General features: G+C 71.3%; 57 protein-coding genes (1 of these 57 only partly in view). 24 read left to right on the top strand and 33 right to left on the bottom strand.

Annotation, left to right across the window (positions count from 1 at the left end; all coding sequences use genetic code 11):
- The 3 genes from ACZ4TR_RS26820 to ACZ4TR_RS26810 all read left to right on the top strand — a co-directional run.
- A protein-coding gene (locus ACZ4TR_RS26820; protein WP_465289786.1) for a cytochrome P450 crosses the window boundary here: on the top strand, positions 1–393 show its final stretch. Its footprint begins 1,068 nt before the window's first position; the window shows 393 of its 1,461 coding nt (coding positions 1,069–1,461); its start codon lies off the left edge, out of view; the stop codon is at positions 391–393.
- Positions 394–630: 237 nt separating this feature from the next.
- Positions 631–2,448, top strand: a complete 1,818-nt coding sequence (locus tag ACZ4TR_RS26815) for a putative bifunctional diguanylate cyclase/phosphodiesterase (RefSeq protein ID WP_465289784.1) — start codon at positions 631–633, stop codon at positions 2,446–2,448.
- A 136-nt stretch (positions 2,449–2,584) separates the two neighbouring features.
- Entirely contained in the window at positions 2,585–3,046 is a 462-nt protein-coding gene (locus ACZ4TR_RS26810) for a peroxiredoxin (protein ID WP_465289520.1), read from the top strand.
- Positions 3,047–3,050: 4 nt separating this feature from the next.
- Here ACZ4TR_RS26810 and ACZ4TR_RS26805 read toward each other — a convergent pair whose 3' ends face one another.
- From ACZ4TR_RS26805 to ACZ4TR_RS26785, 5 genes are all read right to left on the bottom strand, one after another.
- Positions 3,051–3,266 (bottom strand): hypothetical protein, encoded by a 216-nt coding sequence (locus ACZ4TR_RS26805; protein ID WP_465289519.1) that lies wholly within the window; start codon positions 3,264–3,266, stop codon positions 3,051–3,053.
- The gene (locus ACZ4TR_RS26800) at positions 3,263–3,793 is read right to left on the bottom strand and encodes a GNAT family N-acetyltransferase (protein WP_465289518.1); all 531 of its coding nucleotides are present in this window, start codon (positions 3,791–3,793) and stop codon (positions 3,263–3,265) included. The genes ACZ4TR_RS26805 and ACZ4TR_RS26800 overlap by 4 nt, the downstream gene beginning before the upstream one ends.
- 42 nt (positions 3,794–3,835) lie before the next feature.
- Positions 3,836–5,038: an LCP family protein gene (locus ACZ4TR_RS26795; RefSeq protein ID WP_465289517.1), complete on the bottom strand. Its 1,203-nt coding sequence runs from the start codon at positions 5,036–5,038 to the stop codon at positions 3,836–3,838.
- Positions 5,039–5,141: 103 nt separating this feature from the next.
- The gene (locus tag ACZ4TR_RS26790) at positions 5,142–6,389 is read right to left on the bottom strand and encodes a class I SAM-dependent methyltransferase (RefSeq protein WP_465289516.1); all 1,248 of its coding nucleotides are present in this window, start codon (positions 6,387–6,389) and stop codon (positions 5,142–5,144) included.
- A 90-nt stretch (positions 6,390–6,479) separates the two neighbouring features.
- On the bottom strand, positions 6,480–7,172 hold the full coding sequence (locus ACZ4TR_RS26785; protein ID WP_465289515.1) for an alpha/beta hydrolase: 693 nt from the start codon (positions 7,170–7,172) through the stop codon (positions 6,480–6,482).
- Positions 7,173–7,290: 118 nt separating this feature from the next.
- Here ACZ4TR_RS26785 and ACZ4TR_RS26780 point away from each other — a divergent pair, with 118 nt between their 5' ends.
- Both ACZ4TR_RS26780 and ACZ4TR_RS26775 read left to right on the top strand, forming a co-directional pair.
- Positions 7,291–8,019 (top strand): SIS domain-containing protein, encoded by a 729-nt coding sequence (locus ACZ4TR_RS26780; RefSeq protein ID WP_465289514.1) that lies wholly within the window; start codon positions 7,291–7,293, stop codon positions 8,017–8,019.
- Positions 8,020–8,133: 114 nt separating this feature from the next.
- The gene (locus tag ACZ4TR_RS26775) at positions 8,134–9,300 is read left to right on the top strand and encodes a serine hydrolase domain-containing protein (RefSeq protein WP_465289513.1); all 1,167 of its coding nucleotides are present in this window, start codon (positions 8,134–8,136) and stop codon (positions 9,298–9,300) included.
- 115 nt (positions 9,301–9,415) lie between these two features.
- On the opposite strand, the gene ACZ4TR_RS26770 is transcribed toward ACZ4TR_RS26775, so the two are convergent.
- Both ACZ4TR_RS26770 and ACZ4TR_RS26765 read right to left on the bottom strand, forming a co-directional pair.
- Complete coding sequence (locus ACZ4TR_RS26770) at positions 9,416–11,293, bottom strand: ABC transporter ATP-binding protein (protein ID WP_465289512.1); 1,878 nt, start codon at positions 11,291–11,293, stop codon at positions 9,416–9,418.
- A gap of 97 nt (positions 11,294–11,390) precedes the next feature.
- On the bottom strand, positions 11,391–11,819 hold the full coding sequence (locus tag ACZ4TR_RS26765; protein ID WP_465289511.1) for a MarR family winged helix-turn-helix transcriptional regulator: 429 nt from the start codon (positions 11,817–11,819) through the stop codon (positions 11,391–11,393).
- Between the two features lie 72 nt (positions 11,820–11,891).
- On the opposite strand from ACZ4TR_RS26765, the gene ACZ4TR_RS26760 reads away from it, so the two are divergent.
- Both ACZ4TR_RS26760 and ACZ4TR_RS26755 read left to right on the top strand, forming a co-directional pair.
- Positions 11,892–12,743: an LLM class flavin-dependent oxidoreductase gene (locus ACZ4TR_RS26760; protein WP_465289510.1), complete on the top strand. Its 852-nt coding sequence runs from the start codon at positions 11,892–11,894 to the stop codon at positions 12,741–12,743.
- A gap of 187 nt (positions 12,744–12,930) precedes the next feature.
- Complete coding sequence (locus tag ACZ4TR_RS26755) at positions 12,931–14,199, top strand: glycosyltransferase 87 family protein (RefSeq protein WP_465289782.1); 1,269 nt, start codon at positions 12,931–12,933, stop codon at positions 14,197–14,199.
- Here the strand turns inward: ACZ4TR_RS26755 and ACZ4TR_RS26750 are convergent, their stop codons facing one another.
- The 5 genes from ACZ4TR_RS26750 to ACZ4TR_RS26730 all read right to left on the bottom strand — a co-directional run bounded on the left by ACZ4TR_RS26750 (position 14,200) and on the right by ACZ4TR_RS26730 (position 21,870).
- A complete protein-coding gene (locus ACZ4TR_RS26750; protein ID WP_003071237.1) occupies positions 14,200–14,409 on the bottom strand; it encodes a helix-turn-helix domain-containing protein in 210 nt (69 codons plus the stop codon).
- A gap of 178 nt (positions 14,410–14,587) precedes the next feature.
- Positions 14,588–16,216 carry an ABC-F family ATP-binding cassette domain-containing protein gene (locus tag ACZ4TR_RS26745; RefSeq protein ID WP_465289509.1) on the bottom strand — a complete coding sequence of 543 codons (1,629 nt, stop codon included), beginning with the start codon at positions 16,214–16,216 and terminating at the stop codon, positions 14,588–14,590.
- 144 nt (positions 16,217–16,360) lie between these two features.
- Positions 16,361–17,032 (bottom strand): acVLRF1 family peptidyl-tRNA hydrolase, encoded by a 672-nt coding sequence (locus tag ACZ4TR_RS26740; RefSeq protein WP_465289508.1) that lies wholly within the window; start codon positions 17,030–17,032, stop codon positions 16,361–16,363.
- A 72-nt stretch (positions 17,033–17,104) separates the two neighbouring features.
- Positions 17,105–19,981 carry a S8 family serine peptidase gene (locus ACZ4TR_RS26735; protein ID WP_465289507.1) on the bottom strand — a complete coding sequence of 959 codons (2,877 nt, stop codon included), beginning with the start codon at positions 19,979–19,981 and terminating at the stop codon, positions 17,105–17,107.
- A gap of 308 nt (positions 19,982–20,289) precedes the next feature.
- Positions 20,290–21,870: a deoxyguanosinetriphosphate triphosphohydrolase family protein gene (locus tag ACZ4TR_RS26730; RefSeq protein ID WP_465289506.1), complete on the bottom strand. Its 1,581-nt coding sequence runs from the start codon at positions 21,868–21,870 to the stop codon at positions 20,290–20,292.
- 103 nt (positions 21,871–21,973) lie between these two features.
- Here ACZ4TR_RS26730 and ACZ4TR_RS26725 point away from each other — a divergent pair, with 103 nt between their 5' ends.
- Positions 21,974–22,363, top strand: coding sequence for a PASTA domain-containing protein (locus ACZ4TR_RS26725; RefSeq protein WP_465289505.1), 390 nt, complete (start codon positions 21,974–21,976; stop codon positions 22,361–22,363).
- On the opposite strand, the gene ACZ4TR_RS26720 is transcribed toward ACZ4TR_RS26725, so the two are convergent.
- Together ACZ4TR_RS26720 and ACZ4TR_RS26715 are read right to left on the bottom strand one after the other, a co-directional pair.
- Positions 22,360–22,998 carry an SRPBCC family protein gene (locus tag ACZ4TR_RS26720; protein WP_465289504.1) on the bottom strand — a complete coding sequence of 213 codons (639 nt, stop codon included), beginning with the start codon at positions 22,996–22,998 and terminating at the stop codon, positions 22,360–22,362. The two genes, ACZ4TR_RS26725 and ACZ4TR_RS26720, sit on opposite strands and share 4 nt — an antisense overlap.
- Positions 22,995–23,345 (bottom strand): ArsR/SmtB family transcription factor, encoded by a 351-nt coding sequence (locus tag ACZ4TR_RS26715; RefSeq protein ID WP_364517549.1) that lies wholly within the window; start codon positions 23,343–23,345, stop codon positions 22,995–22,997. Before ACZ4TR_RS26715 ends, ACZ4TR_RS26720 begins: the two co-directional genes overlap by 4 nt.
- A gap of 145 nt (positions 23,346–23,490) precedes the next feature.
- Between ACZ4TR_RS26715 and ACZ4TR_RS26710 the strand changes: the two genes are divergently transcribed.
- Both ACZ4TR_RS26710 and ACZ4TR_RS26705 read left to right on the top strand, forming a co-directional pair.
- Positions 23,491–25,155 (top strand): GGDEF domain-containing protein, encoded by a 1,665-nt coding sequence (locus ACZ4TR_RS26710; RefSeq protein ID WP_465289503.1) that lies wholly within the window; start codon positions 23,491–23,493, stop codon positions 25,153–25,155.
- Between the two features lie 32 nt (positions 25,156–25,187).
- The gene (locus tag ACZ4TR_RS26705) at positions 25,188–25,646 is read left to right on the top strand and encodes a GNAT family N-acetyltransferase (RefSeq protein ID WP_465289502.1); all 459 of its coding nucleotides are present in this window, start codon (positions 25,188–25,190) and stop codon (positions 25,644–25,646) included.
- Between the two features lie 17 nt (positions 25,647–25,663).
- On the opposite strand, the gene ACZ4TR_RS26700 is transcribed toward ACZ4TR_RS26705, so the two are convergent.
- From ACZ4TR_RS26700 to ACZ4TR_RS26685, 4 genes are read right to left on the bottom strand one after another with little or no spacing between them, the layout of a single operon-like run.
- Positions 25,664–26,821 (bottom strand): sulfotransferase family protein, encoded by a 1,158-nt coding sequence (locus tag ACZ4TR_RS26700; RefSeq protein ID WP_465289501.1) that lies wholly within the window; start codon positions 26,819–26,821, stop codon positions 25,664–25,666.
- An 8-nt stretch (positions 26,822–26,829) separates the two neighbouring features.
- Positions 26,830–27,618, bottom strand: a complete 789-nt coding sequence (locus ACZ4TR_RS26695; protein WP_465289500.1) for an SDR family oxidoreductase — start codon at positions 27,616–27,618, stop codon at positions 26,830–26,832.
- Positions 27,615–28,805, bottom strand: a complete 1,191-nt coding sequence (locus ACZ4TR_RS26690; protein WP_465289499.1) for a hypothetical protein — start codon at positions 28,803–28,805, stop codon at positions 27,615–27,617. Before ACZ4TR_RS26690 ends, ACZ4TR_RS26695 begins: the two co-directional genes overlap by 4 nt.
- Positions 28,802–29,281 (bottom strand): nuclear transport factor 2 family protein, encoded by a 480-nt coding sequence (locus ACZ4TR_RS26685; RefSeq protein WP_465289498.1) that lies wholly within the window; start codon positions 29,279–29,281, stop codon positions 28,802–28,804. Before ACZ4TR_RS26685 ends, ACZ4TR_RS26690 begins: the two co-directional genes overlap by 4 nt.
- Positions 29,282–29,320: 39 nt before the next feature.
- Between ACZ4TR_RS26685 and cysD the strand changes: the two genes are divergently transcribed.
- The 3 genes from cysD (at position 29,321) to ACZ4TR_RS26670 (ending at position 32,673) form a co-directional block, all read left to right on the top strand.
- On the top strand, positions 29,321–30,253 hold the full coding sequence (gene cysD, locus ACZ4TR_RS26680; RefSeq protein ID WP_465289781.1) for a sulfate adenylyltransferase subunit CysD: 933 nt from the start codon (positions 29,321–29,323) through the stop codon (positions 30,251–30,253).
- Positions 30,253–32,064: an adenylyl-sulfate kinase gene (gene cysC / locus ACZ4TR_RS26675; RefSeq protein WP_465289497.1), complete on the top strand. Its 1,812-nt coding sequence runs from the start codon at positions 30,253–30,255 to the stop codon at positions 32,062–32,064. The genes cysD and cysC overlap by 1 nt, the downstream gene beginning before the upstream one ends.
- Before the next feature lie 90 nt (positions 32,065–32,154).
- Positions 32,155–32,673 (top strand): hypothetical protein, encoded by a 519-nt coding sequence (locus tag ACZ4TR_RS26670; RefSeq protein WP_465289496.1) that lies wholly within the window; start codon positions 32,155–32,157, stop codon positions 32,671–32,673.
- 59 nt (positions 32,674–32,732) lie between these two features.
- Here ACZ4TR_RS26670 and ACZ4TR_RS26665 read toward each other — a convergent pair whose 3' ends face one another.
- The 3 genes from ACZ4TR_RS26665 to ACZ4TR_RS26655 form a co-directional block, all read right to left on the bottom strand.
- A complete protein-coding gene (locus tag ACZ4TR_RS26665; protein ID WP_465289495.1) occupies positions 32,733–33,386 on the bottom strand; it encodes a response regulator in 654 nt (217 codons plus the stop codon).
- A complete protein-coding gene (locus ACZ4TR_RS26660; RefSeq protein ID WP_465289494.1) occupies positions 33,383–34,609 on the bottom strand; it encodes a sensor histidine kinase in 1,227 nt (408 codons plus the stop codon). The genes ACZ4TR_RS26665 and ACZ4TR_RS26660 overlap by 4 nt, the downstream gene beginning before the upstream one ends.
- Before the next feature lie 315 nt (positions 34,610–34,924).
- Entirely contained in the window at positions 34,925–35,461 is a 537-nt protein-coding gene (locus tag ACZ4TR_RS26655; protein WP_465289493.1) for a snapalysin family zinc-dependent metalloprotease, read from the bottom strand.
- 170 nt (positions 35,462–35,631) lie between these two features.
- Between ACZ4TR_RS26655 and ACZ4TR_RS26650 the strand changes: the two genes are divergently transcribed.
- On the top strand, positions 35,632–37,566 hold the full coding sequence (locus ACZ4TR_RS26650; protein WP_465289492.1) for an ABC1 kinase family protein: 1,935 nt from the start codon (positions 35,632–35,634) through the stop codon (positions 37,564–37,566).
- Here the strand turns inward: ACZ4TR_RS26650 and lepB are convergent.
- Together lepB and ACZ4TR_RS26640 are read right to left on the bottom strand one after the other, a co-directional pair.
- On the bottom strand, positions 37,490–38,245 hold the full coding sequence (gene lepB, locus ACZ4TR_RS26645) for a signal peptidase I (RefSeq protein WP_465289491.1): 756 nt from the start codon (positions 38,243–38,245) through the stop codon (positions 37,490–37,492). The genes ACZ4TR_RS26650 and lepB overlap by 77 nt on opposite strands.
- Positions 38,246–38,283: 38 nt before the next feature.
- Positions 38,284–38,616, bottom strand: coding sequence for a YnfA family protein (locus tag ACZ4TR_RS26640; protein WP_465289490.1), 333 nt, complete (start codon positions 38,614–38,616; stop codon positions 38,284–38,286).
- Positions 38,617–38,633: 17 nt separating this feature from the next.
- Here ACZ4TR_RS26640 and ACZ4TR_RS26635 point away from each other — a divergent pair, with 17 nt between their 5' ends.
- Positions 38,634–39,428, top strand: coding sequence for a DUF4184 family protein (locus ACZ4TR_RS26635; RefSeq protein WP_465289489.1), 795 nt, complete (start codon positions 38,634–38,636; stop codon positions 39,426–39,428).
- Here ACZ4TR_RS26635 and ACZ4TR_RS26630 read toward each other — a convergent pair.
- From ACZ4TR_RS26630 to ACZ4TR_RS26600, 7 genes are read right to left on the bottom strand one after another with little or no spacing between them, the layout of a single operon-like run.
- Complete coding sequence (locus ACZ4TR_RS26630) at positions 39,418–39,819, bottom strand: metal-sulfur cluster assembly factor (protein WP_285483013.1); 402 nt, start codon at positions 39,817–39,819, stop codon at positions 39,418–39,420. The two genes, ACZ4TR_RS26635 and ACZ4TR_RS26630, sit on opposite strands and share 11 nt — an antisense overlap.
- The gene (gene sufU / locus ACZ4TR_RS26625; protein ID WP_329049227.1) at positions 39,816–40,265 is read right to left on the bottom strand and encodes a Fe-S cluster assembly sulfur transfer protein SufU; all 450 of its coding nucleotides are present in this window, start codon (positions 40,263–40,265) and stop codon (positions 39,816–39,818) included. Before sufU ends, ACZ4TR_RS26630 begins: the two co-directional genes overlap by 4 nt.
- A complete protein-coding gene (locus ACZ4TR_RS26620) occupies positions 40,262–41,566 on the bottom strand; it encodes a cysteine desulfurase (RefSeq protein ID WP_465289488.1) in 1,305 nt (434 codons plus the stop codon). The genes sufU and ACZ4TR_RS26620 overlap by 4 nt, the downstream gene beginning before the upstream one ends.
- A 43-nt stretch (positions 41,567–41,609) precedes the next feature.
- The gene (gene sufC, locus ACZ4TR_RS26615; RefSeq protein WP_364517510.1) at positions 41,610–42,380 is read right to left on the bottom strand and encodes a Fe-S cluster assembly ATPase SufC; all 771 of its coding nucleotides are present in this window, start codon (positions 42,378–42,380) and stop codon (positions 41,610–41,612) included.
- Positions 42,381–42,412: 32 nt separating this feature from the next.
- Positions 42,413–43,585, bottom strand: coding sequence for a Fe-S cluster assembly protein SufD (sufD, locus tag ACZ4TR_RS26610; protein WP_465289487.1), 1,173 nt, complete (start codon positions 43,583–43,585; stop codon positions 42,413–42,415).
- A 2-nt stretch (positions 43,586–43,587) separates the two neighbouring features.
- A complete protein-coding gene (gene sufB / locus ACZ4TR_RS26605) occupies positions 43,588–45,036 on the bottom strand; it encodes a Fe-S cluster assembly protein SufB (protein ID WP_364517506.1) in 1,449 nt (482 codons plus the stop codon).
- Positions 45,033–45,833, bottom strand: coding sequence for a helix-turn-helix transcriptional regulator (locus tag ACZ4TR_RS26600; RefSeq protein WP_465289779.1), 801 nt, complete (start codon positions 45,831–45,833; stop codon positions 45,033–45,035). The genes sufB and ACZ4TR_RS26600 overlap by 4 nt, the downstream gene beginning before the upstream one ends.
- A 139-nt stretch (positions 45,834–45,972) precedes the next feature.
- Here ACZ4TR_RS26600 and mptB point away from each other — a divergent pair, with 139 nt between their 5' ends.
- From mptB to ACZ4TR_RS26565, 7 genes are all read left to right on the top strand, one after another.
- Positions 45,973–47,619, top strand: a complete 1,647-nt coding sequence (mptB, locus tag ACZ4TR_RS26595; RefSeq protein ID WP_465289777.1) for a polyprenol phosphomannose-dependent alpha 1,6 mannosyltransferase MptB — start codon at positions 45,973–45,975, stop codon at positions 47,617–47,619.
- Positions 47,620–47,625: 6 nt separating this feature from the next.
- On the top strand, positions 47,626–48,552 hold the full coding sequence (locus ACZ4TR_RS26590) for an ABC transporter ATP-binding protein (protein WP_364517504.1): 927 nt from the start codon (positions 47,626–47,628) through the stop codon (positions 48,550–48,552).
- The gene (locus tag ACZ4TR_RS26585; RefSeq protein WP_465289486.1) at positions 48,549–49,334 is read left to right on the top strand and encodes an ABC transporter permease; all 786 of its coding nucleotides are present in this window, start codon (positions 48,549–48,551) and stop codon (positions 49,332–49,334) included. The genes ACZ4TR_RS26590 and ACZ4TR_RS26585 overlap by 4 nt, the downstream gene beginning before the upstream one ends.
- A 93-nt stretch (positions 49,335–49,427) precedes the next feature.
- Positions 49,428–49,622 (top strand): hypothetical protein, encoded by a 195-nt coding sequence (locus ACZ4TR_RS26580; RefSeq protein ID WP_465289485.1) that lies wholly within the window; start codon positions 49,428–49,430, stop codon positions 49,620–49,622.
- Between the two features lie 83 nt (positions 49,623–49,705).
- Positions 49,706–50,665 (top strand): COX15/CtaA family protein, encoded by a 960-nt coding sequence (locus tag ACZ4TR_RS26575; RefSeq protein WP_465289484.1) that lies wholly within the window; start codon positions 49,706–49,708, stop codon positions 50,663–50,665.
- A gap of 63 nt (positions 50,666–50,728) precedes the next feature.
- Complete coding sequence (locus tag ACZ4TR_RS26570; protein ID WP_465289483.1) at positions 50,729–51,658, top strand: acyl-CoA desaturase; 930 nt, start codon at positions 50,729–50,731, stop codon at positions 51,656–51,658.
- 95 nt (positions 51,659–51,753) lie between these two features.
- Entirely contained in the window at positions 51,754–51,930 is a 177-nt protein-coding gene (locus tag ACZ4TR_RS26565) for a hypothetical protein (protein WP_465289482.1), read from the top strand.
- A gap of 40 nt (positions 51,931–51,970) precedes the next feature.
- Here ACZ4TR_RS26565 and ACZ4TR_RS26560 read toward each other — a convergent pair whose 3' ends face one another.
- Positions 51,971–53,095 carry a hypothetical protein gene (locus ACZ4TR_RS26560; protein WP_465289481.1) on the bottom strand — a complete coding sequence of 375 codons (1,125 nt, stop codon included), beginning with the start codon at positions 53,093–53,095 and terminating at the stop codon, positions 51,971–51,973.
- 171 nt (positions 53,096–53,266) lie between these two features.
- Between ACZ4TR_RS26560 and ACZ4TR_RS26555 the strand changes: the two genes are divergently transcribed.
- Positions 53,267–53,440: a hypothetical protein gene (locus ACZ4TR_RS26555; protein WP_465289480.1), complete on the top strand. Its 174-nt coding sequence runs from the start codon at positions 53,267–53,269 to the stop codon at positions 53,438–53,440.
- On the opposite strand, the gene ACZ4TR_RS26550 is transcribed toward ACZ4TR_RS26555, so the two are convergent.
- Both ACZ4TR_RS26550 and ACZ4TR_RS26545 read right to left on the bottom strand, forming a co-directional pair.
- Complete coding sequence (locus ACZ4TR_RS26550) at positions 53,441–54,301, bottom strand: ATP-grasp domain-containing protein (protein WP_465289479.1); 861 nt, start codon at positions 54,299–54,301, stop codon at positions 53,441–53,443.
- Positions 54,298–54,606, bottom strand: a complete 309-nt coding sequence (locus ACZ4TR_RS26545) for a hypothetical protein (RefSeq protein WP_465289478.1) — start codon at positions 54,604–54,606, stop codon at positions 54,298–54,300. The genes ACZ4TR_RS26550 and ACZ4TR_RS26545 overlap by 4 nt, the downstream gene beginning before the upstream one ends.
- A gap of 92 nt (positions 54,607–54,698) precedes the next feature.
- Between ACZ4TR_RS26545 and ACZ4TR_RS26540 the strand changes: the two genes are divergently transcribed.
- On the top strand, positions 54,699–55,667 hold the full coding sequence (locus tag ACZ4TR_RS26540; protein ID WP_465289477.1) for a quinone oxidoreductase family protein: 969 nt from the start codon (positions 54,699–54,701) through the stop codon (positions 55,665–55,667).
- Positions 55,668–55,751: the final 84 nt, after the last annotated feature.

The following is a 55,751-nucleotide window of genomic DNA, read 5'->3' as shown; positions in this document are numbered from 1 at the left end:
CTGGTCGCCCCGGTGCCGTCGCTGACCCGCCAGACCGTCAAGGACACCGAGGTGCTCGGCCACTACCTCCCGGCGGGCACGCTGTGCGGTGTCTCGCCGACGGTGAACCACTTCACGCCGGAGTGCTGGACGAACCCCTTCGCGTTCGACCCGGAGCGGTTCGCCGAGCCGCGCCGCGAGGACAAGTCCCACCGGATGGCGTGGATGCCGTTCGGCGGCGGCGCGCACAAGTGCATCGGGCTCCACTTCGGCGGCCTCGAGGTGAAGTTGCTGATGCACGAAATGCTGCGGGCCCACCGCTGGTCGGTTCCGGACGGTTACACCGCGAAGTGGGACTACGTCTCCCTGCCGGTGCCCGCCGACGGCCTGCCGGTGCGCCTGACGCCTCGGTGACCGCGGTACCGTCCACCACTGCATACACCGAGTGACATAAAGTTACCTCCTGTGGAGATTCGTTCACTCGTTCAGCCGGTAGACACCCCGTGACACACATGATGGCGTGGCATCGGTCGCGGGCGAGGGGCACCCGGTGTGGCTCGCTGATCCCCGGCACCGCGGCTGACCTGGCCCGACCTGTGCGTGAAGAGGTGAAGTGTGCCTGAGTCCGGTGCCGCGCCAGGACTGCTGGACGTGGCGCGCCGGTGGGCGGCGACGTTGGCCGACACCAAAGGAGTAACACTTCCCCTGGAAGAGCTGGAACCGCTGCTGCTGGAGATCGCGCACGACGCGGTCGACCACGCCGGGTCCGGGCACGACGGTGCCCTGCACCGGTTCACCGCGCTCTACGCGGCATCGCCGATGGGGATCGCGCTGGCCGACCCGGACGGCGAGATCGTGGAGGCCAACCTCGCGCTCGGCCAGCTGCTCGGCTGCTCGCCGAACCTGCTGCGCGGCCGCCACCTCACCGACCTCGGCTCCACCGACCACGACATCTCGCGGCTCAAGGCGGGGCTCGAACTGGTGCGGGGCGGCCGTGAGCGCTATCAGGAGCGGATGCTGCTCGACCACACCGAAGACGGGCAGCTCTGGACCGACGTCACCCTCGCCCGGCTGCCCGGCGACCGGCCGGGCTCGGTCTACCCGGTGCTGATGGTGTCCGACGCGAACGAGCTGCACCTGCTGCAGGAACGGCTGCTGCACCAGAACGTGCACGACCCGCTGACCGGGCTGCCCAACGCGTCGTCGTTCACCACGAAGCTCGAAGCGGCGCTCGGCGCCGGCGCGCACGACGACATCGCGCTGATCTACCTCGACGTCGACGGCTTCAAGGTCGTCAACGACGGTCTCGGCGCCGGCGTCGGCGACCAGGTGCTGCGCGGGGTCGCGGGCAAGCTGTCGGCCGTGTTCACCGGCCACCACGACGGGTTCGTCGCGCGGTTGTCCGGCGACGGCTTCGCGGTGCTGCTGCGGGGCGAGCTGTCCGCCGCCGAGGTCGTCGGCCTCGTCGAGCGGGCGCTGGAGGACCTCAACGAGCCGATCTACCTGGGCGGGCACGGCATCGGCGTGAGCGCGAGCGCGGGCATCGTCGTACGCGCGGCCGTCGAGGGTGGCGCCGCGGAGCTGCTGCGGGCGGCCGAGATCGCGCTGCACCGGGCCAAGGAGGCCGGCAAGGCGCAGTGGATGCTGTTCGACCCCGAGCTGGACGCCCGCGACCGCGGCCGCTACCAGCTGGGCGCGGTGATCGCCGGGGCGCTGGAGAACGGCGAGTTCTCGCTCATCTACCAGCCGACGGTGAAGCTCGCCGACCCCGACCGGCTCGCCGCGGTGAACGCGGGCCTGCGCTGGAACCACCCGGAGAAGGGCGAGCTCGGCTCCGACGAGTTCTACCCGCTGGCCCAGACCACGGGCATGACGGTGCCGCTGGGCCGCTGGCTCCTGGCGGAGTCCCTGGCGGCGACGGCCCGCTGGCGGTCGCGCTTCGGCGAGGCGGCGCCGGACGTGTGCGTCCGGTTGCCGACGCGGCTGGCGATCGACCCGGACCTGGTGCTGCTGGTGAAGGAGCAGCTGGACAAGCACGAGCTGCCGGCGCAGGCGCTGCGGCTGTGCACGGACCGCGACTCGGTCCTCGACCCGCGCGGCGAGGTGCTGGACTCGTTCGCGGTGCTGGCCGACCTGGGGACGCAGCTGGTGCTGACCATCTCGGGCTCGGCGGACCTGGAGCTGATCCCCCAGCGCCGGCTGCCCGTCCACCACGTGATCCTTTCGGGCGCGGTGATCGACGCGCTGGACTCGGACTCACCGCCGGAGCCGGCGCTGCGGCACCTGACGCAGCTGGTCACGCGGGCCCGCGAGCTGAACCTCCGGGTCGGGGCGGAAGGGGTCCGGACGCACGAGCAGGCGGCGAGGCTGCGTCAGCTGGGCGTCCTGGCGGCCCGCGGCCCGTTCGTGGCGGACTCGGCCACCGGCGACGAGGTCGACGAGCTCATCGCCCGCCACCCCACCGGCTGACCCGAGCGCCCCAAGGCGGCCTTCGGTGCGTTGGACGCACCCAAGGCCACATTGGGGCGCTGGGGACCAAGCCGGGTTCGGGGTGGCTCCGAAGACCCGGCAGGATGGGTTCTGCCGCCGACGAGAAGGGACCTCCATGGACGCCGGAGACCTCGCCCCCGATTTCACGCTGCCCGACGACCAGGGCGCCGACCGCACGCTGTCGGACTTCCTGGCCACCGGCCCGGTGGTACTGTTCTTCTACCCGGCCGCGATGACCGGCGGCTGCACGGCGGAGAGCTGCCACTTCCGCGATCTGGCCGCCGAGTTCGCCGAGGTCGGCGCGCACCGCGTCGGCATCAGCCCGGACGGCGTCACCAAGCAGCGGCAGTTCTCCGAGGCCAACGGCTTCGACTACCCACTGCTGTCCGATGTGGAGGGTGAAGTCGCGAAGCAGTTCGGCGTCTGGCGGAAGCTGCTGCCGCTGCACGCCAAGCGCGCGACGTTCGTGATTGGCGAGGACCGGAGGATCCTCGAGAAGATCAAGAGCGAGCTGAACTTCACCGTGCACGCCGACCAGGCGCTCAAGGTGCTGCGGGAGCGCAACAAGGTTTCCTGAGCGGTCAGCGACGCCACCCGCGGGGCGGCCAAGGCCGGGGCCGGCGCAGTCCGGCCGCCGGCCACCTTCTCGGGCGGTCACGCCGGCGCCGCCGGATCGCGTACTCGTGCGCGTCCGCGCGGCTCCCGCGTTTCGCGGCCCGGTTCGTGAACTCGCGCCGCTCGCACAGCCACCGGTGGCTCGGCTCGGCTCCGCGCGGGAACGTCAGCATCTCTTTCACGGCTTTTCCTTCCGCCACACGTGATTCGTCCCCGCACACGCCGGCGCGAGTGGCTTCTCGACCGGTTCCTCGCGCACCTTCGTGAATCCGAGGCGCGCGGGGACCGCTCCACTTCGGACGTTCAGCTCGTCGTGCTTGATCTCGACGTACCCGGCGCCGAGCCGGAACGCCTCCGCCGTCAACAGCGAAACGGCGCGCGTCACCAGCCCGCGGCCGACGAAGTCCCGCGCGAGCCAGTAGCCGATCTCGACCCCGCCTTCGCGCGCCATGATGCCGACGGCGCCCGCGATCGAGCCGCCGACGCGGAGGGCGAAGTCGTGCGTTTCCCCGGTTTCCCAGTTCTTCCGGGTGCGCTGCAGGAACTCGGTGCTGTCTTCGGCCGTGTAGCCGTCGGTGGCCCAGATCATCCAGGCCCCGATGTGGTCGAGGGACCCGGCGACCGTCGCGGTGAGTTCCGGGGCGTCGGCGAACGTCCAGCGGGTCAGGGAAAACTCGTCACGTGCAAAGGTCTCGGCCGGGGTCTCCATGGGTTCCATGGTGCCCCGGCCGAGACCTCGAGCGCTTCCGAATTAATTGACGATGACGCTGTCCGGGATCTCCGTGTCGTTCTTCAGCGCGTCGAACATCTGCTTCGACTTGGTCTTGTCCCAGTTCTCCGCCGACCCGCTGGTCACCGGGACCGTCGTCGTCACCACGCCACCCGAGGAGATGCCGCGCATCGCCAGCGCCAGGCCCACCAGGTTGTGCACGTGGTCGCCCGAGTCCAGCGTCAGCGCGTCCGGCCCCGAGCCCAGCAGCGGGAAGAAGTGGAACGGGTTGAGCAGCGTGCCCGGGCTGGCGATCTGGCTGACCAGCGCGCCGATGAACTTGCGCTGGTTGGCGACGCGGTCGAGGTCCGAGCGCGGGGTCGCGTCGCTGTGGCGCATCCGGACGAAGCCCAGCGCCGAGCGGCCGTCGAGGGACTGGCAGCCGGCCTTGATGCTGATGTTGGTGAAGGTGTCGTTCATGTCCTTGTCGATGCACATGTCGACCCCGCCGATCGCGTCGACGATCTTGGCGAACCCGCCGAAGCCGATCTCCGCGTAGTGGTCGATGTGCAGGCCGGTGGCACCTTCGACGGTCTGCGCGAGCAGCTTCGGCCCGCCGAGGGAGAACGCCGCGTTGATCTTGTTCTTGCCGTGGCCGGGAATCGACACCTGCGAGTCGCGCGGCAGCGACAGCAGCGTCGGCTTCGTGGAGTTGTCCGGGATGTGCGCGACCATGATCGTGTCGGTGCGCTGCCCGCCGCCGGCCGCCGCGACGTCGCCGGTGGCCAGGCGCTCCTCGTCCGCGGCGGTGAGTCCCTCACGGCTGTCGGAGCCGACGATCAGCCAGTTGGTGCCGGACGCGGCGACCGGGCGGCCGGAGTAGTCGGCGAGCGCGTCGACGCGCTTGATGGAGAACTCCAGGTAGACCCAGATGCCGGCGAGGAAGACGACGAACACCAGCACCAGCGTCAGCAGGATCCGGCCGAAGCTCCAGCGACGCCGGCGCGGCGGCCGGGACGGCGGGTAGTCGTCGTCCACCGGGCGCCGGGGCGGGTCCTGACGCGGCGGGGGCGGCGCGTACTGCCGCTCGTCCTCGCGGGTACCCATCGGGCGGGTGCGCTCGTCGTACGGGCTCTGGCCGCGACCGGGCAGCGGCATCATCTGCGCGCGCTGGTGGTCGCGGGAGCGCCCGCCCGGCCGGGGCGGCGGCATCCGGCGCCCGCCGTCGTCGCCACGGTACGTCATCACCCATCACCCAATCCCGATTCGGACAAACCTGTCGTCGTCAGTCAACCGCACGTCCTCGAAAGGAGGACGTGCGGCACCGGGTCGGGGTTGCCGACGGAGGTTACTTGTCGGTCACCTCGTAGCCGAACTGGTGGACCTTGAGGTACCCGGAGCGGAACCCGGCCTCGGAATAGGCCAGGTAGAACTCCCACATCCGGCGGAAGACGTCGTCGAACCCGAACCCGGCGATGTCGGTCCAGCGGTGCAGGAACCGTTCGCGCCACAACCGTAGCGTGCGCGCGTAGTCCTGGCCGAACTCGCGCATCCCGGCCAGCCTGAGCCGGGTGTTCGCGACCAGGCCGTCTTCGATCGAGCGGACCGACGGGATGATGCCGCCCGGGAAGATGTACTTGTGGATCCAGGTGTAGGCGCGCGAGGCCGCCAGCATCCGGTCGTGGTCCATGGTGATGGCCTGCAGGCCGAACCGCCCGCCGGGGCGCAGCCGCTCCCCGATCGTGGCGTAGAACGCCGGCCAGTAGGACGCCCCGACCGCCTCGATCATCTCGACGCTGACCACGGCGTCGTACTGGCCGCTCGACTCGCGGTAGTCGCACAGCTTCACGTCGACGCGGTCGGAGAACCCGGCCGCGGCGATCCGCTCGGTGGCCAGCGCCCGCTGTTCCTCCGAGATGGTCAGCGACGTCACCTGGGCGCCGCGGGCCGCGGCGCGGATGGCGAGTTCACCCCATCCGGTGCCGATTTCGAGGACCTCGCTGCCCGCGCGGACGCCGGCGTAGTCGAGCACGCTGTCGATCTTGCGGTGCTGGGCGGCGGTGAGGTCCTCGCCGGGGCCGAACAGCGCCGAGGAGTACATCATCGACTCGTCGAGGAAGGCCCCGAACAGGTCGTTGGACAGGTCGTAGTGCCGGTGGATGTTGGCCCGCGCGCCTTCGAGGGTGTTCTCCTCCGACGGCGGCTGCGTGCGCTCGGCGATCCGCCGGAACTTCTGCAGCACCGGCGGCACGAGCGTGGCCATCCGCTCGGCGAACGGCGTCAGCACCTCGGCCAGGTCGGACGCGGTCCAGTCACCGGCCATGTAGGACTCGCCGAAGCCGATCTTGGCGTCGACGCCGAGGCGGTGGAAGAACGCTTCCGGCCGCAGAATCCGCATTTCGGGTGATTCCGGGCCGCCGGCGCCGAGCACCGTGCCGTCGGGGAACGTCACCCGCACGTCGAGCGGGCGGACCGCACGGCGGAAGAGCGAGGCGGCGATCCGCGCGCGCAGTGCGGACCGCGGCGGGCTGGCCAGCCCCGGCCAGCGGGACTCGTCGGGGATGTCCTGAGCGCGGTCAACACTCGAGGTGGTCACGGTTCTCCCTCCGGCCGGCCTGGTGCGCCGGTGATTTTAGTCGCCGCACCCCCGCGGCGCGTTTCGCTGTATGCCCTGTTCGGGGCGGTTCTACACCGGTATTCGGAGCCGCTCGGGCCCCGGCGCGGCCCACGCGCCGCGCAGCTCGTCGGCGGGGTCCCCGGCGAGCACTTCCAGTGTGAAAGCAATCGTCAGCCGGGTCCACACGGACGACCGGCGGAGCATCGCGTGGCCTTCGTTGGCGATCTCGAACCGGGCGACGCGGGCGGCCACGCCCTCGGCGCGTTCGGCGAAGGCGTGCGACTCCGCCGGGCTGGTCATCCGGTCGCGGGTGCCGTGGACGATGAGCACCGAGCGCCCGGCGACGGCGTCCACCGGCTCGCCCCGCGGCGTCCACGGCGCGAGCGCGCAGACCCCGCGCACGGCCGGGTCGTCCGCCACGCGCAGCGCCACCCGGGCGCCCATGGAGTGTCCGACCAGGACCACCGGCAGGCCGGGGTGGTCGGCGCGGATGCGCTCGAGGGCCCAGCGGGCGTCGTCGAGCGGATCCATGGCGGGGGCGTTCCAGCCGTAACGGCGGTTGCGCAGCAGCCGCACCTCGACGCCGTCCTTGCGGCCGGCCCGGTGCAGGGCGCGCGCGATCGGGACCATCCGGAGGTAGGCCAGCTTCCAGGGCGGCACGGCGCCGGTGCCGCGCTCGGCGCCGCCGTGCAGCACGAGCACCACCGCTTCGGTCCGCCCGCGTGCCCGCCGCACGGACACCGCCGGTTCCGCTTCGCTCACCCGTGTCCTCCTGTCGGCCCCGCATCCGGGTCAACCGCGCCCGCCCACCGGGCTATTCCACCGCGTACCACCATCTTCGCGGTAGATTCGGCGCCCGGTCCCCTACGGAAGGGTGGGTGTGGTGAGCGCCACGGACATCGCGGGCAGCGTCGCCAAGCAACTGGCGGACGTCGAGCAGGCCAACGCCGAGGCAGTGCGCGAAGCGGCGGATCTGGTGCTGGGGGTGATCCGGGCGGACGCACTGGTCTATACCGCCGGCGCCGGGCACTCGCTGGCCGCCGTCGCCGAGACGTTCTACCGGGCCGGCGGCCTGGCCTGCGTGTACCCGCTGTACCACCCGGACCTGCTCCCGCTGCACGGCGCGGTGAGCAGCACGAAGACCGAACGGCGCACCGGCCTGGCCGCCGAGGTCCTGGCCGAGCGCGCGCCGGGGCCGGACGACGTGCTGGTCGTGTTCTCGACGTCCGGGTCGAACCCGTACCCGGTCGAGCTGTGCATCGAGGCCCGCAAGCGGGGGGCGGCGGTCATCGCGATCACGTCGCGGGCGTGCGTGGCGGCGGCGCCGCGGCGGTCGTCGAGCACGCTGGTCGAGCAGGGCACCGTCGTGCTGGACTCGCTGGTCATCCCCGGCGACGCGAGCTACCCGCCGGACGCGCCGCGGACCGCGCCGCTGTCCACTGTGGTCAACGCGTTCCTGTGGAACCTCGTGCTCGCCCAGGTCTACGACCGCGGGACGGCCGAAGGCCTCGACGTCCCGCTGTGGCGCAGCTCCAATGTGGAGGGCGGCGACGAGGCGAACGCGGCGCTGCTGGAGAAGTACGGCGCGATCGTGCCGCGGCTGAAGTAGCGGTTCGTGGAGAAGCACCGGCCGGGCATGCCTTGACGGGCGTGCCCGGCCCCCTTTAGCGTCTCCATACCGACTGGTCGGTGTGGCCCGGTCGCGGCGCTCGGAGGAGGTCCCATGGACGGTTCCACGGCGACGGTGCACGGTGTGTGCGCCCCCGGTTTCGAGCCGGTGCGCGACGCCTTCGAAGCGAACTTCCGCGAGCGCGGCGAGCTGGGCGCCGCGTTCACGGCCCTCCGCCACGGCGAAGTCGTCGTGGACCTGTGGGGCGGCTGGGCCGACCCGGACCGCACCCGCGAGTGGCGGCCGGACACCCTCGCCAACGTGTGGTCGACGACCAAGGGCATGACCGCCATCTGCGCGCACCGGCTCGCCGACGCCGGCGAGCTGGACGTCGACGCGCCGGTCGCGAAGTACTGGCCCGAGTTCGCCGCCGCGGGCAAGGACGGGATCCCGGTCCGGTGGCTGCTCTCGCACCGCTCCGGCGTGCCCGGGATCGGCCTCGACCGGCCGGTGACGGTCGAGGAGCTCTACGACTGGGACCTGATGACGTCGCTGTTCGCGGCGCAGGAACCGTTGTGCGAACCGGGTTCCGCGGGCGGGTACCACGCGCTGGCGTACGGCTGGCTCGTCGGCGAGGTCGTCCGGCGGATCGCCGGGCAGGGCGTTCGCGAGTTCTTCGCCGAACAGGTCGCCGGGCCGCTGGGCGCGGACTTCTCGATCGGGCTGGGTCCCGACGCCGATCTGGACCGCTGCGCGACCCTGGTCGACCCGGTCATGACGGAAGAGATGGCGAACGCGCTGGCCACAGCGTTCGCCAGTGCCGGCCCGGTCGCGCAGGCCGCGCTGACCAACCCGCAGCTCGCGGGGCACCACGCGAACGAACCGGCCTGGCGCCACGCCGTCCTGCCGGCGTTGAACGGCCACGGCACGGCTCGCGCGATCGCGACCATCTACGGCGGGCTGCTGGACGGGACGCTGCTGTCTCCCGCGGGCCTGGCCCGGGCCCGGGAAAGCCAGGGCAAGGAGATCGACGCGGTGCTCGGCCTGCCGAACGAGTGGGGCCTGGGCTTCTACCTCGGCAGCGACGCCCGCGGCTTCGGCCCCAACCCCACGGCCTTCGGCCACGACGGCCTCGGCGGCTCCACCGGCGCCGTCGACCCGGAGAACGGCATCGCCTTCGGCTACACCCTCAACCAGCTGGGCCCCCTGATCCGCGACGACCCCCGCAAGATGGCCCTGGTCCAGTCCCTCTACACGTGCGTCGAGGGGCATCATCCGTGACTGAAGGGGACACACGTGTGATTGGCGGGGCATCGCGCTGATGCCCCGCCAATCACACGTGATGCCCGCCCAGTCACGGGTGATGCCCCTGCAATCACGGGTGACGCCCGGCTGATCACGCCACGGCGGATTCCTGGTCGGCGAACTGAGTTGCGTGGAGGGTTGCGTAGCGGCCGTTCGCGGCCAGGAGTTCCTCGTGCGTGCCGCGTTCGACGATCTCGCCGTGCTCCAGGACGAGGATCTGGTCGGCGGCGCGGACCGTCGAGAGGCGGTGCGCGATGACCAGGGCCGTGCGGCCGGCCAGCGCGTGGGTCAGGGCTTCGCCGACCGCCGCCTCGGACTCCGAGTCCAGGTGCGCGGTCGCCTCGTCCAGCACGACGACCTTGGGCTGCGCCAGCAGCAACCGCGCGATCGTCAGCCGCTGACGCTCGCCGCCGGAGAGGCGGTAGCCGCGCTCCCCCACCGTCGTGTCGAGGCCGTCCGGCAGCGAACGCGCCAGCTCACCGAGCCGCGCCCGCTCCAGCGCCGCCCAGATCTCGTCGTCGGTGACGCCCGGTCGCGCGTAGGCCAGGTTCGCGCGGATCGTCTCGTGGAACAGGTGCCCGTCCTGGGTCACGACGCCGACGGTTTCCCGCAGCGACGCGAAAGTCAGGTCCCGCACGTCCACATCGGACAGCCGCACCGACCCGGAGTCGACGTCGTACAGCCGCGGCAGCAGCGACGCGATCGTCGACTTCCCCGCGCCCGAAGACCCGACCAGCGCGACCATCTGCCCCGCCTCGGCGCGGAACGAGATCCCGTGCAGCACCTCTTCCCCGCCGCGGTGGTCGAGCGTCGCGACGTCCTCCAGCGACGCCAGCGAATACCGGTCCGCCGCCGGGTAACCGAAGCGGACGTCGGAGAACTCGACGGACACACCACCGGCGGAAGTAGCGGGCAGCGCCTGCGCGGACGGCTTCTCTTCGATCATCGGCTTCAGGTCGAGGACCTCGAAGACCCGCTCGAAGGACACCAGCGCCGTCATGACGTCGACGCGCACGTTCGCCAGCGCGGTCAGCGGTGCGTAGAGCCGGGTCAGCAGCAGCGCGAGCGCGACGACGGTGCCCGGCGCGAGCTTGCCGGTCAGCGCGAGATACCCGCCGAGGCCGTAGACGAGCGCCTGCGCCAGCGCCGAAACCAGGGTCAGGCTCGTCATGAACCAGCGGGTCAGCATCGCGGTCCGCACGCCGATGTCGCGCACGCGCCCCGCGCGCACGCCGAAGTCGTCCGCTTCCTGGACCGGCCGGCCGAAGAGCTTGACCAAGGTCGCGCCCGGCGCGGAGAACCGTTCGGTCATCTGCGTGGTCATGCCGGCGTTGAGGTTCGCGGCTTCGCGCTGCAGCCCGGCCATCCGGCGGCCGAGCCGCCGCGCGGGCAGCACGAAGATCGGCAGCAGCACCAGCGCGAGCAGCGTGACCTGCCACGACAGCGTCAGCATGACGGCGAGCGAAAGCGCCAGCTGGATCGTGTTGGTGACCAGGCCGGACAGCGTCGCGGTGAACGTCCGCTGCGCGCCGATGACGTCGTTGTTCAGCCGCGAGACCAGCGCACCGGTGCGGGTGCGCGTGAAGAAGGCGATCGGCATCCGCTGCACGTGCTCGAACACCGCGCGCCGCAGGTCGTAGATGATGCCCTCGCCGATGCGCGCGGACTGCCAGCGCTCGACGAGGCCGAATCCGGCGTCAGCCACCGCGAGCAGGGCGATGACGACCGCGAGCCAGACGACCAGCGGCAGGTCCCGGCCGCCGACGATCGCGTCGACCACCTTGCCCGCCAGCACCGGTGTCGAGACGGCCAGGACCGCCGAGACGACGGTCAGCACGAGGAAGGCGACCAGCCGCCGCCAGTGCGGCCGGGCGAACCGCGCGACGCGTTTCAGCGTGCCGCGGCTCAGCCCTTTCGGGACGTCGTTGGCGCGCATCGCCGAGCTCAGCAGCGCCCAGGTGTTGTCCATGAGGAACCCCCAGTGTCAAAACCTCTACTATAGCCGAGGTTTTCTCCGGATATGACCTGGACAACGTCCCCGTCGTCCGTTTGCTTCCCGCTGCCGTTCACTCCCCGCGAACAACGCGGCGCAGTGCGGCGCGCAGCCGCTCCGCGTCCCCTTCGTCCAGGGGCTCCAACAGCATCGCCTCGGCCTGCCGCGTCACTTCTTCCCCCGCCGCGCGGACCCGCTCGCCTTCGCCGGTCAGGGTGACGAGGCGCTTGCGGCGGTCGCCGGGCGCGACCTCCCGCCGGACCAGTTTCTTGTCCTCCAGCTCGTCGACCAGCGCGACCATCGTCGTCCGGTCGATCCCCAGCCGGGCCGCGCCCTCCTGCTGCGACAGCGCCGGCCCGTCCCCGAACAGGGTGAGCAGCGCGAGCTGCCGGCCGGTGACGCCGAGCGGCGCGTACAGCGGCTCGGCCAGCTCGGCGAGCCGCAGCTGGGCGTGCTTGAGCAGGTAGCCGAGCCGGCGGGTGACGGCGAGGTCGCTGGACACGGGATGACTCTACACTTAAGCTGATCGTCAGTTTCACTGATGATTTGCCATACTGATAATCAGGAGGACATCGTGGTCACCGTCGGCCTCAAGCCACCGCAGCAGCACATCGGCATCGCGGCGCTCCGCCAGATCTGGGCCATCGCCGACGACGCCGGCTTCGACGGCTGCTGGGTCTTCGACCACCTCGCCCCGATGGGCCCGGACCGCACCGGCGACGTCTTCGACGGCTGGTCACTCCTCGCGGCGATGGCCGAGGCGACGCAGCGGCTGCGCATCGGATGTCTGGTCTCGGGCACCACCAACCGCCACCCGGGCACGTTCGCGAAGATCGCCGCGACCGTCGACCACCTTTCCGGCGGCCGGCTGGACGTCGGCCTGGGCGCCGGCGGGGACGCGTACACCGACGCGATGATGGGCACGCCGACGCCGCCACCGGTCGAACGCGTCGAAAGACTGGCCGAGACCTGCGAAATCCTCCGTCTGCTGTGGACCCACGGGGAAACCGATTACCGTGGCCGCCACTACACGCTGACCGGCGCGCGCAGCGACCCGAAGCCCCGGCAGCCGAAGCCGCCGCTGTGGCTGGGCAGCAGCGGCGAGAAGCTCGGCCTGCGCGTCGTCGCCGAACACGCCGACGTGTGGCTCAACGCCGCCCTGCCGGGCACGGAAATCACCGAGCTGCAACGGCTTTCGCGCGTACTGGACGAGCACTGCGCGGCGGTCGGCCGCGACCCGGCGACGGTCCGCCGCGCCGTGCAGTTCCGGCTGCCGTCCGATGCGGACGGTGCCGTGCGGCTCGCGCGCGACTACGTCGAGGCGGGCTTCACCGAGCTGGTCCTCATGCCGGCCGGGCCTGACAACGTCGTCAAAGCGGCCGAGGCCGCCGCGGAGCTGCTCCCCCGCCTGCGAGAACTGGCCTGACCGCCCCAGCCGCTCCCGCGCCGAGGCCGCCGCGGGGACGCTGCCGGGCCTGCGAGGCGTCGGCTGAACCGGGCACCCGGCCCGTCGGTAGCCTGGCGACGTGGAAACGGAGGTGGGCCGGGCGCCCGCACGGCGGCGCGCGGCACGGCTCTTCACGGCCCCCGCGGTCACTCTCGACCGGGCGCCGCTGCGGTGGGACCTCGGCTTCTACCTCGTCTGCCTGGCCTTCGCCCTGCCCACCGCGCTCAAGTCCGAGTTCTACGGCTACCGCGTCTGGGGAAACTTCGCGACCGTCGCCTACGCCCTCGGCGCGCTGCACAGCGGGTGGCTGCTGCTGTCCGCACGAACCGGGCGCACGCCCCGCGGCCTGCTCGGCTCGCGCTGGTGCGGGATCGCCGCCGTCGGCCTGTTGGCAATGATCCTTCCGTTGCTGCTTCTGGTGATCCGGCGGCTGACCGGAGTGGACTGGCTGATCACGCCGTTCTCGTGGGCCGCGCAGCCCGAGGTCTGGGTGATCGAGCGGTCCGCGGATCTGCTGCTGCACCACGGAACGCCGTACGTCGACGTCACCGCGCTCGGCCGGGCACCGGAAGTCAACGACTACACCCCCTACGGGCCGGTGATGGCCGTCTTCGGGCTGCCGCGCGCGCTGTTCGGCGGCACGCCGCTGGGCGACGCCCTCACCGACGCCCGCTGGATGTTCGCCCTGGCCGCCTGCGCGTGCGTGCTGGGCACGCTGAAACTGCTGAAGTGGCCGAAGGTGCCGGTCGGCGCCGCCCAGCTCGCGCTGGCCTGCCCGCTCACCGCGCTCACCTGGGCCGTCGCCGGGCCGGACCTGGCGATCGTCGGGCTGCTGGTCCTCGCCTGCGCGCTCGCCGCCACCGGGCGGGCCGCCTGGGCGGGCCTGGTGCTGGCGCTGGTCGTCAGCGCGAAGCTCATCGTCGCGCCCGCGGCCGCGGTCCTGGCGGTGTTCGTGCTGGTACGCCGGGGCCGGGTCGGCCGCGAAACCGGGCTCGACTGGCCCGCCGTGGGCCGGTTCGGGTCAGCGCTGGTGGCCACCACGGCCGCACTGCACCTGCCGGTGTACCTCGTGGACCCGGCGGCGTTCGTGGAACACGTCTTCCGGTTTCCGCTCGGGATGGGCGCCGTGCGCTCGCCCGCGGCGAGCCCGTTGCCGGGCCACCTGATCGCCGGGATCGGCCCGGTGGGCCAGGTCGCGGCGTTCGCGCTCGTCGGCGCCGCGGCCGTGGCGATGGTCGTCTGGCTGGTGCGCCGGCCCCCCGCGAACGGCTCCGGCGCACTGCTGCGCATCGCCGTCGGACTCGGCGCCTTGATCCTGCTCACCCCGGCCACCCGCTACGGTTACCTGGTGTACCCGCTGGTCCTGCTCGGGGCCCACCTGACGTTCCGCGTGGCCGAAGCTTCCACTGCGCGCCCCCCGCGCAGCAGTTCGTGACTACTTCTTCTTGACCCTCGTGGCCCCGCCGCGCCCCCGCAGCTGGACCCCGGACTCCGACAGCACGCGGTGGACGAACCCGTAGGAACGCCCCGTCGACTCCGCGAGTGCCCGGATGCTCGAGCCCTTCTCGTATTTCTTCTTCAGGTCAGCGGCCAGCTTGTCGCGCGTGTTGCCGGTGATCCGCGCGCCTTTCTTGAGATCAGCCACGTCGATCGCCTTCCCGCCGAGAGTGTTCTGGGCCACATATCGGCCCCTGCCGGGGCAATGATCGAACACTGAGCGCCGGAATGCCAGACGACAGACGTAAAACAGCCGAAACTGCGATCACATTGGGCCATTCCAGTGCTCGGTCGCAACGATCTTGCACCCGAATGGACGCACAGAGTCACGCAAGCTGGACAAGTTCCAGATAGTCCGCCGACCAGTGGTCCTCGGTCCCGTCGGGCAGCAGGATGACCCGCTCCGGCTCCAGCGCCTCGACGGCGCCGGGGTCGTGCGTGACCAGCACGACGGCACCGGCGAAGCTCCGCAAAGCGTCCAGGACCTGGGCCCGGCTGGCCGGGTCCAGGTTGTTCGTCGGCTCGTCGAGGAGCAAGACGTTGGCAGCGCTGGAGACCAGGCCCGCGAGCGCGAGCCGGGTCTTCTCGCCGCCGGAAAGCGTGCCGGCGGGCTGGTCGAGTTGTTCGCCGGTGAAGAGGAACGAGCCGAGCAGGTTCCGCAACTCCTGAGCACCGGTGTCCGGGGAGAGATGTCGGATGTTTTCCCACACCGACGCATCATGATCAAGAGTTTCGTGTTCCTGTGCGTAATAGCCCAAGCGCATTCCGTGACCCGGCACGATCTCCCCGGTGTCGGGAGTTTCCATTCCGCCGAGGAGCCGGAGCAAAGTGGTCTTTCCCGCGCCGTTCAGCCCGAGTACGACGACCTTCGAACCGCGGTCGATCGCGAGATCGACCCCGGTGAAGATTTCCAGTGAGCCGTACGACTTCGAGAGGCCCTCGGCGGTGAGCGGGGTCCGGCCGCACGGCGCGGGCTCCGGGAACTTGATCCGGGCCACCTTGTCGGCCACCCGGGTCTCGTCGAGCGCCGAGAGCATCTGCTCGGCGCGGCGGGCCATGTTCTTGGCCGCCACGGCCTTCGTCGCCTTCGCGCCGAGCTTCGCGGCCTGCTGCTGCAGCGCCGACGCCTTCTTCTCGGCGTTGGCGCGCTCGCGGCGGCGGCGTTTCTCGTCGGTCGCGCGCGCGTCGAGGTAGCGCTGCCAGCCCATGTTGTACAGGTCGAGCTCGCCGCGGGTGGCGTCGAGGAACCAGACCTTGTTGACGACGTCGGCGAGCAGTTCGACGTCGTGGCTGATCACGACCAGGCCGCCGTCGTGCTGCTTGAGGAACCCGCGCAGCCAGTTGATGGAGTCGGCGTCGAGGTGGTTGGTCGGCTCGTCGAGCAGCAGGATCGTCTCGGACTTGCCGCCGGCGCCGGCTTCGGCCGCGGCGAACAGGATCCGCGCCAGCTCGACGCGGCGGCGCTGCCCGCCGGACAGCGTCTGCAGCGTCTGCGCCAGGATCCGGTCGGCCAGGCCGAGGTTCGAGCAGATCCGCGCGGCTTCGCTCTCCGCGGCGTACCCGCCGAGCGAGGAGAAGCGCTCTTCGAGCCGGGCGTAGCGGTTGATGGCCTTGTCGCGCGCGGCGTCGTCGACGAGCTCGGCCATCGAGGCCTGTGCCTTCTCCATGTCGCGCATCAGCTTGTCGAGGCCGCGCGCGGAGAGCACGCGGTCCTTCGCGGTGACCGAGAGATCACCTTCGCGCGGGTCCTGCGGCAGGTAGCCGAGTTCGCCGCTGCGGCGGACCTCGCCCGCGTGCGGCTCGCCCTCGCCGGCGAGGACCTTCAGCGAGGTGGTCTTGCCCGCGCCGTTGCGGCCGACGAGGCCGATGCGGTCGCCGGACTGGATGCGGATGGACGCGCCGTTGAGCAGGATGCGCGAACCCGCGCGCAGCTCAAGGCCGGTGGCCGTGATCAAGGGGAACTCCCGTGGACGGGGGTGAACGGAGGACAGCGTCGAACGGCCGGTCGGGTCGACCGGCGGCGGCGTCACTCCAGCTGGATATCCACGGAGACCAGTGTACGGGCCGGGGTCCACCGGATTTTCCGGACGTGTGCGGTCTCACCCGTCGTGCAGCGTGACCTGCACCGACAGCGCCCGCACGGCGGCTTCGTCCAGCACGGCCCGGCTCGGCTCGCCGACGTCGAGCACCCGCGGCTCGGCGCGGGCGAACAGCGGCGCCAGCCGGCGGTTCTCCCCCAGGGCGTCCAACGCCCGCCGGTCGCCGCCGAGCACCACGGCGTCCACTTCGGACAGCCGGGGCAGGAGCACTTCGAAGACGTCCTTCGCCGCGTCCTCGAGCGCGTGGCGCGCCTGGCCCGCGCGGCGCCGGGCGAAGCGCTGCTGCGACCAGCCGCCCGCGGCCGAACGGCCGTGCACGAGGTGCCGCCCGGTGCGCGACAGCTCGACACGGCCCCCGCGCGCGACGCCGACGCTGTGGCCACCCAGCCGCACCAGCACCAGCGCGATCCGCCGGGACACCAGCGCGTGGGCCAGGAGCGCGTCGACGACCAGGCCGTCGAACGTCCCGGACGGCGCTTCCAGCGGTCCGAAAGGGACGGTCGCGGTCGCGGTGGCGCCGTCGGCGGCCACCACGCGCACCGCGCGCTTCGCGACCTCGGTCGCGACGGCACCTTCGTGGCGGGCGGAGAAGCGGTCGAACCAGCCGGCCAGCCGGTCGGGCGGTACCTCCACCGCGCGGCCGCCGCCCGCGACCTGCCGGGGCTTCGCCATAGGGGAAACGGTACGGGGCCGCCGCGTCGCCGCGACGGCCCCGTACGGGTGGTTCAGTTCACTCGATGCCGGTTACAGCGGGTGCACCGGCCCGTTGTTCGTGTATCCCCGCACGTTCGACGGCGCTCCGGCCGCCGGGGGCTGCACGAACCCGTTGATGTGCAGGGCGACCGCGCGGATCGAGCCGGCGTCGCCGCCCGCCGCGTCGACCACGGAGAACGTCCACGTGCCGTCGACCGCCGCGCCCGCCAGGCCACCGGTCAGCGGCTGCGTCGGCCGCCACGTCCCGGTGAACGGCGCGTTGGCCGAGGTCACCGTGCTGAACGCGGCCGCCGCGGTGTCGGCGAAGACGACCTGGCACAGGTTCTTGCCCGAGCCGCCGTTGCGCTGGAACACCGTGGCCTTGGCCCCGGACGGCGCGGTGAGCGAGCCGACCAGGTCACCGACGTAGGTGTGGTCCAGCCCCACGGTGGTCGAGGCGGTCCCGGTGCTGCAGGTGGTGCCGTCCACGGAGAAGCTCACCTTGGACGCGCGGCCGACCCCGGTGACCGGGATGGTCACCGACGCGCCGACCGGGCTGTTGTCCGGGATCGCCACCGGCGCGCCGGTGTAGGCGAAGTCCTGCGCGACCGGCGACGGGGTGCCGACCGGCAGCGAGAACGTCGACGTCGTCGGCGAGTGCGCGCCGGCGAAGGTGACGCGGGCGTTCAGGACGACCGGCGCGCCGAGCTGCTGCGTCGCCGGGACGGTGATGGTGAAGTCGTTGACGCCGGTCTGTCCCGGGCTGATGGTGCCGTAGGACTTGGACCGCGGCGCCACCGTGACACCCGGGGTCGGGCTGGAGAGCACGACGCTGGTGGACACGGCGGTGCCGTCACCGTCGTTGGTCACCGGCAGGGTCACCTTGGCCGTGTCGCCCGGGTCGAGCGCGGAGCCGCCGTCGGCCGGGGTGACCGTCGGCTGCTTCGCCACCGCGAGGGGCTGCGGGCTGGCGCCGGTGTAGGCGAGCACCTTGTCCGCGAGGATGACGCCGGCGCCGGTGAAGTTGTCGCGGCCCGGGGTTTCGATGTCGATCGCGGTGTTGATCAGCGCTTCACGGACCTCCGACGGCGGCAGGCCGGGGTTGCCGGACAGCACCAGCGAGGCGATGGCGGCCGCGTGCGGCGCGGCGGCCGAGGTGCCGAAGAACGGGTTGAACCCGGTCACGCTGGTCTGCACGCCGTCGGCCGCGGTGATCTCCGGCTTGTTCCGGACCTCGCCGCCGGTCGAGGACACGTTGCCCGGGGTGATGGGCGTGCCGTCGGCTTCGTAGAACACGCGGCGCGGGCCGTCGGAGGTGAACCGCTCGGCCTTCGTGGCGCCGCTGAACGCCGCCGGGTACGGGCCCGCCGGGTTGGCCGGGTCACCGGGCTCGAGAGCCCGGCCGAAGGCCTTGGCCGCCGGAGCCGCCGCGACGCTGAAGGCGTCCCGCGCGGCCGAGTGGCCGACCGTGACACCCGGGGTGGTGAAGGCCTTGAGGCCGTCCGCCGAGTCCTTGAACCGGCCGCGCAGCGCGGACAGCGACAGGTAGCGGGCCTCACCGGAGAACTTCACGACGGCCAGGCGCAGCCCGGTGCCGCCGAAGGCCGGCGTCTGCAGGATCTCGAACGGGTCCTGCGTGCCGTCCTGGACGTTCTGGCTGAAGCTGACCACGCCGCCCGCGGAGTTGAGCAGGTAGAGGTCGTAGTCGTTCGCCGAGTGCCCGATCGGGTCGGACCAGTGCAGCGTCACCGGGACGCCGGCCGAAGAGGCGTCGGAGACGGGCTCGTAGATCTGGTTGCCCGCGGTGCCGGCGAAGTTGTGCGCGGTGCCGGCGAACTTGCCGACCGACTTGCCGGAGTCGACGAAGTCGCCTTCCCAGTGCCCGGCGGTGCCGTCGGCGACGTTGCCCTCGTTGCCCGCCGACGAGAAGTACAGCGCGCCGTCCGCGGTCACGTCGTTCACGGCCTGGGCGATGATCCAGTCCTGGAACGGGGATTCCTTGAAGTAGATGACGTCGTCGACGATGACGTCGCAGTGCGACTCGAAGCGCAGCTTGCGGATGTTGTCCGCGAAGCTGGCGTCGGAGTTGAACGCCGAGGCGAAGCCGAGCGCGGCGTTGGGCGCGAGGTCGTGGATGATCTCGAGCATCGCGGTGCCTTCGTCGCCGTCGCCCTCCTGCCCGGCGATGACGTCGACGTTCGGCGGGAGCTCGCCCTTGGCCTGCGACGCGGCCAGCGAGTCGATGCCGTCGGACAGCGCGCACGCCTTGACGCCGACGCCGGTGACGCCGAACTGCTGGCGCGCGATGTCGGCGTTGTGGGCGCGATCGCCTTCACTGGTCAGCGTGGCGGCCGCGGCGGCGCTGCGCTGCGACTTGCTCGCCACGGCCTTCTGCAGCTCGCCGGCGATGCGGTCGGCCTTCTGCTGCTTGGTTTCGGTCTTGGCCGGCGTCGTCGCCGGGGTGGCCAGTTCGCGGGCCGTCATGGCCTGGTCGGCCTGCTCGACGCGCTTGACGTCGCCGCGGGCGGCGATCGCGGCGAGCTGGTTCAGCGGCACCTCGGCGCGGACGCTGGCGTACCGGTCGGACACCGCGCGGATGCCCGCCCCGGCCTTGGTCAGCCCGCTGATGAGGTCCGGCGTCACCTTGCTCGCGCGGATGTCGACCAGGACGGTGCCGGCCGACGAGACCTGGGCACCGGACTGCAGCGCGGTGAGCTGCTTGGTGACGCCCTTCTGCGCGGCGAGGAGGTTGCTGTCCACTTTGGACTCGGCGGCGGTGCGGCCCGCCTTGACCGCCTGCAGGGCGGCGATCTGCTGCTGGGCGACTTCGCTGAACGTGTCCGGTGTGGACGCGGTGGCGGCGCCCGCGGCGGGCGGCGACACGAGGCCGAGGGCGGCGAGCAACGCCGCGGCCCCGGCTGTGAGCACAGTGGATCTCGATCTCGTGGAACGGGTACGACGCACGTGCGCCCTCCGATTGTCTCCAGGCGCGTGCCCCGACTCACGCTGACCGATCGCCGGTGATCACCGGCAGGATCAAGCTAAGTACTGTGAGTTCCCGGTAAGCAGCGGCCGTTCGAGTGACATCGGATGGGTAATTTCCCGAATGGACCGTAAGTCGTAGGCCGTTCAGCGGAACCGCACAACCGTTACAGGGCGAACGAAACGGACGAGCCGCGTCAAGCGATATCACTGCACGGGATTACCGGACCGGACAAGAACCGGACAGCCGTCGGTCACAACACGAACGAGTCCGACCACGGCTGGGCGGCCCGCCCGGACAGCGCGTCCAAGAGGGTCACGGCCTGCTTGTCCGTCAGCGAAGCCACGAAGTCCACCACCGCCCGGCCGCGAGCCAGGCCGCGCACCGCGTCCGGTCCGGACACCGGCTCCCCGGTCGCGCCGACGAGCAGCTCCGGCGCCGAGCGCGCCAGCCCCGTGTACTCGGCGTGCGCCAGCTCCACGAGGTCGTGCAACCGCCGCGGCAGCCGGGAAACCTCGTCGCGGTCGGCCAGCCACGCGTCGAGCGCGTCGACGAGGCTCGACACCACGCCCGCCTGCCCGCGCTGGTGCAACGCCAGGTCCGGGCGCAGCAGCACGAACCGGCGGTGCACGAACTTCAGCACCTGCACCTCGTGCCACTGGGCGGGGCGCAGCGACACGTGGCCGGCGCGGGTGGACGGGGACGCCAGCACGAACACGCCGTCGACCAGGCGCGCGGTCCAGTTCGTCGAGAACGCCGCCGTGGCCTGCTCCGCTTCGATCGAGCCGTCGAACTCCGCGGCCAGCAAGCCGTCGACGAGCTCCGCGCGGACCCGGGTCACCGCGGCGGCGAACGCGTCGTCGTCGACGATCCACGCGTCCTTGACGTGCATGCGGCGGCGGACCCGCTCGAGCGACCGGCCCGGCCGGCGCAGTTCCGCGTGCAGCGTCTCGTCGTCCAGCGCGGCCAGCTCGCCCGCGTGCTCGAGCCACTCCCCCAGCTCCGCCGCCACCGGCGCGTGCTGCAGGACGCCGATGCGGTGGAAGTCCTGCAGGTCGTGGATGGCGTAGGCGATGTCGTCGGCGGTGTCCATCACGGACGCTTCGACGGTCTGCTGCCAGCCTTCGACGCGCCCCGCGAACGCCGCGCGCGCCTGCTCGAAGTCGTCGAGTTCGGTGGCGTAGGCGGAAAACTTGGCCGCGCCGGTGCCGGGCGCCTCGGCCGGCTCGCCGGCGCCGCGCGGCGGCACGGCCATCGCGGACGGGTGCGGCGCCGGGTGGTGCAGCCGCAGCCACGGGTACTTCAGGACGGCCGCGCGCACCGCCGTGGTCAGGTCGAGCCCGGTCGCCGACGGCCCGCGCACGTCGGTCGTGGTGATGATGCGGAACGTCTGGGCGTTGCCCTCGAAGCCGTCGGCCAGGCCGAAGCGGTGCCGGGCGATGCGGTCGAGCGTCTGCTCGCCGAGGTGCCCGAACGGCGGGTGCCCGAGGTCGTGGGCGAGCGCTGCGGCCTCGGCGACGTCCGGGTCGCAGCCGCCCAGCTTGTCGACGAGGCCGGCGTCGTCCCCGGCGGTGATCCGCTCGGCGATGGCGCGGGCGACCTGCGCGACCTTCAGGCTGTGGGTGAGCCGGTTGTGCAGCAGCCCGGCACCGCCGGCGCTGACGACCTGCGTGACGCCGCCGAGCCGGGCGAAGAACGGGGACGCGGCGATGCGGTCGCGGTCGATCCGGAACGGGCTGGTCGCCAGGTCGGTGAACCCGCCGGCATTCGCAGTGTGGACGGCGGGGTCCCGCCGCAGCACCCTCGGGTCGGTCTGCTCACTGCCCTGATCCATGCGCCGACCCTATCCGGCGGCCTCCGGTTCACCCGATCGATGGGCAACGTCACGAGTTCGCGGATCGATTGAAGGGGTATCCACCTCAGGAAGAGGAGCCGCCATGAACCGCCCGATTCGCCTCGCCGCCGCCCTGGTGCTCGGCACCGGGCTCGCCGCCTGCGGCGCCGGGCCCGCGGGCAGCCCTGCGTCGACCGCCACCACAGTCGCGACCGGCGCCGAAACCACGACCTCCGCCGCACCGGCCCCGACCTCCGAGCCGGCCAAGCGGGTCAAGGTCCCGGACGTCTCCGGCATGAACCACCAGGACGCCCAGGACACGATGCAGCGCGCGGGCCTCTACAACTTGCGCGAGGTCGACGGCACCGGCCAGGGCCGCATGCTGGTGATCGACCGCAACTGGGTCCAGACGGGCCAGGACCCGGCGGCCGGCACCGAGGTCCCGGCCGACGCGGTGATCACCCTGACCGCGGTCAAGACCGGCGAGCGCTAAGCCTCCGGCTGGCCTGTGTACGCGGCCAGGCAGCGGTCCGCCTGCGCGCGGGCCGTCGCCTGGTCTTCGCCGCCCGCGACGTGGGCCTCGTACCAGGCTTCGTTCGCCGACGTCACGAACTCGACGCCCGCCGGGGACGCCATCCAGGCCATCGCCTCGGCCGGGTCGACCACGTACCCGGGGTCGGCGGCCAGGTGCCGGACGAGGGCGGTCAGCGCCATGTCCCAGCCGACGCCGACCGCGCCCGGGCCGAACTGCTCCCAGTGGTCGTCGACGTGCGCGACGTGCTCCAGCTCGAACCGCGTGCCGTCGCCTTCGGGCGCCAGCCGCACCTCGATCCAGCTGACGCCGCCCATGGCCTCCCACGTCGCGGTGAAGCTCTTCGGCGGGTCGCAGCGCTCGACCGTGCCGCCCGCGTTGCCCTCCAGCTGGTACTTCCCGCCGACCTTGAGCTCGCCGCTGACCGGCAGGAACCAGCGCGGGATGCGTTCGGCGTTCGTGCAGGCGTCCCACAGGTCGTCGACGTCGGTGTCGTAGACCTGGCTGATGGTCATGACGCGCGCCTCCCCCGCTTCGAGCACGCGGCGGCCGACCGTCCTGCGGACGGCACTGATCTGGTGGTTGACCTCGATCACGATCCTTCTCCTTCTTCGCTACGGCGCCGGGCACGCTTGCCACGGGCGATTTCGGTGGCCAGTGCGTCCAGCGGCGGGGTCCAGAACCGGCGGAACCGGTCGAGCCAGGCGTCGACGTCCCGCAGCGGCGCGTGCCCGACCGCGTACAGCCGCCGCGTCCCGTCCTGGCGGACGACCGCGAAACCGTTGTCGCGCAGCACTTTCAGGTGCTGGGACACCGCGGGTTGCGAGATGCCGAACTCGGTCCGGATCACCTCGGTCACCGCGCCGGCCGCCCGCTCGCCGTCGGCCAGCAGCTCCAGGATCCGGCGGCGGACCGGGTCACCGAGGACGTCGAACGCGTGCACCCCGCCAAAATACAAGCACAGACTTATATAAGTCAACTCTGAACAAGTGGCCGATGTCACCCTGCGTTACTCCGATCCGGGTATCGGCGGTGAACATCAGTCGACATCCGTTTCGTTTCGGCGCCCGACCCGCGACGATCGGGGCGTGAAGTCGCCACGCGCGGTCCGCTTCGCTTTCCAGCCGCTGTACAGCCTCCAAACGGGAGGCGTCGTGGCTCACGAAGCGCTGGCCAGGCCGGGCCGGGGTACCGTCCCGGACCTGCTCACGCAGGCCCGCCGCGACGGCCGCCTCGCCGAGGTCGACCTCGGGCTCGCGATCACCGCCGTCCGGCAGGACGAGTCGTCGCTCCCCCTGCACCTCAACCTCTCCGCCCGCACCCTCGCCGCGCCGCCGGCGATGTACGACGACCTCCTCGAAGCACTCGGCGACGCCGGGCGCCGCACCCGCGACATCGTCCTCGAGGTCGGCCCGCCGTTCACGCCGCTGCCCGCCGAGCGCGCGCTCGCCGGGATGCGGACGCTCACCGAGCTCGGCTTCCGGCTCGCGCTCGACGGCCTCGGCCGCGGCGACCTGCCGCTCGGCCTGCTCGTCGAGGCGCCGGTCGACCTGGTCAAGCTCGACCGCACGGCGCTGCGCGGCCTGCCGGACGACCCGGCGCCGGCCGCCCTCGTCGAGGCGCTGCTGCACTACACCCACCGCACCGGCACCCGGCTCGTCGCGACCGGCGTGGAGACCGGCGCCCAGCTCGACGCCGTCCGCGGCCTCGGCATCCGGATCGCGCAGGGCACCCTGCTCGCCCCGCCCACGGCCGCCGGCCCCGCCCCGGCGCTGCGCACGCGCTCCTCAACCGCCACGCGCGCGCCGGGTCCGGCGCAGTGCGTCGGCGACTTCCTCCGCCCGGCGACGACGCTGCCGGACACCGCGACCTGCGACGACGTCCGGGAAACGCTGGCGGCGGCGGACGCGCCGAGCGGCGTCATCGGCGTCGACGAGCAGAACCGGCCGCGCTGGTCGGTCGACCGGACGCGGTTCCTGGTCGCGGTCACCGGGCCGTACGGGCACGCGCTGCACGCGAAGCGCCCGGCGGCGCGGCTCGCGGACACCCCGCACACGATCGAGGCCCGCGCGGGCGCGATGGAGTTCCTCGAGCTGGTCACCGACGCCGACTGGGGCCGCACCGGCGACGACGTCGTCGTGGTCGACGAGGCCGGCCGTTGCCTCGGCGTGGTGCTGGTGACCGAGGTGGTGCGCGGCGTGGCGGAGGCGAAGGTCGAGGCCGCGGCGGCGCTCAACCCGTTGACGCGGCTGCCGGGCAGCGACACGGTCGCCCGCGACGTCGCCCGCCGGATCACGATCGGCGAGCCGTTCGTCGCCGCGTGGCTGGACATCGACGCGTTCAAGGCGGTCAACGACACGGCCGGGTTCGCCGCGGGCGACGACCTGATCCGCGAGCTGGGCGGCGCGCTCACCGAGCTGGGCGGCGGCCTGCGCCGGATGCGGGTCAGCCACGTCGGCGGCGACGACTTCCTGGTGGTCTGCGACGTCGACGAGATCGCGACGGTGGCGGGCGCCCTGCTGGACCGCCACTGGACGGCCGACGGCATGCCGGTGACGGTGTCCCTGGCGACGCTGGTCTGCGCGAGCGGCTCGATCCGGTCGTACCAGGAGGTTTCGCGGCTGCTGGCGCCGTTGAAGAAGCGCGCCAAGGCGGTACCGGGATCGAGCTGGGTGCTCGGCCGGCCGGGCTCGGACCGCGTCGAAGTCTTGCGCGGCATCGGCACCCGCGGCCTGCAGGCCGCCGCGGGTTAGGGTGGTGCCGCGGGCTCCGACGGTGCGGCAGGATGAGCCGCATGGTGGAGATCAGCTTCCTGGCCGAATCCGACCGTGCCTCCTGGGAACCGCTGGCCCGGGGCAAGGACACCTACTTCGCCGTCGAACGCGGTGACGACGCCTACGAACGGACTTGGCGGCGCTTGCTCGACGACGAACGGATCCGCGGCGTCGCCGCCTGGCTGGACGGCCGGATGGTCGGTATCGCGCACTACTTGTTCCACGCGAGTGTCTGGTACGCCGGGAAGTGCTACCTGGCGGACCTGTTCGTGGACCCGGCAGTCCGGCGGCGGGGTGTCGCGACGGCCGTGATCGAATGGGTGGCGCGGGACGCCGAGGAGCACGGTTTCCCCGGCCTCTACTGGAACACGCTGGAAGACGCCCCGGCTCGGGCGCTGTACGACAAGGTGGGCAAGCTCCACGAAGGACTCATCCACTACGCCTACCGGCGCGACGCGCGTCAGCGCTGAAAGCCGATCACCGCCGGTCAGAAGTACGCGCGCAGGTAGCCTGCGAACCGCTCGTCGACCTCCTCCGGCGCCAGGCCGAAGTCCGCCAGGCTGTACTTGTGCGCGGGCTTCGCCGAACCCGAGCGGCTTTCCGTGTGCAGTGCGGTCATCGCCGCCCGCGCGTCGCCGGTCAGCGTCAGTCCGAAGTGGTCGTACACTGTGGACACCGTGCCGATCGGGTCCGCCACGAAGTCCTCGTAGCGCACGTCGCAGAACTGGGCCGCGTCGTACCGGGCGCGGGCCGCGTGGAACTCGTCGGCGCCGCGGGCCCACAGGTCGAGCTGGGACTTGCCCAGCACCTCGCCGCGGAACTTCGCCGACCAGCCGTCCGCCGCCTTCTCGGCGAGGCTGCACATCGAGCCCATGATCGTGCTCGGCGCGCGGTGGGTCTGGATCACCAGCGCGTCCGGGTACGCGGCCATCAGCGCGTCCAGGGCGAAGAGGTGGCTCGGGTTCTTGAGCACCCACCGCTTGCCCGCGTCCGGCAGCCCGATCAGCTGCAGGTTCCGCCGATGCCGGGCGTAGGCGTCCGCCCAGTCCTGCTTCGCGAGCCAGCGCGAGTAGCGCGGCACGTGCGCGAGGCATTCGAACGACACCGACCGCATCGACTGGCGAAGCAGCTGCCAGCACTCCTCCACCTGGTCCGCGGACATGTGGTGGACACCCATGAACTCCGGGTGCTCGACGTGGTGGCGTTCGTACCCGGCCTGGATCCCCTGGAACACCGGGTTCTCCGCCCACGTCGAGCGCGGCGGCCGCGGCTGCGGGACCTCGGCGAGCCAGACTTCGAGGCCCTGGTGCCCCGGGTCCTCGGCGAGCAGCCGGTGCAGCGCGGTCGTGCCGGTGCGGGGCAGGCCGGTGACGAAGATCGGCCGCTCGATCGCCACGGAAGCCGACGCCGGGTGCTGCTTCCAGCCGGCCTCGCTGAGCAGCCGGGCGACGAGCGCGCCGCGCAGCATCGCGCGGTGCACCTTGTTGCCGAACGGCGTGAGGTCCTCGTCGGCCTCGTACGACTCCAGCAGCACGCGCAGGCCTTCGACGTACTCGTCGTCACCGAAGTCGCCGAGCCCGGTGAGCTTGGTGGCCGACGCGTGCAGGTCCTCGACGGTGCCGACGTCTTCGCGGCCGGGGAGCATGGATCCTCCTAGTGGTGGTACTCGCCGCCGTTGACGTCGAGGCACTGCCCGGTGATCGCGCGCGCCATCGGCGAGGCGAGGAACACCACGGCGTCGGCGATCTCATCGGGCTCCGGCAGCTTCCGCAGGTCTGTCGTGGACGCGGTTTCGGCGTAGATCTCCTCCGGCGTGGTGCCTCGTTCCTTGGCCAGGTAGGCGAAGTACCACTTGAGGTTCGGTGCCCAGATGTACCCGGGCGCGACCGTGTTGACCCGGATGCCGTCGGGCCCGAGTTCGCTGGCGAGGCTCTGCGAGAGCGACAGCAGCGCCGACTTCGCCATCTTGTAGGCGCCGAACGTGCGCCGCGAATGCCGCAGCACCGCCGAGTTGATCATCACCAGCGAGCCCTTGCTCTCCTTGAGCGCGGGCAGGAACAGCCGGGTCAGGCGCAGCACCGAGATCCCGGCCGTTTCGAACCCGGCCCGGACGGCGTCGAGGTCCACAGTGGCCAGATCGGTCAGCGGCGGGACCGCGAAGGCGTTGTGCACCACCGTGTCCACCCGGCCGAACGCCTCGACCGCCTCGCTCACCAAGTGAGCGGCGGAGTCCTCGTCGTCGATGTCGGTGCGGACCGCGACGGCGCGCCGCCCGAGGTCGGTGACCTCCTTCGCGACCTCGGTGAGCCGTGACTCGGTGCGCGCGGCGAGCACGACGTCCGCGCCGGCCAGCGCGCTGCGCACGGCGATGGACCGGCCGAGCCCCGGGCCGATACCCGAGACCACGACCACCTTGCCCTGCAGGAGGTTCTCCACGCTCACCCCAGCATCCGGGCGGCGACGGCGTCCTGCCGGGCCGCGATCCGCGCCGTCCACTCGGCCGGCGTCACGCGCGCTTCGTCGTGGAACGGCAGCCGGTCCGGTAGCTCGTCCACCTTGACCACCTCGACGACCGGTCCGTCGGCCGGGCCGAGGTCCCGCGCGAGCCGCTGCCAGCGGATCTGGACGTACCCGCGCTCGTGCCCGGTGCGCTCCAGCCAGTTCGCCACGCCGGGGTCGCGCTCGCTGATGACGAACCGGATCTTGCCGTCCGGGTCGACGCGGGCCTGATCCGCGGTGAGGCTCGTCTGGTGGTTGATGTAGTCCAGCGAGACGTACCAGAGGCTGCCCAGCTGGATGCCCTGGTACGGCGCGTCCGCGCACTTCGGCACGGTGACGACCATCGCCTCTTCGTCGCCCAGCTCGTAGTGCCCGGCCGAGGAGAACTGCGTGGTCAGCCCGCCCGGCGTCGAGCGCGGCTCGGTCATCGTGTTCACCGGCAGGTTGTCGTAGAACCACTTCGGGAAGGCCAGGAACGTCCTGAGCCGGCTCAGCAGGATCTTGCCGGTGACGCCGTAGCGCTTGGCCATCGCCGACCGGTCCGGCACCGGCGGCGCGTGGCCCGCCGTGTCGACGCACCGGATGCGGATCTCGCCGCGCTTCTCGGTCGCCCAGTCGCTGTGGACCTCGCGGACGACGAGCATCGACGAGCCCTCGCCCAGCACGAAGTAGTCGGGTCCCGGGTTCTCGCGAGCCGGGCCGAAGCGCAGTGCGAACCGGCCGTCTTCGCCGATTTCGATCGCGCGGTCGTCGAACGCGGCGAGGCTGTCGGGCACCACGACCGGCGAGTAGTCGCCGTTGAGGATCTGGAAGCTGAGGTCGGCGGTGGTCCCGCGGACGCCGGTGACCAGGTACTCGCGGTCGGCGCGGATGTTCGCGTTGAAGTAGAGGGTGTCCGGGTTGTCCAGGCCCATCTTCGTGTACGGCCCAGTGGACGCGGTGAAGTACGGGAAGTCGCGCTGGTAGGCCCAGGCCATCTGCAGCGACGCGCGGATGCTCCCGGCGAGGTAGTCGTAGCCCTCCAGGAGGCCTTGCTCGGTTTGCGCCGGCGGGGCTTCGGCGATCAGTTTCTCGGCCTCGGCGATCGCGTCGGCGAACGGCCGGGTCAACGAGAACTCGTTCTCGATCATGCCGGCACGGCCCAGCGGTTCGCGAGCAGCCGGAAGCCCGGGTCGTCGGCCCACGAGAGCATCGACTCGTAGGTCCGGACGTACCCGATGTGCGTCATCCGCCAGGCGCCGTCGGCCTCGCGGCGATAGGTGTCCTCGTAGAAGGCGGCGCCCTCGATGATCACCTTGTGGTCGGGGACGATGACCTTGTCGGTGAACGACCACCGCCCGGTCGCGGTGTCGCCGTCGACCTCGATCTCGGGCTGACCTGCGTGGTGGACGGTGATGATGCCGTTGCCGAGGCTCTCGGTGAGGAACTCGACGATCGCGTCGCGCCCCTCGAACTTCTTCCCGTCACCGCCCACGGCGTGCGTCCCGTAGTCGGCCGTGGCGTCGACGGTGAACGTGTCGGCCACCTCGTCCCACAGCTTCAGGTCCACGCCGCGCAGGTACCGGTACTTCAGCCGCTTGATCTCTTCGAGTACGACCAGGTCCATGTCCCCAGGGTCCCGCACCGCTTGACCGATGACAAGAACATGTTCTACTTTTTTCGAGTGTCCGTGACCTCGTACGAGCTATCGCACCTGGCCGCGCTCGAAGCGGAGGCCGTGCACGTCTTCCGTGAGGTCGCGGCGACCTTCGAACGCCCGGTGCTGCTCTTCTCCGGCGGCAAGGACTCCGTGGTGATGCTGCACGCCGCCGCGAAGGCGTTCTGGCCGGCGCCGTTGCCCTTCCCCGTGCTGCACGTCGACACCGGCCACAACTTCGACGAGGTGCTGCGGTTCCGCGACGAGACCGTCGCCGCGCTGAACCTCCGGCTGCACGTCGCGAGCGTGCAGGACGACCTCGACGCCGGCCGCGTCGTCGAGGAGACCGGTCCGGGAGCCAGCCGCAACCGGCTGCAGACGGTCACGCTGCTGCGGGCGATCCGCGAGGGCGGCTTCGACGCCGTGTTCGGTGGCGCCCGACGCGACGAGGAGAAGGCCCGCGCGAAGGAGCGCGTGTTCAGCTTCCGCGACGAACACGGCCAGTGGGATCCGCGGGCGCAGCGCCCGGAACTGTGGAACCTCTACAACGGGCGGCACCGGCGCGGCGAGCACATCCGCGTCTTCCCGCTGTCGAACTGGACCGAGCTGGACATCTGGCAGTACGTCCGCGACGAGCGAATCGCCCTGCCACCGCTCTACTACGCGCACCGGCGCCCGGTGGTCCAGCGGGACGGCATGCTGCTGGCGGCCACGCGCTTCCTGTCCCTTGTGGACGGAGAGACGCCGTACGAGGCGACCGTGCGCTTCCGGACCGTCGGCGACGCGACGTGTACCGGCTGCGTCGAATCGTCGGCGGCGACACCGTCCGAAGTGGTCGCCGAGGTCGCCGCGACCCGCGTCACCGAACGCGGGGCGACCCGTGCGGACGACCGGATTTCCGAAGCAGGCATGGAAGACCGCAAGCGGGAAGGCTACTTCTGATGCAGCTGCTGCGGATCGCCACGGCCGGGAGCGTGGACGACGGGAAGTCCACCTTGATCGGGCGGCTGCTGTTCGACTCGAAGGCGATCTTCACCGACCAGCTCGCCGCCGTCGAGCGCGCCAGCCGGGACCGCGGCGAGGACTACCCGGACCTCGCGCTGCTCACCGACGGCCTGCGCGCCGAGCGCGAGCAGGGCATCACGATCGACGTCGCGCACCGCTACTTCGCCACGCCCAAGCGGAAGTTCATCATCGCGGACACCCCCGGGCACCTGCAGTACACGCGGAACATGGTGACCGGCGCGTCGACGGCCGACCTGGCCCTGGTCCTGGTCGACGCGCGCAAGGGCGTCCTGGAACAGTCGCGGCGGCACGCGTTCCTCGCGTCGCTGCTCGGGATCGGGCACCTCGTGGTGTGCGTGAACAAGATGGACCTCGTCGGCTGGTCGCAGGAGCGGTTCGACGAGATCCGCGAGGACTTCCGGCGGTTCGCGATGAAACTGGACATCGCCGACCTGACGTTCGTCCCGGTTTCGGCGCTGCACGGCGACAACGTCGTCCACCGCAGCGCGAGCATGCCCTGGTACGAAGGAACTTCCCTGCTGCACCAGCTGGAGGAGGTGCACGTCGCGTCCGACCGCAACCTGATCGACGCGCGGTTCCCGGTGCAGTACGTGATCCGCCGGTCGGACTTCCGCGGCTACGCGGGCACCATCGCCGGCGGGGTGTTCAAGCCGGGCGACGAGGTCGTGGCGCTGCCGTCGGGGTTCACGTCCACGGTCCGGGCGGTGTGGGGGCCGGGCGGGACACCGCTTTCCGAAGCCTTCACCGGACAGGCGGTGGCGGTCGAGCTGGCCGATGACCTGGACCTGGGGCGGGGCGCGATGCTGTGCCGCCCGGGCAACCGCGCGGAGTCCGCCCACGAGGTCGACGCGCTGGTGTGCTGGTTCTCGCCGCGGGCTTCCTTGACGCCGGGCGCTTCCTACGTCGTCCGGCACACGACCACCGAGACCCGCGGTTCGGTGGAGCGGCTGGACTACCGGCTCGACGTCACCACCCTGCACCGCGACTCCGCGGAATCGTTGTCGCTGAACGACATCGGCCGCATCCGGCTGCGCACGCGCGCCCCGCTGCTGTTCGACCCGTATCGCCGCAACCGGGCCACGGGCGGGTTCCTGCTGGTCGACGACCACACCGGCGACACGGTCGCGGCCGGGATGATCACCGGCGCCGCGGCGTCCCCGATCGTCTGGCACACCGCGGCGGTGCGGCGCGAGGACCGGCCGACCCGGGGCGCCACGGTGTGGCTGACCGGGCTCTCGGCGTCGGGCAAGTCGTCGGTGGCGCTCGAGCTGGAACGCCGGCTGGTCGCCGCGGGCCGCCCGGCCTACCTCCTGGACGGCGACAACCTGCGCCACGGGCTGAACAAGGGCCTCGGGTTCAGCCCGGCGGACCGCGCGGAGAACGTCCGCCGGGTGGCGGAGGTGGCGCGCCTGTTCGCGGACGCGGGCGTGGTGGCGATCGCGTCGCTGATCAGCCCGTATGCGGCCGACCGCGCTTCGGCTCGAGCGATCTCCGCGGATCTGCCGTTCGTGGAGGTCTTCGTGGACACGCCCCTGGAGGTGTGCGAGGCGCGGGACCCGAAGGGGATGTACGCCAAGGCGCGGGCGGGCGAGATCCGGGGGTTCACCGGGGTCGACGCGCCGTACGAACGTCCGTCGTCACCCGATCTGGTGCTGCGCCCGGGCGACGGCGACCCGGCGGCGATGGCCGCGGCGATCCACGCCGTCCTCGACCGGAACGTGTCCTGAAGCGGCCAGTGACGTCGGAAGCGTGTGCGTCACAGCTCGGTCTATGGTCTGATATGTCCGCTGACCGGGGTGTTGCAGAGGGGAAATGCAGTGAAAAGCGTGGTGTGGTGGTCGATCGGCCTGCTGTTCGGGCTGGGGCTGGTGTCACTCGGCCTGTTCGGCTCCGGGGATCCCAACTCCAAGGTGCTCTGCGGCAGCGAAGAGATGCGGCCGGGGCAGACCTGCGAGAGGACCCAGTACGGCCAGACGAGCACCGAGACCTACGAAGAGAAGCGCCAGGAATCGATCGACAGCGCGAACACCTTCAACAACGGCGGCCGGTGGGTCACGGTCGGGATCGGCGCGGGAATCGGCGCCCTGTGCGGGTGGCGGCTGGTCGTCGCGGTCCGGCGCCGGGCCGGCCGTACCGTGCCCGGGCAGCAGACCGGCTTCGGTCCGCCGCCGGGATACCCGCAGCAGGGCTACCAGCCGCAGGGATTCCCGGCCCCGCAGGAGTTCCCGCAGCAGCCTGGATATCAGCACCAGCAGCAGGGATTCCCGCCGCCGCAGGGGTTTCAGCAAGCCCCGCCGCCGGGGTACCAGCCGCCGCGTGGGCCGTACCAGCAGTAACAACCTGGAGCGTGCCGGGTGAGCGAGCCGGCGGATCGGGCCCGTGACGGAGGGGCGCGCTAACCCGCCGGCGTCACGAACCCCGAGTCGTACGCCCGGATCACCGCCTGGGTCCGGTCCCGCGCGCCCAGCTTCGCCAGCACGTTGCCGACGTGGGTCTTCACCGTCTGGATCCCCAGGTACAGCTCGCCCGCGATCTCCACATTGGACAGCCCGGACGCCATCAGCCGCAGCACCTCGCGCTCGCGGTCGGTCAGCCCGGCCCGCGCCAGGCCGTCACCGGTGGGTGCCGGCGCGTGGTGGGCGGCGAGACGGCGGATCGCCGCCGGGAACAGCAGCGACTCCCCCGCCACCACCGTCCGGATTCCCGCGACGATCTCCTCCGGCCGCGCCCGCTTGAGGAGGAACCCGCTGGCGCCGGCGACCAGCGCGTCGTAGACGTAGTCGTCGTTCTCGAAGGTGGTCACCACGATCACCTTCGGCGGACTGTCCATCGTGGACATCAGGTGCGTGGTGGCGCGGATCCCGTCGACCGCGGGCATCCGCACGTCCATCAGCACGACGTCCGGGCGCAGCCGGGCCACGAGCCCGGGCACCTCGGCGCCGTCGGCGGCCTCGCCGAGCACGCTCAGGTCGTCCTCGCTGTCGATGATCGCCCGCAGCCCGGCGCGGATCAGCGGCTCGTCGTCGACCAGCAGCACCCCGGCGGTCATCGCCCGCTCCCCCACGGCACCCGCACCACGACCTCCCACCGTTCGTCCACCCGCCCGGCCGACAGCGCGCCGCCGAGCACCTCGACCCGCTCGGTCATCCCCCGCAGGCCGCGGCCGCCGCCGGTGCGGCCGGAGCCGGCCCCCAGCGGGTTGGCGACCCGGGCGAGGAGGCCGTGCGCCGCGACGTCGACGACCACCGTCACCGGGACCCTACCGGCGTGCCGCACCGCGTTGGTCAGGCATTCCTGCAGGATCCGGTAGACCTCGCGCGACACCACCGCGGGCACCGCGGCCAGGTCACCGCCGAGCTCGGCCGTGACGTCGGTGCCGGCCAGCCGCGTCGTTTCGAGCAGGGTCTCCAGGTCGGCCAGCCCCGGCTGCGGCGTCCGGCCGGCCGCCTCGTCGCGCAGCAGCCCGAGGACGTGGTCGAGGTCGTCGAGCGCGGTGCGGGCGGACTCCTCGATCGCGCCGAGCGCGCGTTCGGTGAAGTCCGGGTCGGTGCGCAGCGTCCGCCGGGCGGCCCCGGCCTGGACGGTGACGACGCTCAGCGCGTGCCCGACCGAGTCGTGCAGCTCCCGGGCCAGGCGGTTGCGTTCGGCGAGCTGCCCGGTGCGCCGTTCCAGCTGGGCGATCCGGTCGGCGGCGGTCATCCCGAGCAGCCGGACCGCGGCCTTCCGCAGCCCGGCGCCGATCGCCCGGACGGCGTAGATCAGCAGCACGGTGGCGACGAGGAACACGACGGGCAGCCAGACGGAGGGCCAGCCCGTCGGCACGGTGACCTCGTCGCTCCCGGCGGTCTGGAAGAGGTGCCCGGTGAACACGGCACTGACCGAGATCCCGACGGCCACGGGCGCGGCCAGGCTGAAGAAGCTGACGACGAACCCGGCGACGACGTGCAGCACGAACATCCCCGCGGCCCGCCGCCGCCCCGGCCGGGTCCGCGGTTTCGCGGGGGCGCCGGGCACGGGATCGTCGAGCAGTTCCCGGACGGCGGTGGACTCGAGGACGTGCACGGCGGGCAGAAAGGCGGTGCCGCCGAGGACGACCAGGGTGAGCAGCCCGCCGACGAGGGTGGCGCGCTCGAGGGTGGTGACGAAGGGCAGCAGCGACGGCACGGCGACCGCGGAGAACAGCAGGTAGGGAACGCTGATGGCACCGCCGAGGACGAGGTACACCCAGCGGCGGTAGGTCGCCTTGCTCGTCAGGGGGCGGAGTACGCGCACCGGTCGATCTTCGCAGGCAGCGCCGTCGGCCGCCTCCCTCTCGGGATGGACGCCGCCGCGGTTCGGCCACCCGGCTTCCACCGCCTGGCTTCTGCCGCGGCTGTGCACCGGCTCCCAGCCCACGCCCACGATCCGACGCCGCGAATGACTCATTCGCGACACCGAATCCGTCGTCCCCCTGCCGGGGCGGCCGGGCCGGGTTCGACCGCTGACAGCAGTGCGCCCCAAGGTGGCCTTCGGTGCGTCTGACGCACCCAAGGCGGCCTTCGGTGCGTCAGACGCACCCAAGGCCACCTTGGGGCGCTCGAAGGTGAGCTAGAAGGCGACCTTGCGCAGCTCCGAAGCCGCGAAGCCGTTCACCCACAGCGACTGCACCTTCGCCGCCTCGGCAGACGAAGGCTTCGCGTTCTTGCACGCCGTCCCCGGGCCGTGGCCGGACATCAGCTCCGTGCACGGGCCCGTGTAGTGGTCCGGCAGCCCGAGGTTGTGGCCCAGTTCGTGCGCCGCGATGCGGGTCGGGTCGAAGCCCTCCGCCACCTGGCTCGTGTCCAGGTAGATGTCGCCGCGGCCGTGGCCGTTCGTGTTCGTGTACGAACCGCCGCTGTGGATCTCGTGGAACGTGATCGTCGCCCCCGAGCTCCGCTTGACCAGCTTCACGTCCGTGACCGCGGCGTTCCAGTTGGCCGCGCCCTGGTCGATCTGCGCGAGGTAGTCCGGTGCGCCCGACGAGCTGTAGTACAGCGTCGTGACGGCGGCCGCCGAAGCGCCGGGAGCGACGGCGAGCCCCACGCCCAGCGGGGCCGCGACCGCCGTGGCCAGTGCCACGATCCGGCCGAGCACGCGTCCGTTCATCGTGTCTCCTCAGGTCCGTTTCAGAGAACATTCAACCGTGGTCCGCGCGATCAGGTTAGAAGCCCACGAGCGATCCGGGCCACGGCCGAAAGTAGCTCCCTCCCGGGAGGGAGCCCGGTCCCGCCGCCGGATGAGCCGGCCGGCCCGGCCCGCGTGGTCTGCTCTGCGGCATGGACGTCCTGCTGGGCCTGCTGACCCTCCCCCTCTACGCACTCGTGCTCTGGCCGCTGGTCGTCGCGTCGCGGCGGGTGCTCGGGGTCCGGATCGGCGCCGTCCGCGCACTGTGCGGCGCCGCGTTCGGCTGGCTCGTCGCGGGCGGCATCGGCCAGGCGTTCCCGGTTTCCCTGCTGCACAACGGCGGCGCGGCCGTCGGGCTGCTGATTCCGTTGGCGGGCAGCGCTTTCCTCGCGACACTGATCTTCCTCTTCGTCGCCGAAATGGCCTTGCCAGGCGGGTTCCGGCCGCGCGCGATCGGCGCCAAGATCGCGCGCGCCCGCCGGTACTCGCAGATCAGCCGGATCGCCGTCAAGCACGGCCTCGGGCGCTACCTCGCCGGCCGCCGCGACCCCGATCTCGCGCCCGGCCGGCACGCCAAGCTCGCCCGCTCCCTGCGCCGCGCGCTGGAGGAAGGCGGCGTCACGTTCGTGAAGCTCGGCCAGGTGCTTTCCACGCGCGCGGACCTGCTGCCCCCGGTGTTCCTCGACGAGCTCGGCAAGCTGCAGGACCAGGTGGCACCGGCGAAGGCCGACGCCGTGTGGGCGGTGCTGACCGAGGAACTGGGCGGCTCACCCGACGACGTCTTCGCCGAGTTCGACCCGGAACCGCTGGCCACCGCGTCGGTCGCGCAGGTTTACCGGGCGAAGCTGCGCGGCGGCGAGGACGTCGTCGTCAAGGTCCAGCGCCCGGGCGTGCGGGAGCAGGCCGAGCGCGACATCGACATCGTCCGGCGCGTCGCCGCGGCGCTGGAGGAGCGCGCGGACTGGGCGCGCTCGCTCGGGGTCGCCGAGCTCGCCGACGGGTTCGCCGAAGCACTCACCGAGGAGCTCGACTTCACCATCGAGGCCCGCAACATCACCGCTGTGGCCGCGGCTTCCGGCCCGGACGTCGTCCTGCCGACCGTCCACAAGGCACTGTCCACCGAACGCGTCCTCGTCATGTCCCGGCTGGCGGGCCGGCCTCTCGAGACGGCGCCGGCGGCCGACCGCAAGCGGCTCGCGCGGTCGCTCCTGCGGTGCCTGCTCGACCAGGTGATGATCGGCGGCGTCTTCCACGCCGACCCGCACCCGGGCAACCTCATGGTCCTGGAAGACGGCCGCCTGGGGCTGCTCGACTTCGGCTCGGTCGGCCGGCTCGACGCCGGGCTGTGCGGCGGCCTGCAGAACCTGGTCCTGGCCCTCGATCGCGGCGACCCGGCGGCCCTGCGCGACGGGCTGCTGGAGATCGTCGACCGCACGGACGACATCGACGAGCAGCGCCTCGAACGCGCCCTCGGCGCCCTGGTCGCCCGGCACTTCGGGCCCGGGCGCGCCGCCGGCCTCGACCTGTTCACCGGGCTGTTCCGCGTGGTCGCGGACTTCCGGCTGAGCGTGCCGCCGCCGGTCGCCGCCGTGTTCCGGGCGCTGGCCACGGTCGAGGGCACCCTGGCGGCGCTGGATCCTGCGTTCGACGTCGTGGCCGAGTCGCGCGCGTTCGCCGTCGAGCAGGTGGGCGCCCGGCTGCGGCCGGACTCGCTGCGCCACACCGCGCTCACCGAAGTCCTGGCGCTGCTGCCGGTGCTGCGCCGCATCCCCCGCCGCGTCGACCGCATCGGCGCCGCCCTCGAGGAGGGCCGGCTGTCGGTGAACGTCCGGCTGTTCTCCGACGAGCGCGACCGCGACGTCGTCACGAGCCTGGTCCACGAAGTCCTGCTGGCCTTCGTCGGCGCGGCGACCGGCCTGATGGCCGTCCTGCTGCTGGCCGGCGACGGCGGGCCGCGCATCGCGGCGGACCTGAGGCTGCACCAGGTGTTCGGCTACAACCTGCTGGTGATCAGCGCATTGGTGGGGCTGCGGCTGCTTTTCGTCGTCTTCCGGCGTTCCGGACGGCGGTCACGATCACTCCGGTGATGCCGGCCACGAACAGCACGAACCCGCCGAGGATCCACCACCGCAAGCCGGTCAAAGTCCCATCGGAGTACGGCGTTCCGGGCAGGCCCGCGTCGGTGAACGAGGTGACCGGGGTCAGCGGCTTCGGGGTGACGACCGTGCCGGTGGCGACCACGATCCCGGTGACGCCGGACAACCGCACCGGGCCGCCGAACCGTGAGTCGTCGGAATTGCCCCGGTTGTCCCCTTCGACGAAGATCGCGCCCTCGGGCACCTTGGCGGAGAACTCGAAGAGACCTTCGTAGCCGGGAGTGATGTAGGGCTCGGTGATCGGCTTGCCGTCGACCGAAAGGTGCTCGTCGGTGCAGCAGGCGACCGTGTCCCCGGCGACGCCGACCACGCGGACGACACTGATTCCGTCGCGGGGCGAATCGGCGTACGCACTCATGTCGAGGGCGACGAGATCTCCGCGGTGCACCTCCACGCCGTCCACCTGACGCACGACGAGCCGGTCTCCGGACGCGAGGGTCGGGCTCATGTTCCCACTCACCTGCGTATAGGCCTGGTACCCCAGCATCAGCCGGCCGAAGCCGTACCCACCGGCGCCGGCGCCGAGCACCGCGACGGCGATCATCAGCAGGAGCACCTTGGACACGGCGGAGCGGTTCGGCGCGGACGGCGGAGCGGGCGGAAAGGACATCTCGGTCACGGTGATCTATCGGGCCACGGCGCCCGCCGTTACCCCGTCCGGGGCGCGTACATGATCACCGCGACCCCGGCCAGGCACAGGAGCGCCCCGAGCACGTCGTAGCGGTCCGGGCGGTAACCGTCCGCCACCATCCCCCAGGCCAGCGAGCCCGCGACGAACACGCCGCCGTACGCCGCGAGGATGCGGCCGAAGTGGGCGTCCGGCTGCAGCGTCGCCACGAAGCCGTACACGCCGAGAGCCAGCAGCCCGCCGCCGATCCACAGCCAGCCGCGGTGTTCGCGGACGCCCTGCCACACCAGCCACGCGCCGCCGATTTCGCAGACCGCCGCGGCCAGGAACAGGAGGATCGAGCGCAGGACCACCCCGGGATACTACTTCCGTGCCGTTCACGCTGAGTCACCCCGCCGCCGTGCTCCCGCTGGCGAGACGACCGCTGGTACCGGCCGCGCTCGTCGCCGGGTCCGTCGCACCGGACGTCTTCTGGTTCGTGCCGCGGCTACCCGGCATCGGCCTCACCAGGACGCACGAGTTCGCGTCCGTCCTCTGGCTCGACCCGCTGCTCGCGCTCGCCCTGCTGGCGGTCTTCCAGATCGTCCTGAAGCGGCCGCTGCTCGCCTTGGCGCCGAAACCGCTGGCCGAGCGGCTCCCCCGCCACTTCAGCTGGAAGCGGCCGGGCTGGATCGCTCTGTCACTGATCCTCGGCGCCGCGACGCACGTCGGCTGGGACGCCTTCACCCACGAGCACGACGGGTTCCCGTTCCTGCGGACCCCGCTCGTCACCGGGGTCGACGTCGGCCGGCTGATCCAGCTGGTCAGCACGATCGCCGGAGCCGGGATCCTCGCCTGGTGGCTCGTGCGCTGGCACCGCACCGCACCCACCGAGCCGGCGCCGAGAGCCACCCGCCACCGCAAACCGGTGGTGGCGTTCCTCGCCGGCGGCACGCTGGCCGGCGTCCTGGCCGAGGTGCTGCCCTTCCTCGCCCACCACGACCCGATGACCCGCGCGGGCGTCGTCGGCAACGCGACCTACCTGCTGGCCACCGGCGCCGGCAGCGGGTTCGCCGCCGCGCTCGTCCTCTACGCGCTGGCCTGGCACGCGCGGTATAGGTCGTTATACACAAAGCGGGCCACCTCGGGAGGTGGCCCGCTCGATGCGAAAGAAGTCAGACGGTGAAGCCGAGGGCGCGCAGTTGCTCGCGGCCGTCCTCGGTGATCTTCTCCGGGCCCCACGGCGGCATCCAGACCCAGTTGATGCGGAAGTCCTTGACGAGGCCGCCGGACGTCAGCGCGGCCGACGTCTGGTCTTCGATGACGTCGGTCAGCGGGCAGGCCGCCGACGTGAGCGTCATGTCGATGGTGGCGGTGTTGTCCTGCTCGACGCGGATGTCGTAAACCAGGCCCAGGTCGACGACGTTGATGCCGAGTTCCGGGTCGACGACGTCGCGCATGGCTTCCTCGACGTCCTCGAGCTTGGCGAGGTCGAGGTCCTGCGTGGCCGTGGTCTCGGCGTCGAGGTCGGCGGCGGTCCGGCCCTCGCGCGCGTCGGTGGCGGTGTCTTCGGTCATGCTTTCTCAGCTCCACTGGTGGTCCGGGCGACGGCGTCCTTGAAAGCCATCCAGCCGAGGAGGGCGCACTTGACGCGGGCGGGGTACTTGGCGACGCCCGCGAAGGCGATCCCGTCCTCCAGCACGTCCTCGTCCGGCTCGATCTTTCCCTTGCCCTGCATCAGTTCCACGAAGGCGTCCATGGTGGTGAACGCCTCCTCAAGCGTGTGGCCGACGACGAGATCCGTCAAGACCGACGTCGAGGCCTGGCTGATGGAGCAGCCCTGGCCGTCGTAGGAGACGTCGGCGACCTTACCGTCGTCGAGCTTGACCCGCAGGGTCACCTCGTCGCCGCAGGTCGGGTTGACCTGGAACGACTCGGCGTCGAACGGGTCGCGCAGGCCGCGGCCGTGCGGGTTCTTGTAGTGGTCCAGGATGATCTCCTGGTACATGCTTTCCAGGTTCACTGCGCCACCCCGAAGAACTTCTGGGCTTCGCGAACACCCGCTACCAGGGCGTCCACTTCGGACAGCGTGTTGTACAGGTAGAACGACGCGCGCACGGTCGCCTGGGCGTTGCAGGCCCGGTGCAGCGGCCACGCGCAGTGGTGGCCGACGCGGACGGCGATGCCGAGGCTGTCGAGCACCTGGCCGGCGTCGTGCGGGTGCACGCCGTCGATCACGAACGACACGGTCGCGCCGCGGTCCGCCACGTCGGTCGGCCCGACGATCCGGACACCCGGGATCGCGCCGACGCCTTCGAGGGCCGCCGCGGCGAGCTCGTGCTCGTGCGCCGCGATCCGGTCCATGCCGATGGCCGAGAGGTAGTCGACGGCCGCGCCGAGGCCGATGGCCTGCGACGTCATCGGCACGCCGGCCTCGAACCGCTGCGGCGGCGGCGCGAAGGTGGAGCCCTCCATGCGGACCATCTCGATCATCGACCCGCCGGTGAGGAACGGCGGCATCGCTTCGAGCAGCTCGGTGCGCCCGTAGAGCACGCCGATGCCGGACGGGCCGAGCATCTTGTGCCCGGAGAACACCGCGAAGTCGACACCCAGCGCGTGGAAGTCCACCGGGCCCTGCTTATACAAACCATGCGGCACCGACTGGCAGGCGTCGAGCACGGTCAGCGCGCCGACGGCCTTCGCTTTCTCGACGAGCAGCGAGACGGGGTTGACCGTGCCGAGCACGTTCGACTGGTGCGCGAACGCGACGACCTTGGTCTTCGGGGTGATCAGCTTGTCCACATCGGACAGGTCGAGGCGCCCCTCGGGAGTCACCTTGAACCACTTCAGCGTGGCCCCGGTGCGCTGGCACAGCTGCTGCCACGGCACGAGGTTCGCGTGGTGCTCCATCTCGGTGATGACGATCTCGTCACCCGGGCCGACGACGAACCGCGAAGCCTCGGGGCCGGCCGTGGCGGCGTTGCTCATCGAGTACGCGACGAGGTTGATGCCCTCGGTCGCGTTCTTGGTGAACACCAGCTCTTCGGGGTCGGCGCCGACGAACTCCGCGATCTTCGCGCGCGCGGACTCGTAGGCGTCGGTGGCCTCTTCGGACAGCTGGTGCGCACCGCGGTGGACGGCGGCGTTCGACGTGAACACGTAGTCGCGTTCGGCGTCGAACACCGCGGTCGGGCGTTGCGACGTCGCGCCGGAGTCCAGGTACACCAAGGGTTTCCCGTCGCGGACGGTGCGCGACAGGATGGGGAAGTCGGCCCTCAGGGCCGCCACGTCGAGTGGCAGAGAGCTGGCCGAGGTGGTGGTCATCGGGCCGACTCCTCTCGTTCTCGGTGTCGTACGGGGGAAAACGTCAGAGCGCGGCCGGCTCGGGCTTGCCGACGTACTTGACGTAGCCGTGCTCCTCCAGCTCGTCGGCCAGCTCCTTGCCGCCCGACTCGACGATCTTGCCGCCGGCGAAGACGTGCACGAAGTCCGGCGTGATGTGCCGCAGGATCCGGGTGTAGTGCGTGATCAGCATGACGCCGACCTCGCTCGAAGCCTTGTACGCGTTCACGCCCTCGGAGACGACGCGCAGGGCGTCGACGTCGAGACCGGAGTCGGTCTCGTCGAGGATGGCGAACTTCGGCTTGAGCAGCGCCAGCTGCAGGATCTCGTGGCGCTTCTTCTCGCCGCCGGAGAACCCTTCGTTGACCGAGCGCTCGGCGAACTCCTGCGAGATCTCGAGCTTGCCCATCTCCTCCTTGACCTCCTTGACCCAGTGGCGCAGCTTGGGGGCCTCGCCACGGACCGCGGTGGCCGCGGTGCGGAGGAAGTTGGACATGGACACGCCGGGCACCTCGACCGGGTACTGCATGGCCAGGAAGAGGCCGGCGCGGGCGCGCTCGTCGACGCTCATCTCGAGGACGTTCTCGCCGTCGAGCAGCACCTCGCCGGAGGTCACCTGGTACTTCGGGTGGCCGGCGATCGCGTAGGACAGGGTGGACTTGCCGGAGCCGTTGGGGCCCATGATCGCGTGCGTCTCGCCCGACTTGATCGTCAGGTTCACGCCCTTGAGGATCTCCTTGGCGCCTTCGTCGGTCTCGACCGAGGCGTGCAGGTCCTTGATTTCCAGGGTAGCCATTCTTCGTTTCCTAAAGTCTGCGGTGGACGGCGTCAGGCGCCAACGGCTTCGAGCTCGGCCTCGATCGCGGCTTCGAGGCGCTCGCGCACCTCGGGGACGTCGATCTTCACCAGGATCTCGTGGAAGAACCCGCGCACGACCAAGCGCCGGGCGGCTTCTTCGGCGATCCCGCGCGACTGCAGGTAGAACAACTGCTCGTCGTCGAACCTTCCCGTCGCGCTCGCGTGGCCGGCGCCTTCGATCTCGCCGGTCTCGATCTCGAGGTTCGGCACGGAGTCCGCGCGGGCGCCCGGCGTGAGCACCAGGTTGCGGTTGAACTCGTAGGTGTCGGTGGCCTCGGCCGCGGCGCGGATCAGCACGTCGCCGATCCACACCGTGTGCGCGCCCTCGCCCTGCAGCGCGCCCTTGTAGCCCACGCGCGACTTGCAGTTCGGCACCGCGTGGTCGACGAAGAGGCGGTGCTCCTGGTGCTGGCCGCCGTCGGCGAAGTAGACGCCGAGCATCTCGACGTCGCCGCCCTTGTCGGCGAAGGTCGCCGTCGGCGAGACGCGGACCAGGTCGCCGCCCAGGGTGATGACCGTGTGCTTGAGCGAGGCGTCGCGGCCGAGCTTCAGGTGCTGCTCGGAGACGTGCACCGCGTCGTCGGCCCAGTCCTGGACGCTGACCACGGTGATCTTCGCGCCGTCGCCGATGACGAACTCGACGTTGTCGGCGTAGGTGCCGGAGCCGACGTGGTCGAGCACGATGAGGGCTTCGGCGAACGCCTCGGCGCGGACCTGCAGGTGCCCGTAGGCGACCTTGTCCTCGCCCGGGCCGTGGATGCGCAGCACCGACGGCTTGGACGCCTTCGTCTCCTTGGGCACCGTCACGATGGTGGCCTTGGTGAACGAGGAATACGCCTGCGCGGCGATCCGGTCGCTCGGGACGCCGGCCTGGCCCAGCCGCGGGTCGTCGCGGCCGACGGTCACGATGCCCAGCTCGGGGGCGGCGTCGGCTTCGAGGGCGATCTCGCCGGTGGCGACCGCGCTGCCGTCGTGCAGGCCGCGCAGCCGCTTCATCGGCGTGAAGCGCCAGTTCTCCTCACGGCCGCCCGGGACCTCGAAGGCCTCGACGTCGTAGGAGGTGAAGCGCTCCGCGCGGGAGGCCGCCGGAATGACGGCCCCCTCGCGCAGAGACTCCGAAACGTTGTTCTCGGTAACCGACATGACTAGCCGACGGACCCTTCCATCTGGAGCTCGATCAGGCGGTTCAGCTCGAGCGCGTACTCCATCGGCAGCTCACGCGCGATGGGCTCGACGAACCCGCGCACGATCATCGCCATCGCCTCGGCCTCGTCGAGGCCGCGCGACATCAGGTAGAACAGCTGCTCTTCGCTGACCTTGGACACCGTGGCCTCGTGGCCCATGGACACCTCGTCGTTGCGGATGTCCACGTACGGGTAGGTGTCCGAGCGCGAGATCGTGTCGACCAGCAGGGCGTCGCAGACCACGCTGGAGCGCGAGTGGTGCGCGCGCTTCGCGACGCGGACCAGGCCGCGGTACGAGGTGCGGCCACCGCCGCGCGCCACCGACTTCGACACGATCGTCGAAGAGGTGTACGGCGCGAGGTGCTCCATCTTGGCGCCCGCGTCCTGGTGCTGGCCCTCGCCCGCGAACGCGACCGAAAGCACCTCACCCTTGGCGTGCTCGCCCATGAGGAAGACCGACGGGTACTTCATCGTCACCTTGGAACCGATGTTGCCGTCGATCCATTCCATGGTCGCGCCCTCTTCGCACTTGGCGCGCTTGGTGACCAGGTTGTAGACGTTGTTCGACCAGTTCTGGATGGTCGTGTAGCGGCAGCGGGCGCCCTTCTTGACGATGATCTCCACGACCGCCGAGTGCAGCGAGTCGGACTGGTAGATCGGCGCCGTGCAGCCCTCGACGTAGTGCACGTAGGCGTCTTCGTCGACGATGATCAGGGTGCGCTCGAACTGGCCCATGTTCTCGGTGTTGATCCGGAAGTAGGCCTGCAGCGGGATGTCCACCTTGACGCCCTTGGGCACGTAGATGAACGAGCCGCCGGACCACACCGCCGTGTTCAGCGCGGAGAACTTGTTGTCGCCGGCCGGGATGACCGAGCCGAAGTACTCCTCGAACAGCTCCGGCTGCTCGCGCAGCGCGGTGTCCGTGTCAAGGAAGAGCACGCCCTGCTTCTCGAGGTCCTCGCGGATCGAGTGGTAGACGACCTCGGACTCGTACTGGGCCGCGACACCGGCCACTAGGCGCTGCTTCTCCGCCTCGGGGATGCCGAGCTTGTCGTACGTGTTCTTGATGTCCTCGGGCAGGTCTTCCCAGCTCGCAGCCTGCTTCTCGCTGGAGCGGACGAAGTACTTGATGTTGTCGAAGTCGATCCCGGAGAGGTCGGCCCCCCAGTTGGGCATGGGCTTCTTCTCGAAGAGCTTGAGCGCCTTCAGTCGCGCTTCGCGCATCCACTCCGGCTCGGACTTCTTCCCGGAGATGTCGGTGACGACATCCTCGTTCAGCCCGCGACGGGCGCTGGCGCCCGCTTCGTCGGAGTCGGCCCAGCCGAACGCGTACTTGCCAAGGGACTCGATGGTCTCTTCCTGGCTCAGTGGCGCGGTGGTGGGAGTGCGCTGCTCGGCAGCGGCAGTCATGCGGGTTTCCCTCCATTCGGGATCCGTGCTGTGCGCCCAGGGGGCACCGTGCTTCCCGGCTCGGGATGGGCCGGGTTGTTCCCCGTCGTGACGGGAACGTGGGTGGTGCACGCGGAGTCACCGCGTGCGATCGTCGCCAGCCGCTGGACGTGGGTGCCCAGCAGCTTCGCGAACGCCTCGGTCTCGGCCTCGCACAGCTGCGGGAACTCCGCGGCCACGTGGGCGACCGGACAGTGGTGCTGGCAGAGCTGCGCCCCGACGTTCTGCCCGAGGCCCGGTGCTTCGTTTTGAGAATTCCGCGTACCGACCTGACGGGTCGACGCAGCGTAGCCCTCCCTGCTCAGGGCGGTCGCCAACGCCTCCGCGCGCGCCGCCGGATCACTCGATCCGGTGATCGCGGAGCGGTGCGGCTCGACCAGGGACGCGACGCGACGCTCGGCGAAGGCGCGTACGGCGTCTTCGCCCGCGTGCTCGGCGAGGAAGCGGATGGCGGACACGGCCAGGTCGTCGTAGGCGTGCCCGAAGCGGGCGCGGCCGGACTCGGTCAGCAGGAAGAGCTTGGCCGGACGGCCCCGGCCCCGGGGTCCGCGGCGCGGCGCGTCCCGCGTCTCGGCTTCGCCGTCCGCGAGAAGCGCGTCGAGGTGCCGGCGGACGGCCGTGGGGCTGATCCCGAGCTGCTCGGCGACCACGACGGCGGTCATGGGACCCTGTTCCAGGAGCACCCGGGCGACCTCGTGGCGGGTCTTGCCCTCGGCGCTGACCTGCGACGGAACCACGGGAAGCCCGGCGCGCGGCATGTCGCCGCCCACCTGGTCACGCGCCTCCGTCTTTTTCACAACACAAGTGTGTCTTATTTCCCGGCGGTCGGCAAAGGCAGGGTCTTCGGCAGTGACCCGACTCACTCCGCGGCGGCGGCGATACCCTGCTCCCGTGGCAGTGGGTGAACATCCTGCACGGCAGGACCAGCAAGAGCGTGCGCACGCGGTGACGCTGTCGCCCGTCGAGCCCCGCGTGCCGCTCCCCCTGGAGGGTGACGAGCGGCGCGGGCTCGCCGTCGTCCGCCGGTTCGGCACGGTCGGGTCGCTCTTCCTCGCCCTCGGCTCGCTCGGCGCCGGCGCCGCCCCGGTGATCAACCCGGTGCAGGAGATCCCGGTGCTGCGGCTGTTCACCCGCATCCCGACGGTGTCGCTGGCCATCGCGATCTCCGGGATGGGCATCCTGGTGCTCAGCTGGCTGATGCTCGGGAAGTTCGCCCGGCCCGACCGCGCCCGGCTCGCGTCGCAGGGCCAGCTCGCGCGCACGATCGCGCTGTGGGTGCTGCCGCTGCTGGTCATCCCGCCGCTGTTCTCCCGCGACGTCTACAGCTACCTCGCGCAGAGCGAGATCGTGCACCGCGGCATGGACCCCTACGTCCTCGGCCCGGCGCAGGCCCTCGGCGTCGCCGACCCGTTCACCATGGGCGTGTCGAACATGTGGCGCGAGACGCCGGCGCCGTACGGGCCGCTGGTGCTGCGCCTCGGCGGCTGGCTCGCGCCCCTGGCCGGCAACAGCATCGCCGTCGGCGTGCTCCTGCAGCGCGTGCTCGCCCTGGCCGGCGTGGTCCTCATCGTCTGGGCGCTGCCCCGGCTCGCCCGCCGCTTCGGCGTCCAGCCCGCGACGGCGCTGTGGCTCGGCGCCCTCAACCCGCTGCTGATCTTCCACTTCATCGCCGGCGCCCACAACGACGCGCTGGCCATCGGCCTGATGCTCGCCGGGCTGGAGGTCGGCATCCGGCGGCTGCCGATCCGGGTGAAGGGCGACACGCCCCCGCCCCTGGCGCGCGGGGAGCTGCTCTACATCGGGCTCGGGGTGGCGATCATCACCCTGGGCGTCGCGGTGAAGCTGCCCGCGCTGTTCGCCTTGCCGTTCTTCGCCGTGATGGTCGCGCGCCGCTGGCACGGCCGGCTCAAGGACCTCTTCGTCGCCGGCGCACCGATGGCGCTCTGGTTCGGCGCCGTGCTGGTCGCCGTCTGCTTCGGCACCGGGCTCGGCTTCGGCTGGGTCGGCGCGACGTTCGACACCCCCGGCCTGGTCCGCTCCTGGATCTCCCCCACCGCCGAGCTCGCCAACCTCTCCGGCGTCCTCGGCATCGCGCTCGGGCTCGGCAACCACACCAACGGCCTGGTGCCCATCCTCGGCGCGCTCGGCTACCTGGTCGCCGTCGCCATCACGTTCAAGTTCCTGTGGGACAGCTTCAAGTGGCGCTACCGGCCGATCATCGGCCTCGGCGTCTCGCTCGGCGCGGTGATGATCCTGCAGATCAACCTGCAGCCCTGGTACGTGCTGTGGGCGGTGATCCCCCTCGCCGCCGCGGCCGGGACGTCCCGGTTCCGGGTGGCCGCGGCGGTGCTGTCCGCCGCCCTGCCGTTCCTCCTGCCGCCGACCGGCAGCACCTTCGACGGCCGCCCGTACGTGCTGCCGTTCGCCTACGTCGCGGCGATCGTCGTGTGCGGCACCGGGATGCTGATCGTGCGGCGGCTCGCCCCCGTCCTGCTCTCCAGGCCGTCCCCGCGGGTGCCCGCGCGGGCCGACGCCGTATCGTGACGCGATGTGAGTGCCCCCGCCGTCGAGATCACCGGGCTGGTGAAAAGCTACGGCTCCACCCGCGCGGTCGACGGTCTCGACCTGCGGATGGAGCGCGGCAGCCTGCTCGCCCTGCTCGGCCCGAACGGGGCCGGCAAGACCACCACCGTCGAGGTCTGCGAAGGCTTCCTGAAGCCTGACGCGGGCACGGTGCGCGTGCTCGGCTTCGACCCCGTGCGCGAGTCGGCCGCGCTGCGCCCCCGGGTCGGGATCATGCCCCAGGGCGGCGGCGCCTACCCCGGCGTCCGCGCCGACGAGATGCTCGGGCTGGTGGCCTCCTGCGCGGCCTCCCCGCTGGATCCGGCCTGGCTGCTGGACGTCCTCGGGCTGGCCTCGGTGCGGCGGACGCCGTTCAAGCGCCTCTCCGGCGGGCAGCAGCAGCGGCTTTCGCTGGCGTGCGCGCTGATCGGACGACCGGAGCTGGTGTTCCTCGACGAGCCGACCGCGGGCATGGACCCGCAGGCCCGGCGGCTGGTGTGGGACCTGCTGGGCGCGCTGCGCCGCGACGGCGTCTCGGTGCTGCTGACCACGCACCTGATGGAGGAGGCCGAAGCGCTGGCCGACACCGTGGTGATCGTCGACCACGGCAAGGTCGTCGTCTCCGGCGCGCCGGAATCCCTGACGGTCGACGAGAGCGGCAACGCGGGCCTGCGGTTCAAGGCGCGCACGCGGCTGGACACGGCCCTGCTGACCGCGGCGCTGCCGGAGGGCTACGCCGTGCGCGAGTCGGCGCCGGGCACGTACGTCGTGGCCGGCTCGGTCGACCCGCAGGTCGTGTCGACGGTCACGGCGTGGTGCGCGCAGCAGGGCGTGCTGCCGGAGGAGCTGCAGGTCGGCAAGCGCACGCTCGAAGAGGTCTTCCTGGAGCTGACCGGACGGGAGCTGCGGGCATGACGTCCTTCCCCGCCGGGACGTTCACCCCGGCACCCGGGCGCGGCTCGCTGGGCCGCATGCTGCGGACGCACGCGCGGGTCGAGGCGAGCCTGACGCTGCGCCACGGCGAGCAGGTGCTGCTGACGCTGCTCATTCCCTTGGCCTTGCTGATCGGGTTGTCGCTGCTGGACATCCTGCCGGCGTCTTCGCTGGGTTCGACGTCCAAAGTGGACTGGATCACGCCGCGCATCCTGGCGCTGGCGGTGATGTCGTCGGCGTTCACCGGCCAGGCGATCGCCCTGGGCTTCGACCGGCGCTACGGGGTGCTGAAGCGCCTTTCGGCGACGGCGCTGCCGCGGTGGTTGCTGGTGGCGGGCCGGCTCGCGGCGGCCGTCGTCGTGGTGGCGCTGCAGTCGGTGATCATCGGTGTGGTGGCGGCGTTCCTGGGCTGGTCGCCCACTTTCTCGGGGCTGGCTTCGGCGATCTTGCTGCTGGTGCTGGGCACGCTGGCCTTCGGTGCGCTGGGCGTGCTCCTGGGCGGCGCGCTGCGCGCGGAAGCCGTGCTGGCGCTGGCGAACATCGTCTGGTTCGTGTTGCTGCTGGCGGGCGGGATCCTGCTGGCGCCGTCTTCGCTGCCTTCGGGGCTGGCTCGCGTGGTGGAGCTGCTGCCGTCGGGAGCGCTGGCCGAAGGGATGCGTTCCGCGCTGGTCGACGGCGCGTTCGCCCCCGGACCGCTCGTGGTGCTCGTGGTGTGGGCGGTCGCCGCGGGAGCCCTGGCTTCCCGCACGACGAAGCTCACCTGAACACTTGCGGGCCGGGTAGAACTCACCTCACGAACCCGCGCCGCCCCTGGGATGGTCACCCGGTCCGGGTCCGATCCGCCGAGGGGAAGTTCCATGGTTTCGAAGCTGCGCGTCACCCTGATCATGCTGCTCCTGGTCGTCGTGGCGATCGGGCTGGTCGCCCTGCTCGTGTCGCTCGACGCGGGGGCCTTCTGGGTCAGGACCGTCCCCATCGCCGTGCTGGGGTTCGGCGCCGTCTTCGCGCAGTCGCTCGGCCTCTTCCAGAAGAAGGCCAAGAAAACCGAGTGACCTAGGTCCCTTGTGCCCGGCGCGCCGTTCTGGGCGCCGGGACCTGCCGAAAGCCGCGTTTCCCGGCGCTCTACCATCGATGGGTGCCGTTCACCAGCCTCGTCGCCCGCCTGCCGTATCCGTCCGCCGCCGTGCAGCGGGCCGTCGGGATCACCGCGGTCCTCGCGCAGGCGCTGATCGGTGTCACCGGGTCCATCGTCCGCGTCACCGGCTCGGGCCTCGGCTGCCCGACCTGGCCGCAGTGCGTCGCCGGCAGCCTGGTCCCGGTGGACCACCCGGGCATCCACGCGCTCAACCAGTGGATCGAGTTCGGCAACCGGCTGCTGACCGGCGTGGTCATCCTCGTCGCCGCGGTCGCCGTCATCACGGCGTGGCGCGTGCAGATCGACCACCCGTCCCGCAAGCGGCTGGTGAAGCTGGCCTGGACGATGCCCGGCGGCGTCGTGCTGCAGGCCGTCGTCGGCGGGATGACCGTGCTCGCCAAGCTCGAGTGGTGGACCGTCGCGATCCACTTCCTCGCCACGACGCCGCTGGTCTGGCTCGCGGTCCTGCTGCTGCGCGCGTTCCGCGAAGGCGACGAACCCGCGCGGCTCCTGGTTCCCGGCCGCTCGGTCCTGGTCGCGCTGGCCGTGGTCATGTGGCTGGTGCTCGCGGCGGGCACCACGGTGACCGGCGCCGGCCCGCACAGCGGCGACATCACCACGCACCGCCTGGCCGTTTCGGTGGAGGCGCTCGCCCAGGTCCACGGCGGACTGCTGGTGCTCTACCTGTTGCTGCTCGCGGTGTTCGGCCTGCAGCTGCTGCGCGTCGGCGCGCCAAAGGGGCTGTGGCAGCGCTACACGGTGGTGTGGGTGGTCGCGGTCGCGCAGGGTGGGCTGGGCTCGCTGCAGTACGCGCTGGGCGTGCCGGAGGCGATGGTGTCGTTCCACGTCCTCGGCGCGATGGCGGTGATCATCGCGACGGCGTCCCTGTGGACGGGCAGCCGCGACCGCGGCCCGGTGACGTCCCTGGAGCCGGCGCCCCGCGAGCTCGCCGCCGCCTGACGGCAACGCGGGCTTAACTCGGCGTCGGCGTGCCCGTTTCGCCCGTGGGTTACTGTTCGCGCCATGACCTCGCGCGCCGCCCCCAAGCCGCTGATCTCCCACCGTCGCGGCACGGGCGAGATGCTCGTGCTGAAGACGTTCCTCCTGGTGCCGTTCCTGGCGCTGCTGGTAGCGATCCCCCTGGTGTGGGGCTGGGGTATGACGTGGGTCGACCTGGCACTGGCGGCGGCGTTCTACGTGTTCGCGACGCTCGGGGTGACGGTCGGCTACCACCGTTACTTCACGCACGGCGCGTTCAAGGCATCGCGGCCCCTGCGGGTGGCGCTGGCGATCGCGGGCAGCATGGCGGTCCAGGGCTCGGTGATCTTCTGGGTGGCGAGCCACCGGCGTCACCACGCGTTCGCCGACCGAGAGGGTGACCCGCACTCCCCGTGGCTGTTCGGGACGTCGGCATCGGCGCTGCTGCGCGGCTTTTGGCACGCGCACATGGGCTGGATGTTCTCCCGCGAGGTGACGAACGCGGATCGCTTCGCCCCGGACCTGGTGGCCGACGGTGATCTGCGGGTGGTGAACCGGTACTTCTGGCTGTGGATCACGCTGAGCCTCGCCCTGCCGGCTCTGTTGGGTGGCCTGCTGACGTGGTCCTGGTGGGGCGCGGTGACGGCGTTCTTCTGGGCGGGGCTGGTGCGGATCGCGTTCCTGCACCATGTGAGCTGGTCGGTGAACTCGGTGTGTCACCTGATCGGCGAGAGGCCGTTCGCCAGTCGGGACAAGGCGGCTAATTTCTGGCCGTTGGCGGTGCTTTCGATGGGCGAGTCGTGGCACAACTCGCACCACGCCGATCCGACTTGCGCGCGGCACGGGGTGCTGCGGGGGCAGGTGGATATTTCGGCGCGGGTGATCTGGGCGTTCGAGCGGTTGGGCTGGGCGACCGATGTCCGGTGGCCGAAGGCCGATCGGCTGGCCGCGAAACGGGTAAGCGCAGAAGCTTAATATGCCCGCGCTGACACGAAAGAGAGATGACGGGCTCGATCGTGTCGGTTGCTTCCCCTTACGGTGAGCCGAATTCCCCACACCGAAGGAGACTCATGGGCAAGCACAGCGCCAAAGACACGCGCGGCAAAACGCCGTGGATCGCCGCAGCAGGCGCGCTGGTCCTCGCGGCGGTCGTAGCGATCACTCTGGCGTCAGGCGTCCACAAGCCGGCGGCTGACACCGCAGGTGGCGGCGGCGGCAACACCGGTAACTCGGTCACCGTCTACTGAGGAAGGATTTCGTGACCGACGTAACCACGTCGGTCACGAATCACCACCTGAAAGCTATGCCGTAATTCTCCCGCGGATGGCACCCGTCGACAAAGGTGTGCCGGACGAATCCGTCCCCGACTGCGAGCAGACGCGGGTCACCGTCAGGCGGTTGCCGAGTCCGCTCGAGCTCGAGTTGTTCGGCGTACCACCAGCACGCCTCGGGAAGGTGCTTCGGTTCGAAGTTCAGCTGGACGGTCAAGCCGCCGGGCGCGATGCCGTGGTGGTCCACGTCGACGTTGACCCACCTGCGTTCCTCCTCGAGCCACCCATCGAGCGCCTCGGAGACGAACGCGTAAGACTCCTCCTTCCGAAGCGTTCGAGGAAAGCGCAGGCGCACCGATATCGGATCACCCGGATTTGTCCGGGGCACCGCGTCTACACGGCACGCCCAAAGGGCCGTCACCGGGATCTTCGCCTCGTCGTGCGTCTCGCCGACCGCCGCGTAGACGTCATAACCATCGACACCGTTCTCGCAGGCGACGATGTCGCGTTCGGTAATCCGGCGCTGCACCGTTCGGCGGTGCATGACGGCCGTGACGAGCATGCGTTTCACGAACACCGGCTGAGCTCCCCTCGACGCAGCCCGGGGTCGCCAACCCGCTTTCGCCGCCGCACGACCGATGTCGATGTAGAGCGGCCAGCCCGGCTCGTCCAGTGAGGCCAGTTTCTCCACCAGCCGGGCGGCCAGCGCCTGGAGCGCCCACCGCCAGGCTTGGTGCATCGGAGTCGTGGTGGTGGGTGGCGGGTCGCCGAATACGTCCAGCAGCGGCATCAGTTGCTTGAAGCGATCACCCAACGTCGCTTTCCAGGCGGCCCCGTCCGGCACCCTCGAGACCCGGAACGCCGCCATCAGCACGTGGCGGGAGCGAGCGTCTCCCGTCGCGCCGATCTCGTCGAAGATCAGCCCCCACGCGGCGAACGCCCGCGATTCGGCGGGCAGGGACGCCGTCGGCGCCACCAGGGAGCGGAGCACGGTTGCCGGCCGGCTCGTCGGGTCCTTGATCGCCTCCCTGAAGGCTTGGAGCGGATCGCCGCTCTTGAGCTTCGCCAGCCAGCGCAGCGCCGCTTCGACCTCCGCGGGCGAAGTCCCGGCAATCAGTTCATCGTCCATCCGGATGGTCATGACGCCTCCGCTACCCGACGAAGATCGACAATTCTCGACAATCCCGGACAAGGGCGACATACGCCTGACAACGAAAAACCCGGCCTGAAAACAAAAGATCATTCCCGGTCGGGCTCACCACCGGTCACCATTGCCTGGAGTGCACTAGCACACCGATAAAGGGGTAGCACAGTGACCAAGGGGAAGACAAGCGAGCCCGTCCCGGGCCGCAGTCTGCGGGAATTGATCAAAGCCGGCCTGACCGGCATCGGCGGGCTCTACCTGATCACCGGATCGCTCGCGGTAACCACGATTGGAGCGATCGTCGCGCTCGCCTTGGCCGCCGTGCAGCGAGCCGCCAAGTGACTAAGCCAACTGCTGCCGCACCGCCGAAGCGAACCGCAACGCCGCCGCCGGGTCCGTCTGGCGGAAGCCCAGCGACGGCTCCGTCAACTCCAGCTCCAGCAGCAACGGCTTCCCGTCCGCACCCCGCACCACGTCGACCCGCGCGTACAACAGCTCGGCCCGCAGGATCCCCAGCAACGCCGACGCCGCATCCAGCACGTCCTCGGCCAGCGCCACCGCGTCCGCCGGCGGCGAGGCCGCCTCCAGCTTCTCCGACAGGTACAGCCCCGACGAGTCCATCGTGGACCCCAGCATCGCGGCCTTCGAGAACGCGTGGGAGTAGAACCCGCCCAGGTAGACCAAAGCCAGCTCACCGGCAGTGTCCACACTGGACTGGTACGGCTGGATCAGCGCCGTGTGGCCGTCGGCGTGCAAGGACGCCAAATGCGCGGACGCGTCGGCGGCGGAAGCGAACCGGGCCGCTCCGCGCGAGCCCGCGCCCACCGAGGGTTTGACCACGAAGTCACCCGAAGGGAAGCGGGCGTCGTCGCCGGGTTCGACCAAGATTGTCGGGACCACCGCCAGCCCCGCGTCGAGCAGCTCCGTGAGGTACGACTTGTCCGTGTTCCAGCGGACGACCGCGGCCGGGTTGTACAGCGCGGGAACCGACTCGCACCACGAGAGGAACTCCGGACGCCGCGAAGCGTAGTCCCAGGTCGCGCGCAGGATCACCGCGTCGGCGTCCTCGAACGGCGCACCCGAGTCCCACGCCGCCCACGAGACCGAGAAGCCCAGCGACTCCAGTGCCGGCACCACGGCGTCGTCGTCACCGTCACCCGACGGAAGCTCCGCGCAGCCGACCAGGATCGCCGTGCGGTTCACCGGCCCGCCATCTTGCGGCGGTGCTCCGGGCCGATCTTCGCGGCCTTGACCGTCTCCGCGTCCCACGACGCCGCTTCGAGGTCCTCGACGGCCTCGATCAGCGCCTCTCCGGTCGCCACAGAAGGCACCACCACGTCGCCCATCGCGCCGTCCGCGCCCACGAGGACGACGCGTGCGCCCGCCCGGCCGATGTTCTCCACCACCGCGCGGGACGGCTTGCCGTGCGCCTTCACGAACTTGCGCGCCGCTCCCAGCTGCGCGCTCGACGGCGGAACGACCGTCTCTTCCGAATCCGAATCAGCCACGGTCCGAACCATAACCAAAGACCGGCCGGAACGCGGAACAGCGTGGCGTCGGCCATAGTTGTGCCTGGGAGAACCCGACCCGAGGAGGACGCATGCCCACCGCAGTGCAGGTGACGAAGACCGGCGGCCCGGAAGTGCTCGAAGCGGCCGAAGTGGACGTGCGCGCCCCGGAGGCCGGCGAACTGCTGGTCGACGTCGCCGCGGCCGGCGTCAACTACATCGACACCTACCAGCGCCAGGGCATCTACCCGATCGACCTGCCGTTCGTGCTCGGCCTCGAGGGCGCGGGGACGGTCCTCGAAGCCGCCCCCGGGACCGGGTTCGAGGCCGGCGACCGCGTCGCCTGGCAGGGCGACCTCGGCAGCTACGCGGCGCGCAAGGTCGTCCCCGCGTCGATCGCCGTGAAGGTACCCGAAGGTGTCTCGCTGGAGACCGCCGCCGCGACCATGCTCCAGGGCATGACCGCGCACTACCTGGTCGCGTCGACGTTCGAGGTCAAGGCGGGCCACGACGTGCTGGTGCACGCGGCCGCGGGCGGCGTCGGCCTGCTGCTGGTGCAGCTGGCGAAGGCGCGCGGCGCCCGCGTGATCGGCACCGTGTCGACCGAGGAGAAGGAGAAGCTCGCCCGCGAAGCCGGCGCCGACGAGGTGATCCGCTACGACCGGGACGACTTCGCGAAGATCACCCGCGAACTGACCGACGGCAACGGCGTCGACGTCGTGTACGACGGTGTCGGCAAGGACACCGTCGACGGCAGCCTCGCGAGCCTGAAGATCCGCGGCCTGCTGGCGCTGTTCGGCGCGTCCAGCGGCCCGGTGCCGCCGATCGACCCGCAGCGCCTCAACTCCGGCGGCTCGCTGTACCTGACCCGCCCGACGTCGGCGCACTACACGCGCAGCCGCGAGGAGATCGACTGGCGGTCCCAGGAGCTGTTCGACGCGGTCCTCGCGGGCGATCTCACCGTCCGCATCGGCGGCAAGTACCCGCTGGCCGACGCGCGCAAGGCCCACGAAGACCTCCAGGGCCGCCGCACCACCGGCAAGCTCCTGCTCATCCCCTGATCCATGCGCCCCAATGTGGCGGGGGGGGGGGGGGGGGGAAAAGAAACAACCAGGGGGGGGGGGGGAGGAAACAAAGACAAAGTC

This window comes from Amycolatopsis sp. NPDC028719 (assembly GCF_055565395.1).
This window is presented reverse-complemented; position numbering and strand designations above follow the sequence as displayed.

Coding starts and splice junctions, on each gene's coding strand:
- ACZ4TR_RS26810 (WP_465289520.1), top strand. CDS start 2,585: ATGGACGCCGGAGACCTCGCCCCCGATTTCACGCTGCCCGACGACCAG.
- ACZ4TR_RS26800 (WP_465289518.1), bottom strand. CDS start 3,793: ATGGAGACCCCGGCCGAGACCTTTGCACGTGACGAGTTTTCCCTGACC.
- ACZ4TR_RS26795 (WP_465289517.1), bottom strand. CDS start 5,038: ATGACGTACCGTGGCGACGACGGCGGGCGCCGGATGCCGCCGCCCCGG.
- ACZ4TR_RS26775 (WP_465289513.1), top strand. CDS start 8,134: ATGGACGGTTCCACGGCGACGGTGCACGGTGTGTGCGCCCCCGGTTTC.
- ACZ4TR_RS26770 (WP_465289512.1), bottom strand. CDS start 11,293: ATGGACAACACCTGGGCGCTGCTGAGCTCGGCGATGCGCGCCAACGAC.
- ACZ4TR_RS26740 (WP_465289508.1), bottom strand. CDS start 17,032: ATGGCGAAGCCCCGGCAGGTCGCGGGCGGCGGCCGCGCGGTGGAGGTA.
- ACZ4TR_RS26730 (WP_465289506.1), bottom strand. CDS start 21,870: ATGGATCAGGGCAGTGAGCAGACCGACCCGAGGGTGCTGCGGCGGGAC.
- ACZ4TR_RS26725 (WP_465289505.1), top strand. CDS start 21,974: ATGAACCGCCCGATTCGCCTCGCCGCCGCCCTGGTGCTCGGCACCGGG.
- ACZ4TR_RS26705 (WP_465289502.1), top strand. CDS start 25,188: ATGAGCCGCATGGTGGAGATCAGCTTCCTGGCCGAATCCGACCGTGCC.
- ACZ4TR_RS26700 (WP_465289501.1), bottom strand. CDS start 26,821: ATGCTCCCCGGCCGCGAAGACGTCGGCACCGTCGAGGACCTGCACGCG.
- ACZ4TR_RS26690 (WP_465289499.1), bottom strand. CDS start 28,805: ATGATCGAGAACGAGTTCTCGTTGACCCGGCCGTTCGCCGACGCGATC.
- ACZ4TR_RS26685 (WP_465289498.1), bottom strand. CDS start 29,281: ATGGACCTGGTCGTACTCGAAGAGATCAAGCGGCTGAAGTACCGGTAC.
- cysD (WP_465289781.1), top strand. CDS start 29,321: ATGTTCTACTTTTTTCGAGTGTCCGTGACCTCGTACGAGCTATCGCAC.
- cysC (WP_465289497.1), top strand. CDS start 30,253: ATGCAGCTGCTGCGGATCGCCACGGCCGGGAGCGTGGACGACGGGAAG.
- ACZ4TR_RS26665 (WP_465289495.1), bottom strand. CDS start 33,386: ATGACCGCCGGGGTGCTGCTGGTCGACGACGAGCCGCTGATCCGCGCC.
- ACZ4TR_RS26655 (WP_465289493.1), bottom strand. CDS start 35,461: ATGAACGGACGCGTGCTCGGCCGGATCGTGGCACTGGCCACGGCGGTC.
- ACZ4TR_RS26650 (WP_465289492.1), top strand. CDS start 35,632: ATGGACGTCCTGCTGGGCCTGCTGACCCTCCCCCTCTACGCACTCGTG.
- lepB (WP_465289491.1), bottom strand. CDS start 38,245: ATGTCCTTTCCGCCCGCTCCGCCGTCCGCGCCGAACCGCTCCGCCGTG.
- ACZ4TR_RS26630 (WP_285483013.1), bottom strand. CDS start 39,819: ATGACCGAAGACACCGCCACCGACGCGCGCGAGGGCCGGACCGCCGCC.
- ACZ4TR_RS26620 (WP_465289488.1), bottom strand. CDS start 41,566: ATGACCACCACCTCGGCCAGCTCTCTGCCACTCGACGTGGCGGCCCTG.
- sufC (WP_364517510.1), bottom strand. CDS start 42,380: ATGGCTACCCTGGAAATCAAGGACCTGCACGCCTCGGTCGAGACCGAC.
- sufD (WP_465289487.1), bottom strand. CDS start 43,585: ATGTCGGTTACCGAGAACAACGTTTCGGAGTCTCTGCGCGAGGGGGCC.
- sufB (WP_364517506.1), bottom strand. CDS start 45,036: ATGACTGCCGCTGCCGAGCAGCGCACTCCCACCACCGCGCCACTGAGC.
- ACZ4TR_RS26600 (WP_465289779.1), bottom strand. CDS start 45,833: ATGCCGCGCGCCGGGCTTCCCGTGGTTCCGTCGCAGGTCAGCGCCGAG.
- ACZ4TR_RS26585 (WP_465289486.1), top strand. CDS start 48,549: ATGACGTCCTTCCCCGCCGGGACGTTCACCCCGGCACCCGGGCGCGGC.
- ACZ4TR_RS26580 (WP_465289485.1), top strand. CDS start 49,428: ATGGTTTCGAAGCTGCGCGTCACCCTGATCATGCTGCTCCTGGTCGTC.
- ACZ4TR_RS26570 (WP_465289483.1), top strand. CDS start 50,729: ATGACCTCGCGCGCCGCCCCCAAGCCGCTGATCTCCCACCGTCGCGGC.
- ACZ4TR_RS26565 (WP_465289482.1), top strand. CDS start 51,754: ATGGGCAAGCACAGCGCCAAAGACACGCGCGGCAAAACGCCGTGGATC.
- ACZ4TR_RS26560 (WP_465289481.1), bottom strand. CDS start 53,095: ATGACCATCCGGATGGACGATGAACTGATTGCCGGGACTTCGCCCGCG.
- ACZ4TR_RS26540 (WP_465289477.1), top strand. CDS start 54,699: ATGCCCACCGCAGTGCAGGTGACGAAGACCGGCGGCCCGGAAGTGCTC.